The sequence below is a fragment of the Albidovulum inexpectatum genome (assembly GCF_002927635.1).
Taxonomy (GTDB): Bacteria; Pseudomonadota; Alphaproteobacteria; order Rhodobacterales; family Rhodobacteraceae; genus Albidovulum; species Albidovulum inexpectatum.
Genome location: NZ_PRDS01000005.1, coordinates 1 through 51,954 on the forward strand (window position 1 = coordinate 1; position 51,954 = coordinate 51,954).

Here is a 51,954-nt window from a genome sequence, read left to right on the forward strand (position 1 = left end):
ACCGGTGTCGAGATGTTCCGCAAGCTGCTGGATCGCGGCGAGGCGGGCGACAACATCGGCGCGCTGCTGCGCGGTATCGAGCGTGACGGCGTCGAGCGCGGCCAGGTTCTGGCCAAGCCCGGCTCGGTGACGCCGCACACCGAGTTCGAGGCCGAGGCCTACATCCTGACCAAGGAAGAGGGTGGCCGTCACACGCCGTTCTTCGCCAACTACCGTCCGCAGTTCTACTTCCGCACGACGGACGTGACGGGCACGGTGAAGCTGCCCGAGGGCGTCGAGATGGTCATGCCGGGCGACAACCTGAAGTTCGAGGTCGAGCTGATCGCCCCGATCGCGATGGAAGAAGGCCTGCGCTTCGCCATCCGCGAAGGTGGCCGCACCGTCGGCGCCGGCGTCGTGTCCAAGATTCTGAAGTAAGAGACAGGTTCGAAGCAGGCCGGGCATGAGGCCCGGTCTGCCTCTCAACCCGATAGTCCGCGAGAGGCGAGACAAATGACTGGTCAAAACATCCGCATCAGGCTGAAGGCCTTCGATTACCGCGTGCTGGACGCCAGCACGCAGGAAATCGTGAACACGGCCAAGCGCACTGGTGCCCAGGTCCGCGGTCCGATTCCGCTGCCCAACAAGATCGAGAAATTCACCGTTCTGCGCGGTCCACACATCGACAAGAAGTCGCGCGACCAGTGGGAAATTCGCACCCACAAGCGCCTGCTGGACATTGTTGACCCGACGCCGCAGACGGTTGACGCGCTGATGAAGCTCGACCTCGCCGCTGGCGTTGATGTCGAAATCAAGCTGAACTGAGGAGGGCAGTAGAATGTTGCGCTCCGGAGTGATCGCCAAGAAGCTGGGCATGACCCGGCTCTTTCTCGAGGATGGCCGGCAGGTGCCGGTGACTGTCCTCCAACTGGACAAGGTTCAGGTCGTTGCCCAGCGGACGCTGGAGCGTGACGGCTATACCGCGGTGCAGCTGGGCGCGGGTACCGCCAAGGCCAAGCGTGTTTCGGCCCCGATGCGGGGTCATTTCGCCAAGGCCAAGGTCGAGCCCAAGCGCAAGCTGGCCGAATTCCGCGTGAGCCCCGAAAACCTGATCGAGGTCGGCGCCGAGATCTCGGCCGACCACTACGTGCCCGGTCAGTACGTCGATGTCGCCGGCACCTCGATCGGTAAGGGTTTTGCCGGTGCCATGAAGCGGCACAATTTCGGCGGCCTGCGCGCCTCGCACGGTGTGTCGATCAGCCACCGCAGCCACGGCTCGACCGGTCAGTGTCAGGATCCGGGCAAGGTGTTCAAGGGCAAGAAGATGGCCGGCCACATGGGTGCGGTTCGTGTCACCACGCAGAACCTGCAGGTCGTCAAGACCGACCCCGAGCGTGGCCTGATCATGGTCAAGGGCTCGGTCCCCGGTTCGAAGGGCGGTTGGGTCACGATCAAGGACGCGGTGAAAAAGCCGCTGCCCGAGAACGTTGCCCTTCCGGCTGCCGTGAAGGCCAATGCTGACGCCGCCGTCAAGGCCGAAGAGGCCGCTGCCGAAGCGCCCGAAGGAGAGAACTGATGAAATTCGACGTGATCAAGCTCGACGCCACGAAGGCTGGCTCGATCGATCTCTCCGATGAGATCTTCGGGCTCGAGCCGCGCGCCGACATCCTGCATCGGGTCGTCCGCTGGCAGCGCGCCAAGGCCCAGGCCGGCACGCACAGCGCCAAGACCCGCTCGACGGTCAGCTATTCGACCAAGAAGATCTATCGCCAGAAGGGCACCGGCGGCGCACGCCACGGTGACCGCAAGGCGCCGATCTTCCGTCACGGCGGCAAGTACAAGGTTCCCGTGCCGCGCAGCCATGCTCATGACCTGCCCAAGAAGGTGCGGGCCCTGGGTCTGAAGCACGCGCTGTCGGCCAAGGCCGGTGCGGGCCAGCTGGTCATTCTTGACTCGCTCGACATGCAGGAGCCCAAGACCAAGGCGCTGGCCAAGGCGGCCAAGGAGCTGGGCTGGAAAAAGGTGCTGATCATCGACGGTTCCGAGGTGAACGAGAACTTCGCTCGTGCCGCGGCCAATATCGAGGGCATCGACGTCCTGCCGTCGATGGGCGCCAATGTCTATGACATCCTCAAGCGTGAGACGCTGGTTCTCACCAAGGCGGGTGTCGAAGCTCTGGAGGCTCGTCTGAAATGAGCGTGAAGCCCGAACATTATGACGTGATCATCAAGCCGGTGATCACCGAGAAGTCGACGCTGGCCTCGGAAGCGGGGGCGGTGGTCTTCCAGGTTGCCAAGGACGCGACCAAGCCGCAGATCAAGGAGGCGGTCGAAGCGGTCTTTGGTGTCAAGGTGAAGGCGGTGAATACCACCATCATCAAGGGAAAGACCAAGCGTTTCCGCGGCCGCCCCGGCGTACGCAGTGACATCAAGAAAGCCTATGTGACCCTCGAGGAGGGGAACACTATCGACGTGACCTCGGGTCTCTGATAGAAGGCGCGCGAATCTAGCGGCCCCGGCCTGCCGGGGCCGCTGGACTTTTCAACCGGGGACCTTCGGGGCCCTTAATCCAACGGACCGACAGGTCCAAAGCTACGGAAGACAGAGAGCATGGCACTCAAGTCGTACAAGCCGACGACGCCGGGCCAGCGTGGGCTGGTTCTGATCGACCGTTCGGAGCTTTGGAAAGGTCGCCCGGTCAAGGCTCTCACCGAGGGTCTGACCAAGAAGGGCGGCCGGAACAATACCGGGCGGATCACGGTGCGCCACCAGGGCGGTGGTGCGAAGCGTCTTTACCGGATCGTGGATTTCAAGCGTCGCAAGTTCGACGTTCCCGCGACCGTCGAGCGGATCGAATACGATCCCAACCGAACCGCGTTCATCGCGCTGATCCGCTATGAAGATGGCGAACAGGCCTATATCCTGGCGCCGCAGCGTCTGGCGGTTGGCGACACGGTGATTTCGGGCGCCAAGACCGACGTGAAGCCGGGTAACGCGATGCCGTTCTCGGGCATGCCGATCGGCACGATCGTCCACAATGTCGAGCTGAAGCCCGGCAAGGGCGGTCAGCTGGCGCGCGCCGCGGGCACCTACGCCCAGTTTGTTGGCCGTGACGGCGGCTATGCACAGATCCGCCTGTCTTCCGGTGAGCTGCGCATGGTTCGTCAGGAATGCATGGCGACGGTTGGTGCGGTGTCGAACGCCGATCATTCGAACCAGAACCTGGGCAAGGCAGGCCGCAAGCGGCACATGGGCATTCGCCCGACCGTCCGCGGTGTCGCCATGAACCCGATCGACCACCCGCATGGCGGTGGTGAGGGCCGTACCTCGGGTGGCCGTCACCCTGTTACCCCGTGGGGTAAGGGCACCAAGGGTACCCGTACCCGCAAGAACAAGACCACGGACAAGTACATCGTCCGGTCCCGCCACGCGAAGAAAGGGCGTTAATCCATGCCGCGTTCAGTCTGGAAAGGCCCCTTCGTCGATTCCTACCTTCTGAAGAAGGCGGAAAAGGCGCATGCTTCGGGCAAGTCGGAAGTCATCAAGATCTGGTCGCGTCGTTCGACCATCCTGCCGCAATTCGTCGGTCTGACCTTTGGTGTCTATAACGGTCAGAAGCATATCCCGGTCACCGTGACCGAGGAGATGATCGGCCAGAAGTTCGGTGAATATTCGCCGACCCGCACCTATTATGGCCACGCCGCCGACAAGAAAGCCAAGAGGAAGTAAGCCATGAGCAAGGAAAAGAATCCGCGCCGCGTGGCTGACAACGAGGCGATGGCCAAGGCCCGCATGCTGCGTGTCAGCCCGCAGAAGCTGAACCTGGTCGCTGCCATGATCCGTGGCAAGAAGGTCGAGAAGGCGCTGGCCGACCTTACCTTCTCGAAGAAGCGCATCGCGCAGGACGTTCGGAAGTGCCTGCAATCGGCGATCGCGAACGCCGAGAACAACCATGGTCTGGACGTCGACAACCTGATCGTCGCCGAGGCCTGGGTGGGCAAGAATCTGGTTCTGAAGCGGGGCCGTCCGCGGGCCCGTGGCCGCTTTGGCCGGATCATGAAACCGTTCAGCGAGCTGACCATCAAGGTGCGGCAAGTCGAGGAGTCTGCTTAATGGGACAGAAGGTCAACCCGATCGGCATGCGCCTCCAGGTCAACCGCACCTGGGACAGCCGCTGGTACGCCGATGACAAGGATTACGGCAATCTCCTGCTGGAAGACATCCGGATGCGCGAGTTCATCCGGAAGGAATGCAGCCAGGCGGGCGTGTCGCGTGTCATCATCGAGCGGCCGCACAAGAAGTGCCGCGTCACCATCCACACCGCGCGTCCGGGCGTGATCATCGGCAAGAAGGGCGCCGATATCGAAACCCTGCGCAAGAAGCTGGCAAAGTTCACCGACAGCGAGCTGCATCTCAACATCGTTGAAGTGCGCAAGCCGGAGGTGGATGCGCAGCTGGTGGCGGACTCGATCGCGCAGCAGCTCGAGCGCCGGGTGTCGTTCCGTCGCGCGATGAAGCGCGCGGTGCAGAACGCCATGCGGATGGGTGCCCTTGGCATCCGGGTCAATGTCGCGGGTCGTCTTGGCGGCGCCGAGATTGCCCGGACGGAATGGTACCGCGAAGGCCGCGTGCCGCTGCACACGCTGCGTGCCGACATCGACTATGCCCTGTCGGAGGCCAAGACTCCCTATGGGATCATCGGGGTCAAGGTCTGGATCTTCAAGGGCGAGATCATGGAACACGATCCGCAGGCCCATGACCGTCGACTGACCGAGGCCCAGGACGGCCCGTCGTCGCGCGGTCAGCGCCGCTGAGCCTAGCTCGAGGAGACAGATAGATGCTGCAACCGAAACGGACAAAGTTCCGCAAACAGCACAAGGGCCGGATCCACGGGCTGGCGAAGGGCGGCTATGAGCTGAACTTCGGCCATTACGGCCTGAAGGCAACGCAGCCCGAGCGCATCACCGCGCGTCAGATCGAGGCGGCTCGCCGCGCGATCACACGCCACATGAAGCGTCAGGGCCGGGTCTGGATCCGGATCTTCCCGGACGTTCCCGTGACGTCGAAGCCCACCGAGGTTCGTATGGGTAAGGGCAAGGGCTCGGTCGATTTCTGGGCCGCCCGCGTCCATCCCGGCCGGATCATGTTCGAGATCGACGGCGTTTCGGAGGAAGTCGCCCGCGAGGCCCTGCGCCTTGGTGCGATGAAGCTGCCGATCAAGACCCGGATCGTGGTCCGCGAGGACTGGTAACCGGAATACAAGTTTGGCAAGGGGCGCGTCATCACGGCGCGCCCCTTGTCATTTGTCGGGCATGTCGAGCCTGTCGCGGCTATGTCAGGAAGCCGTCTGGGGCCGGTCGGCCCGTTCATGTCGTCGGGATCGCCGAATTTGATACGGCTCCGCGCGCCTGGGACTGGCCATGGGGCAGGCTGCAAGACGGGCGGTCCGAACAAATCCGCATTGATCCGATCAGACCCTTGCCATCCTGCTCGGTCTCACTTATAGGAACGCATCCTGCGATTCCGGGTCACCGGATTCGCATGTCCATCATTGACTCCACCGGGACCAGGGTCACCCTCGCGGGGCTCTCCGGTGATGTTGAGAAAAGGGAAAAGGCGAATGAACGCCCAGGAACTGAGAGCGAAGACGCCGGACCAGCTCCGTGACGAGCTCGTCCAGCTCAAGAAGGAGGCTTTCAACCTCCGCTTCCAGCAGGCCACCGGCCAGCTCGAGAATACGGCCCGGATGCGCGCCGTTCGTCGCGATGTCGCGCGCATCATGACGGTTCTGAACGAAAAAGCCCGCGAAGCGGCGAAGTAAGGGGAACGGAACATGCCCAGACGCATCCTGCAAGGCGTGGTGACCTCGGACAAGAACGAGCAGACCGTCACCGTCCTCGTCGAACGCCGCTTCAAGCATCCGCTGCTTCAGAAGACCGTTCGGAAGTCGAAGAAGTACCGGGCCCATGACCCGGAGAACAAGTACAAGGTTGGCGACGTCGTCCGCATCATCGAATGCGCGCCGATTTCGAAGACCAAGCGTTGGACGGTCGTGACCGAGGCCTGAGGCCTTACCTCACGATCCCCTTCAAGCGAAACCCTGGGACGCGTTCCCAAAGGTCGGGAGAAACCAAATGATCCAGATGCAGACCAATCTGGATGTCGCTGACAACTCCGGCGCTCGCCGGGTGCAGTGCATCAAGGTCCTGGGTGGTTCCCACCGCCGCTATGCCAGCGTCGGCGACATCATCGTGGTGTCGGTCAAGGAAGCCATCCCGCGTGGCCGTGTGAAGAAGGGCGATGTGCGCAAGGCCGTCGTCGTTCGCACCGCCAAGGAAGTCCGTCGTGAAGACGGCACCGCCATCCGTTTTGACCGCAACGCCGCTGTCATCCTGAACAATCAGGGTGAGCCGATCGGCACGCGTATCTTCGGACCGGTTGTTCGCGAACTGCGCGCGAAGAACTTCATGAAGATCATCTCGCTTGCGCCGGAGGTGCTGTGATGGCTGCGAAACTGCGCAAGGGTGACAAGGTCATCGTCCTGACCGGCAAGGACAAGGGCAAGACCGGAGAGATCGAAGCCGTGTTCCCGAAAGAGGGCAAGGCCATTGTCGGCGGTATCAACATTGCGATCCGCCATCAGCGCCAGAGCGCGACGAGCCAGGGTGGCCGCATCCCGAAGGCGATGCCGATCCACCTGTCGAATCTCGCGCTTCTCGACAAGAACGGCAAGGCGACCCGCGTGGGCTTCCGTTTCGAAGACGGCAAGAAGGTGCGCTATGCCAAGACCACGGGGGACGTGATCTGATGCTCGACCAAGCCACCTATACGCCGCGCCTCAAGGCGCTTTACGATTCGAAGATCCGGGCGGCCCTCAAGGAGGAGTTCGGGTACAGGAACGACATGCAGATCCCGCGGCTCGACAAGATCGTGCTGAACATGGGGGTCGGCGAGGCCGTCAAGGACACCAAGAAGGTCAAGCAGGCCGCCGAGGAGCTGTCGCTGATCGCCGGTCAGAAGGCTGTCATCACGACCGCGAAGAAGTCGATCGCCGGCTTCCGCGTGCGTGAAGGCATGCCGCTGGGCGCCAAGGTCACGCTGCGCCGCGAGCGGATGTATGAATTCCTGGACCGCCTGATCAACGTCGCCATGCCGCGCATCCGCGACTTCCGCGGTGTCAAGGGCACGGCCTTCGACGGTCGGGGCAACTACGCGATGGGCCTGAAGGAGCACATCGTGTTCCCCGAGATCGACTTCGACAAGGTCGATGAAGTTCTCGGCATGGACATCATCATCTGCACCACCGCGAAGACTGACGCGGAAGCGAAAGCGCTGTTGAAGCATTTCAACATGCCGTTCAACAGCTGAGATCGCGGAGGAAAGAGAAATGGCCAAGAAATCCATGGTGAACCGCGAGCTGAAGCGTCAGCGCATGGTCCAGAAATACGCCACCAAGCGCGCCGCGCTGAAGGCGATCGTCGAAGACCAGTCGCTGCCGATGGAAGAGCGCTTCAAGGCATCGCTGAAGCTGGCGAAACTGCCGCGCAACTCGTCGGCAACCCGCCTGCACAATCGCTGCGAGCTGACAGGTCGTCCGCACGCCTATTACCGCAAACTCAAGCTCAGCCGTATCATGCTGCGTGAACTGGCCTCGTTCGGCCAGATCCCGGGCATGGTCAAGTCCAGCTGGTAAGGAGGACAGGATCATGTCGATGAACGATCCTCTCGGCGATATGCTGACCCGCATCCGGAATGCCCAGATGCGCGGCAAGTCGACCGTCCGCACGCCGGCCTCCAAGCTGCGCGCCTGGGTTCTGGACGTGCTGAAGGACGAAGGCTACATCCGCGGCTACGAGACCGTGACTGGCCCCAACGGCCTGCCGGAACTGGAAATCAGCCTGAAATACCACGACGGCACGCCCGTGATCCGCGAGATCAAGCGCGTCTCCAAGCCGGGCCGTCGCGTGTATGCGGGCGTGAAGGAATTGCCGACGGTCCGTGAGGGCCTGGGTGTTTCCATCGTTTCGACGCCCAAGGGTGTCATGTCGGATGCAGCCGCACGTGCCGCCAAGGTTGGTGGCGAAGTGCTCTGCACCGTATTCTAAGGAGGGTTCGATGTCCCGTATCGGCAAGAAACCCGTCACCATCCCTGCCGGCGTCACCGCGACGGTCTCGGGCCAGAAGGTCGAGGTCAAGGGCCCCAAGGGCACCCTGTCCTTTACCGCTACTGACGATGTGACCATCGCCATCAACGAGAACGAGATCACGGTCACCCCGCGTGGCCAGTCGAAACGTGCGCGCCAGCAATGGGGCATGACGCGGTCGATGATCGCCAATCTCGTGAAGGGCGTCACCGAAGGGTTCCGCAAGGAGCTGGAAATCAACGGCGTCGGTTACCGCGCGCAGATGCAGGGCAATGTCCTGAAGCTGTCGCTGGGCTACAGCCACGAAGTGAACTTCCAGGTTCCGCAGGGCGTCACGGTCACGACGCCCAAGCAGACCGAAATCGTCGTGGAAGGTATCGATCCCCAGCTTGTTGGCGAAGTCGCGGCGAAAATCCGCGAATGGCGCCGTCCCGAGCCCTACAAGGGCAAGGGCATCAAGTACAAGGACGAGTACATCTTCCGCAAGGAAGGCAAGAAGAAGTAAGGACGTAGGGATATGGCAAACAGCAAACGGGAACTGTTCCTCAAGCGCCGCCTGCGCGTCCGGAACAAGCTTCGCAAGGTTGCCGATGGGCGTGCTCGTCTTTCGGTTCACCGTTCCAACAAGAACCTCAGCGTTCAGCTGATCGACGATCTGCGTGGCGTGACGATTGCCGCTGCATCGACCCTGGAAAAGGATCTGGGCGTCGTGGGCAAGAACAACGTCGAGGCGGCAAGGAAGATTGGCGCCGTGATCGCCGAGCGCGCAAAGAAGGCCGGTGTCGAGGAATGCTATTTCGACCGTGGCGGCTTCCTGTTCCACGGGAAGATCAAGGCGCTGGCCGACGCTGCTCGTGAAGGCGGGCTGAAGTTCTGAAGGTGCGGGTGGCGGTAACGCCACCCCGATGATCCGGGTCCCGGTCGCCGGGACACCTGGATTGGACCAATCGGCGCGTTTGCCGCGCCACCAGTCAAGGGATGCCAGATGGCTCAGAGAGAAAATCGCCGGGACCGCCGCGATCGCGACGAGAACCCGGAATTCGCCGATCGCCTGGTTGCGATCAATCGTGTGTCGAAGACGGTGAAGGGCGGCAAGCGCTTCGGGTTTGCTGCGCTCGTGGTGGTCGGTGACCAGCGCGGCCGCGTCGGCTTTGGCAAGGGCAAGGCCAAGGAGGTGCCGGAAGCGATCCGCAAGGCCACCGAGCAGGCCAAACGGAACCTGATCCGTGTTCCGCTGCGTGACGGCCGCACCCTGCACCACGACATGGAAGGCCGTCATGGGGCTGGCAAGGTCGTGATGCGCACCGCGCCCGAAGGTACCGGTATCATCGCCGGTGGTCCGATGCGCGCCGTGTTCGAGATGCTGGGCATCAAGGACGTCGTTGCCAAGTCGCTTGGGTCGCAGAACCCCTACAACATGATCCGCGCCACGCTTGACGGCCTGAAGAAGCAGTCGAGCCCGCGGATGGTTGCTCAGCGGCGCGGCAAGAAGGTCGCCGAGATCCTGCGCAAGCCGGAAACCGAGGCAGCGGCCCAGCCGGCCGAAGCGTAAGGAGTGCTGACCATGGCCAAGAAAACCATCGTCGTGAAGCAGATCGCATCGCCCATCCGGCGTCCGGCCATCCAGGCCAAGACGCTGAAGGGCCTGGGTCTTGGCAAGCTCAACCGCACCCGCGAGCTGGAGGATACTCCCGCGATCCGTGGTATGGTTGCCAAGATCCCGCACCTGGTTCAGATCATCGAAGAACGCGGCTGAGTCGCGTCACGAATTCTTGTGCGCACCCCGGCAGTTTGTCGGGGTGTCCGCTTTTTTGGCCGCCGTCGAACAAATGGCCGAAATACGTCTTTTCCGGCGGTGCGCGCCGCGTGCCGTCCAGTTGTTCATCAAGTGATGTTGTCAGCATGACCATCTTCAGGACCTTCCTGGAAACTGCCCGGGCCATTCGGCAGACCGTCTGCTATCTGACGCTTGCCGACATTCCGGGCGCTGAGGCGCGCCAGAACGCGCGCAGGGGGCGGGCCAGCCCGCGCTGACCGGTGATGATGTTCCGTTGAAGGCTTGCGCTGGGGCCACGGTGCGTCTATACGGGCGCGCGTGGCTCGCAGGGGCCGACTCGAAATCAATCTATGCCGTGTCCGCCCAATTCGCTTCGTGGGCGGTTCCGGCCAAGGAGAAGCGACATGAAACTTCACGAACTTCGCGACAATCCCGGCGCGACGAAAAAGCGCACCCGTGTCGGTCGTGGCCCCGGCTCGGGCAAGGGCAAGACGGGCGGCCGTGGTATCAAGGGTCAGAAATCCCGATCGGGTGTGGCCATCGGGGGCTATGAAGGCGGCCAGATGCCGCTTTACCGGCGCCTTCCCAAGCGTGGCTTCAACAAGCCGAACCGCAAGCAGTTCGCCATCGTGAACCTGGGCCAGATCCAGGCGTTCATCGATGCTGGCAAGCTTGACGCGAAGGCCGAGATCACCGAAGACGTTCTGGTCGCGTCCGGCCTTGTCCGTCGCAAGCTTGACGGTATCCGCGTTCTGGCCAAGGGCGATCTGAAGGCCAAGCTGAAACTGGCCGTGACGGGCGCGTCGAAGGCAGCGATCGAGGCCGTCGAAAAGGCCGGCGGTGCGCTGTCGGTCACGGGTGCGGCCGCAGCCGAATAAGCTGTTGTGGGCGGCCCGAGCGGCGCTTACATAGGATCTGAGTTTTCCAAAGCGCCGCCGACCGGAAAACGGTTTGGCGGCGCTTCCACATGAGAGAGACCGGAATGGCATCTGCGGCAGAGCAAATGGCGGCGAACCTCAGCTGGGGTACGCTGGGCAAGGCGACCGAGCTTCGCCAACGCATCTTCTTTACGCTTGGGCTTTTGATCGTTTACCGGATCGGCACCTATATCCCGGTGCCCGGTATCGATGCGGTGGCCCTGCGTGAATTCATGCAGAACGCTTCGCAGGGCATCGGCGGCATGCTGCAGATGTTCACCGGCGGCGCGCTGGGGCGGATGGGCATTTTTGCCCTTGGTATCATGCCGTACATTTCGGCCTCGATCATCGTTCAGCTGCTGACGGCGATGGTGCCGTCGCTCGAGCAGCTGAAGAAGGAAGGCGAACAGGGGCGCAAGAAGATTAACCAGTACACCCGCTATGCGACGGTGGCTCTGGCGACCTTCCAGGCCTATGGACTTGCCCGCAGTCTCGAGGCCGGCGACCTGGCCCATGATCCGGGGCTGTTCTTCCAGGCGGCCTGCGTCATCACGCTGGTTGGCGGTACGATGTTCCTGATGTGGCTGGGCGAGCAGATCACCGCGCGCGGTGTCGGCAATGGCGTGTCGCTCATCATCTTCGTCGGCATTGTGGCCGAGATTCCCGGCGCCCTGGCGCGCTTCTTCGAGCAGGGCCGCATCGGTGCGATCTCGGCTCCGGTGATCATCGGCGTGATCGTGATGGTCATTGCCGTGATCGCCTTCGTCGTCTTCATGGAGCGCGCGCTGCGCAAGATCCATATCCAGTATCCGCGCCGCCAGGTCGGGATGAAGGTCTTTGACGGATCGTCAAGCCACCTGCCGATCAAGGTCAACCCGGCCGGCGTCATCCCCGCGATCTTCGCCTCGTCGCTGTTGTTGCTGCCGACGACGATCTCGACCTTCTCGGGGGCGCAGACGGGGCCGATCATGTCGACGATCCTGGCCTATTTCGGGCCCGGCCAGCCGCTTTACCTGCTGTTCTTCGCCGGCATGGTCGTCTTCTTCAGCTACTTCTACACGGCCAACGTGGCCTTCAAGTCCGACGATGTGGCCGAAAACCTGAAGAATCAGGGCGGGTTCATTCCGGGCATCCGCCCCGGCAAGAAGACCGAGGAGTATCTGGACTATGTCGTGTCCCGCATCCTTGTCGTGGGTTCGGCCTATCTGGCGGCGGTCTGCCTCTTGCCCGAAATTCTGCGGTCTCAGTTCTCGGTTCCCTTCTATTTCGGCGGCACGTCTGTTCTGATCGTGGTTTCGGTGACGATGGACACGATCAACCAGATCCAGTCGCACCTCTTGGCGCATCAGTATGAAGGGCTTATTGAAAAGTCCCAGCTGAGAGGCAAGAAACGTGGCGGTGCGCGCAAGGCGCCGGCGCGTCGATAACGGGGGACCCATGACAAACATCATCCTGCTGGGGCCGCCGGGGGCGGGCAAGGGAACTCAGGCTCGGCGCTTGGTCGAGGAGCGCGGCCTGGTCCAGCTCTCGACCGGCGACATGCTGCGCGAGGCCAAGAGTTCGGGCACCGAAATGGGCCGCAAGGTTGCCGAGGTGATGGATGCCGGCGGGCTGGTCACCGACGAGATCGTGATCGGCTTGATCGAAGAGAAGCTGAAGACCGAAAAGGGCAAGGGCTTCATCTTCGACGGATTTCCCCGCACCCTGCCGCAGGCAGATGCCTTGGGCGAACTGCTGCAGAAGGCGGGCCAGAAGATCGACGCGGTGATCGAGCTGCGGGTCGATGATGAAGCGCTGATCGACCGGATCTCGGGCCGTTACACCTGCGGCAATTGCGGAGAAGTCTATCACGACCGCAGCAAGCCCACGAAGGTTTCGGGTGTCTGCGATGTCTGCGGTTCGACCGATCTTCGCCGACGCGCTGATGACAATGCCGAAAGCCTCAAGCAGCGGCTTATGGAATACTACAAGAAGACGTCGCCGCTGATCGGTTATTACTACGCCCTGCGCATGCTCCGCACGGTGGATGGGCTGCAGGATATCGAAACCGTCGCCCGCGAAATCGCCGCGATCCTGGACGGCCTGCAATCCTCTTGACGCGAGTGTCGTTTCCTTCTAGGTGACGACGTCTCGAAAGAGAATCGACAGGATTTGCCGGGATCATCGCGGCGAATCGGTCGGGATTAACCGGCCCGACGGAACCGGCGGAAGTCGCGCCGGTCTTCGGGCCATAGTTGTGAAAAAAGGTTCTGGAGTTACGGAACCGCAACGGAAGGAAGCTACGCGTGGCACGTATTGCTGGCGTCAACATCCCGACGGGGAAGCGCGTCCCCATCGCCCTGACCTATATCCACGGCATCGGCCCCTACTCGGCCAAGAAGATCTGCGAGGCCGTGAACATCGACGAATCGCGCCGTGTGAACGAACTGACCGACGCCGAGGTGCTGGCCATTCGTGAATACATCGACCAGAACTTCACGGTCGAAGGCGACCTGCGCCGCGAAGTGCAGATGAACATCAAGCGTCTGATGGACCTGGGCTGCTATCGCGGTCTGCGCCATCGCCGCAACCTGCCCGTCCGCGGTCAGCGGACCCATACGAACGCCCGTACCCGCAAGGGCCCGGCGAAGCCGATTGCCGGCAAGAAGAAGTAAGAGGGGGCAGGACAGATGGCTCGTGAAAAGACTCGCGTCAAGCGCAAGGAACGCAAGAACATCGCCGCCGGCGTGGCGCATGTGAATTCGTCGTTCAACAACACCAAGATCCTGATTTCCGACGTTCAGGGCAACGCGATCGCGTGGTCCTCGGCCGGCACGATGGGGTTCAAGGGGTCGCGGAAATCGACCCCCTATGCGGCCCAGCTGGCTGCCGAGGATGCCGGTCGCAAGGCCATGGAGCACGGCGTCAAGACGCTCGAGGTCGAGGTCCAGGGCCCCGGTTCCGGTCGTGAAAGCGCGCTGCGCGCTCTGGCCGCCTGCGGCTTCAACATCACGTCGATCCGTGACGTGACGCCGATTCCGCACAATGGCTGCCGGCCGCCCAAGCGCCGCCGCGTCTGACAGGCATACAGGCAGCCGGGCCGCGCAGATTGCGCGGCCCGGCTTGCATTCATTTTGATCCTCGGGCGTTCCCAGGCTTTGGACATGGGCCGGGAACAGGTATGGAGGTTTCCGCATGATCCACAAGAACTGGTCAGAGCTGATCAAGCCGCAGCAGCTCGAAATCCGTCCCGGCAACGACCCCATGCGCCAGGCGACCATCATCGCCGAACCGTTGGAGCGTGGCTTTGGCCTGACGCTGGGCAATGCCTTGCGTCGGGTGCTGTTGTCTTCGCTGCAGGGCGCGGCGATCACCAGCGTCCAGATCGACAATGTGCTGCACGAATTCTCCTCGGTCGCCGGTGTGCGCGAGGACGTCACCGACATCGTGCTGAACCTCAAGGGCGTCGCGATCCGCATGGAGGTCGAAGGCCCCAAGCGCCTGACGCTGTCGGCAAAGGGTCCGGGTGTTGTGACCGCGGGCGACATCTCTGAATCCAACGGCGTCGAGATCCTGAACAAGGATCACGTGATCTGCCACCTGGACCAGGATGCGGAACTGTTCATGGAGCTGACCGTGAACACCGGCAAGGGCTATGTCAGCGCTGACAAGAACCGCCCGGACGATGCGCCGATCGGCCTGATTCCGATCGATGCGATCTTCTCGCCGGTCCGTCGCGTCTCGTACGAGGTTACCCCGACGCGCGAAGGCCAGGTCCTGGACTATGACAAGCTGACGATGAAGGTGGAAACCGACGGATCGGTCACGCCCGAGGATGCGGTGGCCTATGCCGCCCGGATCCTTCAGGATCAGCTGGGCACTTTCGTCAATTTCGAGGAGCCGGAGAGCGCCTCGAAACAGGACACGGACGACGGGCTGGAGTTCAACCCGCTTCTGCTGAAGAAGGTGGACGAGCTGGAGCTGTCGGTGCGTTCGGCCAACTGCCTGAAAAACGACAACATCGTCTATATCGGCGACCTGATCCAGAAGACCGAAGCCGAGATGCTGCGCACCCCGAACTTCGGCCGCAAGTCGCTGAACGAGATCAAGGAAGTCCTGTCCAGCATGGGTCTGCACCTGGGCATGGAAGTCGAGAACTGGCCGCCGGAAAACATCGAAGAGCTGGCGAAGCGCTACGAAGACCAGTTCTGATCCGCATACGGCCGCGATATGGCCGGAACGGGTTGACAGGTTTCGGGGGCGGGTTTATTCGCCCCCGCAATGCCCGGACATGCCGGGGACGATCGGGCGGGATGCCCCAAGGAGAGCGGAGCGAAACGGACGCCCGCCGGACAAAGCAGAACCGATAAGGAGATCGAAAGATGCGTCACGCACGTGGCTATCGCCGTCTGAACCGGACCCATGAACACCGCAAGGCGCTGTTCGCAAACATGGCCGGTTCGCTCATCGAACACGAACAGATCAAGACGACCCTGCCGAAGGCAAAGGAACTGCGCCCGATCGTCGAAAAGCTGATTACGCTGGCAAAGCGCGGTGATCTGCATGCCCGTCGTCTGGCCGCGGCTCAGCTGCGCGAAGAGCGTCACGTCAAGCGCCTTTTCGAGGTGCTGGGCCCGCGCTTCAAGGACCGTCAGGGCGGGTATGTTCGCATCCTGAAGGCCGGCTTCCGGTATGGTGACATGGCGCCCATGGCGATCATCGAATTCGTCGAGCGCGATCCCAGCGCGAAGGGCGCGGCAGACCGGGCCCGCATGGAGGCCGAGGAAGCCGACGAATCCTGACCTAGCGTCAAGATCGAAAGTGTTGAAACATGGATCAACCCCGCCGATACTGTCGGCGGGGTTGTCGCTTGTATGGAGAAGAATAAGCCGGGGAAAGGGGATCAGTTCGCGGCAGGCTGAACGGCAAGGTCCGTGGGCCCGAACTTGCCAAGAATGTCATCGATCATGTTCGCCAGCTGTCTTTCGCTGACGGGTGTTGCGCCGATGAATTCCAGCACATCTGCCCGAACCGCATCCGGCAGCTTCATGATCTGGGCGAACAATCCTGGATGGATGGTGTACACGACGGCACCTTTTACATGACGCTGGTGCCGTTCAATTTACGGTTGACCGATAACAATACAACTTGTCTAAAGGGACATGTCCAAAGTGCCAATGCTAGACCCGATCCTGAAGAGCCTCGGCCAACTTGCGCCGGCGGGGTATTTTATCGGGCTTCACATTCGCTATGCATCGCCCCTGATGCAGTTTTCGACATACAATCAGGCCTGGCTGGACCACTATACCGAGAAGGCCTATGCGCTGCGGGACCCGACGATTGCGTGGGGCTTCAGCACCGAGGGCGCCAGCCGCTGGAAGGATATCGATGTCCCCGATCCGTTCGGACTGTTCGAAGACGCCAGGAAGTTCGGGCTGACCTATGGGGTGACCGTTTCGTGCGGGCCATTACGCTCACGCACGATTTCAAGTTTCGCGCGCGCAGACCGCGATTTCACGGATTCCGAGATCGAGGCGATCTCGGAACTTGTCCGACGGCTTCATGACCTTACCGAGCCGCCGGAAGCCCTGACCACCGCACAGATCGAAGCCCTGAGACTCATCGCGGCGGGAGATCGGCATGCAGCCGCAGCAGCGAAGTTGAATATTTCGGAAAGTGCGCTCAAGGCCCGTTTGGCGTCTGCCCGGCAAAGACTTCTCGCCCGAACGACGGCCGAGGCCATCCAGCGCGCCAAAGACTACAAGCTGATGTAGCATGATGCAGATCTTTCGTTTGCATGCAGGGCTTCTGATCACCAACCATCAGGAGACCACTCATGCAAACCACCGTCCTTTCGTTCGAAAACCTGCACAACCACGGTGAGCTCTTCGCCAATCTGTTCCGTGCCCGCCGCCAGTCCTTCATCGTCGAAAAGCGCTGGGATCTGCCCGAGGCCTTGGGCATGGAATACGACCAGTACGACACGCCGGCGAGCCGCTGGATTGCCATCCACGATGAGGGCGGTCAGGTCTATGCCGGAATTCGGCTGACGCCGACGACCGCACGCTGCGGGATCTACAGCTACATGATCCGCGATGCGCAGCGGGGGCTTCTGGGCTCGCTGCCGACAGACCTTCTGTATGAAGAGGCGCCGGTCGATCCCCAGATCTGGGAATGTACGCGCGTCTTTGTCCTGAACTCGACGCCCCAGAGCATTCGCCGCCGCGTCCATGCCTACATGGTCGATGCAATGGTCCGGTCCGCACGGGATCAGGGTGCGACCCAACTGGTTGCAATCACGCCTGCCAACTGGCCGCGCTGGTATGGGCGCTGCGGCTTGACGGCCAAGGCGATCGGTCCCGTCATGTTCATCGATGACGGCGATTATCAGTGCGTCCAGATCGACCTGACCGAAAAGATGCACTGACATGAGCCGCGCGGCGGGAACCGGGCCCATCGACCCTTCCGCCGCGCGCCGCCGAAGCGTAGAACGGGCGCATGAGCGATCTGTTCGACAATGCGGGCAAGTCCGCCCCGGCCCCGTCACGCATCAGGCACCAGCCGCTGGCCGATCGGCTGCGGCCGAAAACCCTGTCCGAGGTCGTGGGGCAGGAAAAGATCCTGGGCCCGGATGGGCCGTTGGGCGCAATGCTGGCGGCAGGCCAGTTGGGGTCGTTGATCCTGTGGGGGCCGCCGGGCGTGGGAAAGACCACGATCGCGCGGCTGCTGGCCGATGCGACAGACCTGACCTTCGTTCAGATCAGCGCGATCTTCACCGGCGTTACCGAGCTGCGCAAGGTGTTCGAGGCCGCCCGACTGCGCCGCGACCAGGGTGGCGGCACGCTTCTGTTCGTGGACGAGATTCACCGATTCAACAAGGCCCAGCAGGACGGATTCCTGCCGCATATGGAGGACGGGACGATCGTTCTGGTCGGAGCAACGACGGAAAACCCGTCCTTCGAGCTTAACGCCGCTTTGGTCAGCCGTGCGCAGGTGCTCGTGCTCGAGCGCCTGACTCCCGCCGATCTGGAGCGCCTGATCCAACGGGCCGAGGCCGATCGGGGGCGCCCCTTGCCGCTTGATCCCGATGCCCGCGAGGCGCTGATCGCCATGGCCGACGGCGACGGGCGGGCGTTGCTCAACCTGGTCGAACAGGTCGCCGGGTGGAAGCCGGAAGGCAGGCTCGACACCGAAGCGCTGTCCAGGCGCCTGATGCGCCGTGCGGCGAAATACGACAAGACCGGCGACGAGCATTACAACCTGATCTCGGCGCTGCACAAATCGGTGCGCGGATCAGATCCCGACGCCGCCCTGTACTGGCTGGCCCGCATGCTGGAGGGGGGCGAGGACCCGCGCTATCTGGCGCGCCGGATCACCCGGATGGCGATCGAGGATATCGGCCTGGCCGATCCGCAGGCCCAAGGCATCTGCCTGCAGGCCTGGGAGATACAGGAGCGGCTGGGCTCTCCCGAGGGCGAGCTGGCGCTGGCGCAGGCCGTGATCTATCTCGCGCTGGCCCCGAAATCGAATGCGGGCTATGTCGCCTACAAGGCGGCCCGTGTCGAGGCGCGGCGAACGGGCTCACAGCCGCCGCCCAGACATATCCTGAACGCGCCGACGCGGCTGATGCGCGAACAGGGCTATGGCGCGGGCTATGCCTATGACCACGACGCAGAGGATGCGTTTTCAGGCCAGAACTACTTTCCCGAAGGCATGCGCCGCCCGGTTCTGTATCAGCCGGTCGAGCGTGGCTTCGAGCGCGAGTTGAAGAAGCGGCTGGACTGGTTCACGCGCCTGCGCCAGCGGCGGAATGGTTGACTTTGCCGCTGTCGCAGCACAGGAAGACGCGCATGATATACACGCTGTTCCAGGTCGCCCTTGGGGGCGCGATAGGCGCCTCGGCGCGCTATCTGACGAATGTCGCGGCGATGCGGCTGATCGGATCGGGATTCCCATGGGCGACCGCCACGGTCAATGTCGTGGGATCCTTCCTGATGGGCGTCATCGTCGTGGTGCTGGCACACAAGGATGCCACCCGGCTTGCCCCCTTTCTGATGACCGGACTTCTGGGCGGGTTCACGACGTTTTCGGCCTTTTCGCTGGACGCGCTGACGCTGTGGGAACGGGGCGAGGCCGCGCTCGCGCTGATCTATGTCGCCGGATCGGTGGTCGTCTCGCTGACCGCCATCGTGGCGGGAATGAGCCTTGCGCGAGGGGTATTCGCATGAGCGGCGTGCGCATCCTGACGGTCGGCCAGGACGAAGGCGACAGCCGTCTTGACCGATGGCTGAAACGCAGGATCGGACACATTACCCAGGGGCAGATCGAAAAGTTGTGCCGGACCGGCCAGATCCGGGTGGATGGCGCGCGTGCCAAGGCTTCGACGCGTGTCGTTCCGGGTCAGCAGATCCGCGTGCCCCCCATTCCCGAACCCGCCGCTCCGGCACGGCCGCGTGCGGCGCCGGGCATCTCGGACGCCGATGCGCGGATGATCCAGGCCGCGGTGCTGTGGAAGGACGAACATGTGATTGCCCTGAACAAGCCCCCCGGATTGCCATCGCAGGGCGGCTCGGGGCAGGGGAACCGGCATGTGGACGGTCTGACCGAGGCGCTGAAATTCGGCTACAAGGACCGGCCGAAACTGGTGCATCGGCTGGACAAGGATACTTCGGGCGTGCTGCTTCTGGCGCGGACCGATCGGGTTGCGCGCGCGCTGGGCGCGGCATTCCGGGCGCGCACGACGCGCAAGATCTACTGGGCCGCTGTCGCGGGTGTCCCGAGTCCCGAGATGGGCACGATCCGCTATGGGCTGGTCAAGGCGCCGGGCCATGGGCGCCATGGCGAGGGCGAGCGCATGGTCGCCATCCACCCCGCCCGGATCGAACAGACCGAGGGCGCCAAGCGTGCCACCACAGATTATGCCGTGATCGAGGGGCTTGGCAATCGCGTCGCCTGGGTGGCCCTGGTGCCGATCACCGGGCGCACGCATCAGCTGCGCGTGCATATGGCGGAACTCGGCCACCCGATCGTAGGCGACGGCAAATATGGTGGGTCCGGGCAGGACAATCCCGGCGATGGCTGGGGGGCGCAGCTTGGGGGCGAGGTCAGCCGCAAGCTGCATCTGCATGCGCGTTCGATCAGCTTCGATCACCCGATCACGGGCCGTCGCATTACCGTCACCGCGCCGCTGCCAGAGCACATGAAGCGGACCTGGAAACTGTTTGGCTGGGATGAACAGGCAGCCCCGGCCGATCCTTTCGAGGATCTTGCCTGATGCGTCTGATCGTCTTCGACGTGGACGGCACGCTGGTTGACAGCCAGAACCATATCGTTGCCGCGATGGTTGCGGCCTTTGGCGCCGTCGATCTGCCCGCGCCCGATCGCCAGGCGATCCTGTCGATCGTCGGATTGTCCCTGCCGCAGGCTGTCTGGCGCCTTGCGCCGGACCTGTCCGAACAGACCCGCGCGGCGATCGTGATGGCCTATCGCAACCACTTCGCACAGGGTCACGCGTGTCATCTGTCGCCTCTTTTTGCCGGTGCGCGCGAGGCGCTGGATTCGCTTGCCGCGCGCGATGATGTCTTTCTGGGCATTGCCACGGGCAAGTCGCGCCGCGGGCTCGACCGGCTTTTGGACGCCTATGATCTGCGCGGGTATTTCGTGACCGCTCAGGTGGCCGACGATCACCCGTCCAAGCCGCATCCCTCTATGCTGCGCGCCGCCCTGGCCGAGACTGGCGTTGATGCGCAGGCGGCCGTCATGGTCGGTGATACGACCTATGACGTCGAGATGGCGCGGAACGCCGGCATTGCGGCGATCGGTGTCTCGTGGGGCTACCACGCGGCCGATGCCCTGCGTGAGGCCGGTGCGTCCGCTGTGCTCGACGATTTCAACGGCCTGGTTCAGGCCGTCGAGCAGATATGGGAGAGTGCATGAGCGTCTGGCGTCCGAAACGTTTCTGGAAATCGGTCTCGGTCCAGCCGGCCGAAGAGGGGTTCGGCGTCGCGCTGGACGGCCGGCCCGTTCGCACCCCCGCCAAGGCCGCCCTGGTCCTGCCAACACGCGCCCTGGCCGAAGCTGTTGCCGAGGAGTGGCAACGTGTCGAGGATGAAATCCGCCCCGAAACCATGCCGGTGACGCGCCGTGCCAATGCGGCGATCGACAAGGTCGCCCCGCAATTCGACGAGGTTGCCGAGATGATCGCCGCGTATGGTGGCTCGGATCTTCTGTGTTACCGTGCCGAAGGCCCGCGGGAACTGACCGATGCCCAGGCGCGCGGTTGGGACCCGCTTCTGGACTGGGCCGAGGCGACATTTGGCGCGCGTCTGGCCGTAACGCAGGGCGTGGTGCCCGTCGCTCAGGCCGAAACCGCGCTGGAGCGGCTACGCGCCGAAGTCCGTGCCTGTTCCGCCTTTCAGCTGACCGCGCTGCATGATCTGGTCGCGCTGACGGGATCTCTGGTTCTTGGGCTGGCGGCGACACGTCCCGAATTCGACCCCGAGGAATTGTGGGCCCTGTCGCGCATCGACGAGGAATGGCAGATTGCCCAGTGGGGCGAGGACGAAGAAGCCGCGCAGGCCGCCGCCCTGCGCAAGGCGGATTTTCTGTCGGCGCGCAAGTTCTGGGGCATGTGCGGCCAATGATCGCAAGAAAATTGCTTATTCGACGCGTGACATGGCGGCCTTGATTCGCTATTTCCCCTGCCACTTGGGGGGAGTTCCATTGTATTCTTGACGATCACCGGCATCTGGCGAAGACTGCCAATGCTGGGGGGCGATCCCCAATAACAGGGGCGGGAAGCCGTCTCGATAAACATGCCCAACAGGGCGGAACTCAGGAAGAGGTAAGTATGAAGAAATCGGTATTCCTTGGCACGCTGGCGGCAACGGCTCTTCTGGCCGGCTTTGCTTCGGCGGGCACGCTGGAAGACGTGAAGGCGCGCGGCGAACTGATCTGCGGCGTCAACACGGGTCTTGTCGGATTTGCGGCGCCGGATGCGAACGGCAACTGGCAGGGCTTTGACGTCGATGTCTGCCGCGCGGTCGCGGCCGCGGTTCTGGGCGATGCCTCCAAGGTGAAATATGTCCCGACCACGGGCGAAACCCGCTTCACCGCGCTGGCCTCGGGCGAAATCGACCTGCTGTCGCGCAACACGACGTGGACCTTCTCGCGCGATGTCGAGCTGAAGTTCACCTTTGTCGGCGTCAACTACTATGACGGTCAGGGCTTCATGGTCAAAAAGGATCTGGGCGTGACCTCGGCCAAGGAGCTGGACGGCGCGACGATCTGCATCCAGACCGGCACGACGACCGAGCTGAACCTGGCGGACTTCTTCAAGTCGAACAACATGTCCTATCAGCCGGTCGCCATCCAGACCAATGCCGAGGGCGAACAGCAGTACCTGGCCGGTGCCTGTGATGCCTACACGACCGACGCGTCGGGCCTGGCAGCGACGCGCGCGGCCTTTGCCGACCCGGAAAACCACGTGATCCTGCCCGAGATCATCTCGAAGGAGCCGCTGGGCCCCGTCGTGCGTCAGGGTGACGATCAGTGGGCCGACATCGTTCGCTGGACGCTCAATGCGCTGATCGCTGCCGAGGAATACGGCGTGACTTCGGCCAATGTCGATGAGCTGGCCAAGGGCACCCAGAACCCGGAAATCAACCGTCTGCTGGGCGCCGAGGGCAACCTGGGCGAGATGCTGGGTCTGGACAAGGACTGGGCGCACCGCGCGATCAAGGCTGTCGGAAACTACGGCGAGATCTTTGCGGCGCATATCGGCGAATCGACCCCGATCGGCCTGGCCCGCGGTCTGAACGCGCAGTGGACGCAGGGCGGCCTGATGTACTCGCCGCCGTTCCGCTGATCGGCACGAAATCCGGGCGCGCGGTCTGACCGCGCGCCCCTTCTGCATTCAAGACGACCGAAGGCTAACTGCAGAACGGCCAAAGATGCCGCCCGGCCTTCGGCAGCGGGGATAACATCATGACAATGGTCTCTGACACGCCGAAACAGCGCTTTCGGCTCGGGATGCTCGTCTATGACACCCGGTACCGGTCGATCACGATCCAGACGGTCGTGGGTATCCTGTTCATGGCCGGCGCCTGGTGGCTTATCGACAACCTTCTCAGCAACCTTGCCCAGCTGGGCAAGTCGCCAAGCTTTGCCTTTCTGTGGAATCGCGCCGGCTATGACATAGACCAGACGCTTATTCCCTATACCAATGACGACACGCATTTCCGTGCAATGCTTGTCGGCCTGGCGAACACGATCCTTGTATCCGTGCTGGGCTGTATCGCGGCGACGGTGCTGGGGGTCGTCGTCGGCGTCCTGCGCCTGTCGAAGAACTGGTTGATCGGGCGTCTGATGACCGTCTATGTCGAGATGTTCCGCAACGTGCCCGTGCTGTTGTGGATCCTTGTCGTCTTTGCGGTCTTCACGGATGTGACGCCGTCACCGAACGAATTCCGGGTGACCGAATCGATGCTGGCCGAAGGGATCGAGCCCAAGGCGTCGAAGATCGTCTTTGATTCGGTCGCCATCACCAATCGCGGTACATACATTCCCAAGCCGCTGTTCGAACGTTCGCTTGGGGCCATCCATATCGGTTTCATGCCGATCAGCCTGAACACGCTGGCAATCCTGGCCGTGGTTCTGGCCAGCTTCCTGGGCTGGCGGGCGCTTCTGCGCCACGCGACCCGGGTCCAGGAGGAAACCGGCGAACGCCCGACGACGTGGTGGAAGAGCCTGTTGGTCCTGTTCGCCCCGATCACGCTGTTGCTTATGGCGCTGGGCTTCCACCTGGAAATCCCGGAACTGGCCGGCTTCAACTTCAAGGGCGGCATTCGTGTTTCCAACGCCTTCATGGCGCTGTGGCTGGGTCTGACGCTTTATACCGCGGCCTTCATCGCCGAGATCGTTCGCGCCGGCATCCTTGCGGTTCCGAAGGGCCAGACCGAGGCCGCCTATGCGCTGGGCTTCCGCCCCACGCTGACGATGCGGCTGGTGATCCTGCCGCAGGCGCTGCGGGTGATCATCCCGCCGCTGATCTCGCAATTCCTGAACCTGACGAAGAACTCCTCGCTGGCCATCGCCGTCAGCTACATGGATCTGCGCGGCACTCTGGGTGGGATCACGCTGAACCAGACCGGTCGCGAGCTGGAATGCATGTTGCTGCTGATGCTGATCTACCTGGCGCTCAGCCTGCTGATCTCGTCGGTGATGAACGTCTACAACAGCTTCGTGAAGCTGAAGGAGCGGTAGGATGTCCGATACGCACGCTCAAACCGAGTTGTTCGTCCGCCACGAGATGATCCCGCCCTCCGAGCCGCCGGCGCTGGAGACGGGTGCAATCAAGTGGCTGCGCGAAAACCTGTTTTCCGGTTGGCTGAACACGATCCTGACGATCCTTGGTCTTCTGGTCGTGTTCGGCCTGGCAAGGCTGTTCTTGCCGTGGTTCCTTCATGGGGTCTGGAACGCCAATTCTCTTGGCGAATGCCGCGAGATCATCGCCCAGACCTGGGGGCCGGATGCAAGCGGCGCCTGCTGGGCCATGATCCGCGAGCGCTGGAACCAGTTCATGTTCGGGTTCTATCCGCGGGAACTGTACTGGCGCCCGGTTCTGGCATTGCTGTTCCTGCTGGTCGGCCTTGCGCCGGTGCTTTACTCGGAACTGTCGTCCAAGCTTGTCGCGGCGGGTGCGGTGATTGCCGCGCTGATCGTGGTGCTGGCCTACAATTACGGCGTCTGGCTGCCGGTCGGCATGCTGGTGACCATCGCGGCGGTCAGCGCCATCCTTGACGCGCGCGGGGCGAAATGGCCGCGCAACCTTCTGTGGTTCTCGGCGCTCTATCCCGCGGTGGCCTTCTGGCTGCTCTGGGGCGGATCGGTCTGGCTTCCCTTCGTGGCGGTGCTGGGCTTTGTCCTGGGCTTCATCGTCATGCGGCTGGTCAGCGCGCAGCTTGGAGCGATCCTGGGGGCCTCGGCGGGTGCGGTGGCGGCCGTCCTGTGGTGGAGTTTCGGCGCAGGCCCGCTTGACGAGGCCCTGATCGGCATGACCGGGACGGCCAGACCATTCTGGCTTCAGACCGTGACGTCCGACCAGTTCGGAGGTTTCGTCCTGGCCTTCACGATCGGCGTGACGGGCATCGCGGCCTCGCTGCCGCTGGGCATCCTGCTGGCCCTGGGGCGGCGCTCGGACATGCCGCTGGTCAAGGTGATCAGCGTCGGTTTCATCGAGTTCATCCGTGGTGTGCCGCTGATCACGCTGCTGTTCGTGGCTTCGCTGCTGCTGAACTATTTCCTGCCGCCGGGGACGAATTTCGACATCATCCTGCGGGTCATCATCATGGTGACGCTGTTCGCAGCCGCCTATATCGCCGAGGTCATCCGTGGCGGTCTGGCTGCCCTGCCGCGCGGCCAGTACGAGGCCGCGGCCGCCCTGGGCCTCGACTACTGGAAGTCGATGCGACTGGTCATCCTGCCGCAGGCGCTCAAGATCTCGATCCCCGGGATTGTCTCGACCTTCATCGGATTGTTCAAGGATACGACGCTGGTCGTGTTCGTCGGACTGCTGGACCCGCTAAAGGGCATCACCGACGCCGTTCGGGCTGCGATCGAATGGAAGGGTATCTACTGGGAACCCTACCTGTTCGTCGGCTCAATCTTCTTCATCGTCTGCTTCAGCATGTCCCGGTACTCGATGTACCTGGAAAACAAGCTGAAGCGCGAACATCGTTAAGGAGTTTCCCATGTCGGATCCTCACGCCATCACGCGCGAAATCGACCGCAGCCACATGACGGTCAGCGACGAGGTCGCGATCCAGATCACCAACATGAACAAGTGGTATGGCGCGTTCCACGTGCTGCGCGACATCAACATGACCGTCTATCGCGGTGAACGGATCGTCATCTGCGGCCCGTCCGGTTCGGGCAAGTCCACGCTGATCCGCTGCATCAACCGGCTGGAGGAACACCAGCAGGGCCAGATCATCGTCGACGGAATCGAACTGACCTCGGACCTGAAGAACATCGACAAGGTGCGATCCGAGGTCGGGATGGTGTTCCAGCACTTCAACCTGTTCCCGCATCTGACCATCCTGGAAAACTGCACCCTGGCCCCGATCTGGGTTCGCAAGATCCCCAAGAAAGAGGCCGAGGAAATCGCAATGCACTTCCTCGAGAAGGTCAAGATTCCCGAACAGGCGCACAAGTATCCGGGGCAGCTCTCGGGCGGGCAGCAGCAGCGGGTCGCAATTGCCCGCGCGCTGTGCATGAAGCCCCGCATCATGCTGTTCGACGAGCCGACCTCGGCTCTGGACCCCGAGATGATCAAGGAAGTCCTGGACACCATGATCGAGCTGGCCGAAGAGGGCATGACGATGCTGTGCGTGACCCACGAGATGGGCTTTGCCCAGGCCGTGGCGAACCGCGTCGTCTTCATGGACCAGGGCCAGATCGTCGAGCAGAACGAGCCGAAGGAATTCTTCAACAATCCGCAAAGCGATCGGACGAAGCTGTTCCTGAGCCAGATTCTGGGTCACTGAAACAAGCGAGCGGCCCCGGGGTTCACGGGGCCGCCTTTTTCCTTTGTTTTCTTTTTGTCCGAAGGCGAACGTTCAGCCCCGGTTCGCGGGAACGAAGAAATCCCGCGCAGCGCCCGCACCCGGTGCGACGTCGTTCCAGTCATCGATCAGGAAATCGACAACCAGCGTCGCGGCGGTCGGATAGCGGCGAAAATCGGGGTGCGCGGGCGGGGTTGCGGGCAGAAGGCCGGCAAGCTCGGCAATACCGGGATTGTGCCCGATCAGCATCACGCTGTCGCCTGTCGCAGACCGCAGGGCGGCCAGCATCTGTTCGGGCCCGGCCATGTAGAGTTCCTGCATGAAGCGAATCGTGGGCATGATCTGCAGCGGGGCAGCCATGACATGCGCCCAGGTCTCACGCGTTCGCCGCGCAGCCGAGCAAAGAACCTCATCCGGCTCGTAGCCGCGCGAGTCCAGCCATTCGCCAAGTTCAAGAGCCGCGATGCGCCCACGTGTATTCAGGGGACGATCGAAGTCCGCGGTGGCGGGATCGTCCCACGAGGATTTTGCGTGTCGCGTGAGGATGAGGCGTTTCTGGCCGGGGGGCATCATGGATGAAAGAGCCTCATGTGATAGGCGGATTGTTCGGGCAGCCTGCCATAGGCAGCCGATAGCGGGCAAGCCCTGCGTGTGGCGCAACCAAGGTTCATGCAGCCTTCGCCCGCGGGCTGGTCAAGTAATGCGTGGCATTCGGAAAGGTCATAGCCGTGATCGTTCAGCGCGCCGACCGGGCAGGCCGTCAGACAGGGCTTGTCCGGGCAGGCGGCGCAGGGATGGGCACAAGACGGCGCCGGCAGCTCCAGCTTCTCACGCAGGCCAAGCGCGCCGCGATAAGACACCATCAACCCTGCGCGGTCGTGTACCAGAAGCTGCACCGGCGATGCCCAGGCCCGACCGCTGCGCAATGCCCAGCGATAGAACGGATGCCTTGGTGGCCCGCCGAATGGCAGAAAGATGCGCGCTTCCAGCGGCTCGGCAAGTTCTCGCAGGGCGCGTGCCGACCAGCGGTCGATGGGATCGGGCTGGCCGTCCAGCCATTCCGGCTGCGCCTTCAGATGCGCCCAGAAGCCCGGCTCGCGCGGCCCCAGAAGGACAAGGGTGCCGATGTCGGGAAGATCGTCGTCCGGGCCGGGGTTGAAGGCGCCAAAGACCTCCAGCGCGTGATGCGCTGCTCGCGCGGCCAGCGAGGCGAGGATCGCCATTGCACTATTGGTCGCGCGGCCTGACCCGCGGCGGGCTGGAGCGAATGATCGATCCCGCGCCATGATCCGTGAACAGCTCCAGCAGGCAGGCATTCGGCTGCCGGCCATCCAGTATCACGGCGGCGCGAACGCCATTTTCGACCGCCTGCAGCGCGGTTTCCACCTTGGGGATCATTCCGCCCGATATGGTGCCATCCGCGATCATCGCACGCACTTCCTCGGGGCTGAGCTGGGTGACGACCTCTCCATCCTTGTTCTTGACGCCGGGCACGTCGGTCAACAGCAGAAGTCGGTCGGCTTTCAGCGCCGCGGCTATGGCGCCGGCGGCCGTGTCACCATTGACGTTGTAGGTTTCGTTGGCGTTCATCCCCGTGGCGACCGGGGCAACGACGGGGATGATGCCGGCTGCGAACAGGTCACGCAGGACCTGCACGTTCATTTCGACCGGCCGGCCGACGAAGCCAAGATCGGGATCATCGGCGACGCAGACCATCAGGTCGTCATCCTTCCCGGACAGACCCACCGCGCGGCCGCCTTCATCCATGATCGCCTGAACGATCCGCTTGTTCACCAGCCCGGTCAGCACCATCTCGACAACCTCGACGGTCGCCTTGTCTGTGATGCGCTTGCCGTTCAGGAATTCCGACTTGATTCCCAGCCGTTTCAGAAGGTCGTTGATCATCGGGCCGCCGCCATGGACGACGACCGGGTTCACACCAACCTGTCGCATCAGCACGATGTCGCGCGCAAATTCCGCCATGGCCTTTTCATCACCCATGGCGTTTCCGCCGAACTTCACGACGACAATGGCGCCGGCATAGCGTTGCAGATAGGGCAGGGCCTCGGACAGGGTCTTGGCGGTGGCAATCCAGTCACGATTCATGTCTTGGGTTCTCATGTGCGGACCAGGGATTGATGGCTGGAGCACAGTCGTAACCGCTACCGCCCGCGCTGGAAAGGGCCTTCAGGCCATTCCGGCGATGATCGCGCGCAAAGTGGGGATGCCGATTCCCTTCTCGGACGAGGTCACGACGATCTCGGGATAGGCGGCGGGGTGCTTCTGCAATGCGACGCGAACCTGCTCCAGGATCCGGGCCTGATCGGCGGCCTTCACCTTGTCGGCCTTGGTCATCACGATCTGGAACGTGACGGCCGACTTGTCCAGAAGGGACAGGATCTCTTCGTCCGCCTTCTTGATCCCGTGGCGCATGTCGATCAGCACGAAGGCTCGCCGCAGCGTCTGGCGCCCGGCCAGATAGGCGCGCAAGAGCGCCTGCCAGCGCGCAACGACGGCGGGCGGCGCCTCGGCATAGCCATAGCCGGGAAGGTCGACGATATAGTGACTGTCGCCGGCAGTGAAATAGTTGATCTCTTGCGTGCGTCCGGGCGTATTCGATGCCCGCGCAAGCGATTTCCGTCCGGTCAGCGCGTTGATGAGACTTGATTTCCCGACATTCGACCGGCCGGCGAAACACACCTCGACACGATCGGCCGGTGGCAGGCCGTCCATCGCGACCACGCCTTTCAGGAACTCGACGGGCCCCGCGAACAGAAGGCGTCCGCGCTCACGCGCCAGATCGTCCGGCTCGGGGGCAACGGGAAAGGGAATGGTCATGCCAGTATCTCGACCTTGTCTCGGACGCGGATTTCGCCGCTTTCGATCACCTTGGCATAAAGGCCGAAAACGGCTTCGCCATGCAATGCCTTCAGCCCGCCCAGCGTGTCCAGATCGCGCTGCCCGGTGTGCGGATTGGCAGCCGTCGCCAGACAACGCACGATCGGCTCGACGATCTGCAGCACGGCATCCCCGATGCGGAGGTGGCGCCCGATCCAGTCGCGCTCGGCCCAGGGCGTGGGCGCGTCCAGCCACAGATTGGCGCGCCAGCGCAGCGGCGAGATCTCGGCCCCAAAGTGATCGCCCAGGGCCCGATTGGATGCCAGCGAAATGATCGAGACAGAAGGGTAATCGGTATCCGTCACGCCTCTTCCGGGCAGGGCATGCACCCCGACTGGCCTTGCCCGGTCCGCCGGACAGAGCGGAAGAACCCAGTCGATGAAACGGGCAACATCGCGTTCATCCTCGGGGGCGAAGGTGATGGCGGGCCGTTCGGGATGGGTCAGGGTCAGCTGGCCGCGTGGTTCGTCCAGGCTTGCCTCGATGGCCATGAGCGCGGGGGCCTTGGCCCCGCGCGAGAAGTTCGAACAGGCGGCCCATTCCCCCGGCCGCAGCCGCGCGGCTTCGTGCGCGACGGCCCATCGACGGTCCCAGGGCATGGCCTGTCCCTGCAGCAGCTGGACGCGAGGCAATGCCTCGCGTCCATGGGACTTGAGCGGGTAGCGATGGATCTCGGCAAGGACCGCCGTCATTTCGATGCCGGTTTGCCGCGCGACCGCCCACTGCGGATATTGCCAAACAGATCAGGCCGTTTCCCGTGCATGGTCATGATCGCGTATTGCTGGATAAAGGTGATCACGTTGTTCGTGATCCAGTACAGGACCAGCCCGGACGCAAAACCGCCCAGCATGAACATGAACACCCATGGCATCCAGGCAAAGATCATCTGCTGCGCGGGGTCGGTGGGCGCCGGGTTCAGCTTTTGCTGCAGCCACATGCTGATGCCCAGAAGGATTGGCAGGATGCCAAGCGAGAAGATGAACAGGATCGACCCCGGTTCGGGCGTACCCCATGGCAGCAGGCCGAACAGGTTCAGGATCGAGCTGGGATCAGGCGCGGACAGGTCCTTGATCCAGCCGATCCACGGCGCGTGATACAGTTCGATCGTGACGTAGATGACCTTGTACAGCGAGAAGAAGATCGGGATCTGCAACAGGATCGGCAAGCAGCCCGAGGCCGGGTTGACCTTGTGCTTGCGATACAGCTCCATGATGCCCTGCTGAAGCTTCTGGCGGTCGTCGCCGGCTGCTTCCTTCAGCTTCTCCATCTCGGGCTGGAGTTCCTTCATCTTTGCCATGGACACGTAGGATTTCCGTGCCAGCGGGAACAGCAGCGCCTTGATGATGAAGGTCAGCGCGATGATCGCCCAGCCCATGTTGCCGATCGTGGCATGCAGCCAGTGCAGCAAGCGGAAGATCGGCTTGGTCAGGAAGAAGAACCAGCCCCAGTCGATCGAGTCCTCGAAGCCGGCAATACCCAGATTGTCCTGATAGGCCTTGATGACCTCCCATTCCTTGGCGCCGGCAAAAATGCGCATCGAGGTCCGGGCCGTTTCGCCCGCCGCGATCTGCATCGGGGGCTGGCGGGCCTCGGTCTGGTAGATGTCGGCGGTGGGGACATATTTGACAACGGCCGTGAATGGCTGGCCCGGCTCGGGGATCAGCGTCGTCATCCAGTATTTGTCGGTAAAGCCGATCCAGCCTTCTTCGTTGACCGTGATCTTTTCGGTTGGCCCGCCTTCGCGCGGATCCACGTCCAGATCGGGGATCTTGTCGTATTTGATTTCGGTCAGCTTCCCATCGGCATGTCCGACGACGCCTTCGTGCAGGACATAGATGCGCTGGCTGTCGGGAATGCCGTGGCGCGCGACGATGTTGTAGGGTGCCAGGCTGACCGTGACGTCGCCGCGGTTTTCGACCGTCTGGGTGATGGTGAACATGTAATTCTCATCGACCGAGATCACGCGGCGGAAGATCAGGCCCTGACCATTGTCCCAGACCAGGGTCACGGGGCTGGCGGGGGTCAGCTTGTCGCCGGATTCCACCGACCAGAGTGTGCGCGGGTCTGGAACGGCCATGTCGGGGGCGTCGACGGGCAGCCAGCCCTGGACGACATAGTAAGGCCTGTCGGCGTTCAGATCGCCCGAACCAACCGGGGCAAGCAGGCGGACATTCGGCGCGTCTTCGTCCAGCGACACCTTGTAGTCGTCCAGCAGCAGGTCATCGATCCGTCCGCCACGCAACGAGATCGAGCCGGTCAGCCGCGGCGTGTCGATCTCGACGCGCGGGGCGATCTCGGCCACGGGCTGTTCGGTCTGAGCCGCGGCGGGCTGGGTCGCTGGCGCATCGGTGGCCAGCGTCGGCACCGTCGGGGTGCTTGCGCCCTCTGTCTGCGCCGCAACCGGTGCATTCGGATCGACCGCCGTTTCGGGTGGCGGGAAAAGGGTGAACCACAAAAGGATCACCAGAAACGACAAGACCGTCGCCAGGATGAGATTCTTGTTCTGATCGTCCATGATCGCGCCACCATTCTCGCTGTCCGAGATGACGGTGGTTCAACAGAACGGGCACCGAAAGGTCAAGCGCTTTTCCCCGATGGCCAATGATGCGTGGCGTAGCCGTGCGGCCCGTTCGCGACCTGGGCCCTGGCTGGTGGCGCGCTTTCAGGGGGTGTTTCGGCGCTCTGTCCCCGAGGGGCATGGCGGCCCCATAGTGCAAGGGGCAACGCTTCGTGCGTCGGCGCAAGTCCGAAACAGGGAGGAACCCGCCGCCGAAGCGGGCAGGGGTCAGTCCAGCGTGTCGCGCAGGCGCGGGGGCTGAATTGCACCCATATCGTCCGCGCAAGCCGGGCGTGGCGTGAGCCCGGCAAAGTCGAACAGACGGGGGTCCAGAAGGTGCGAAGGGCGCGCGTTCATCAGCGCGCGGAACATCACCTGACGGCGGCCCGGGCTGCGGGCCTCCCACTGGTCCAGGATCTGCTTGACCTGCTGGCGCTGCAGGCCCTCCTGGCTGCCGCACAGGTCGCAGGGGATGATCGGGTAATCCATCGCGCGGGCAAAGCGTTCGCAATCGGCCTCGGCCACAAAGGCCAATGGTCGCAGGACCAGCAAGTCGCCATCTTCGTTCAGCAGTTTCGGCGGCATCGTCGCCAGCCGCCCGCCGTGGAAGAGGTTCATGAAGAAGGTTTCAAGTATGTCGTCGCGATGGTGGCCAAGCACGACCGCCGAGCAGCCCTCTTCGCGCGCAATGCGGTACAGGTTGCCCCGACGCAGGCGCGAACACAGGCTGCAATAGGTCCGGCCCTGCGGGATCTTTTCGGTCACGATGGAATAGGTGTCGGCATATTCGATGCGATGCGGCACGCCCATCCGCGACAGGAATTCCGGCAGGACGGTAGCGGGAAAGCCGGGCTGACCCTGGTCCAGATTGCAGGCCAGCAGATCGACCGGCAGCAGGCCGCGCCATTTCAGCTCGTGCAGGATGGCCAGAAGCGTGTAGCTGTCCTTGCCGCCAGACAGACAGACCAGCCAGCGCGCGCCGGGTTCGACCATGCCATAGGTTTCGATCGCCTCGCGCGTCTGACGCACGATCCGCTTGCGGAGCTTGCGAAACTCTGTCGTCGTGGGCGCACCCTGGAACAGCGGGTGGATCTCTTCGGCGTCATCCAGCATGAGGCTGCGATACCTGATACTTGGCGCTCTCACAAGCGCGGGGGGTTAGCGATGATCGGTCCGGGTCGCGCCGGGGCGCGGCGGCACCGGGTCGTGGCCCGATCCGCCCCAGGGATGGCAGCGCAGGATGCGCCGCGCGGCAAGCCACGATCCACGGATCGCGCCATGTTTTTCCAGCGCCTCCAGCGCGTAGGCCGAGCAGGTCGGCTGGTACCGGCAGCCATGCCCGACCCAGGGGCTGAGGATGAGGCGATAGGCGCGCACGGGCAGGGCGAGCAGGTGGGCAAGCGGGCTCATTGCGGGGACTCATGAATGCGGCGCAGGGCCCGGATCAGGTCCTCGCGCATGGCCGCGAAGTCGCGCGTGACGGTCGCACCGGGGCGGCCGACAAGGACGTAATCCCAGCCCGGGCGCCCAAGCTGGGGCAGGATCTCGCGCGCCAGGGCCCGAAGGCGGCGTTTCGCGCGGTTGCGGGTGACGGCGTTTCCCACCTTGCGCGAACATGTGAATCCCACGCGGATCGCGGATGGGTCAGGCTCGTCCGATGCGCGCCGTCGCGCCTGAAGCAGGAAACCTGGCATCCCGCGGCGCTGGGCCCGCGCGGCCTTCAGGAAATCCGAACGCCGCTTGATGACCTCGAGGCGAACGGAAACCGCCGGGGGCATGTCCGTGCCCCGGCCATTCTGGCCTTGCACGGGTGCCTCCGGCGGTGTCATTCCGTAACGTGTGCGGTCGGGATCAGGCCGACAGACGCTTGCGGCCCCGGGCGCGGCGAGCGTTCAGGATCTTGCGGCCGGCCTTGGTCGCCATGCGCGCACGGAATCCGTGCCGGCGGGCACGCACGAGGTTCGACGGTTGAAAGGTGCGCTTCATCGCATCAACTCCGGTACTGCGGCCCGAAACCTGCCTTGGATTCGAAGGCCGTCCTTATTCGAAGCCCGGCTATTAGACGCGTGCGGGCCGCAAGTCAACCAACCGGCGCCATTTTTTGCCGGGCATGGCGCATGTCACGGTCGCGGCGCGGTTTGAACCGGCGGCGCGAATGTCTATCTTGGGCAGGCGCACGAGGCAGCGGTGGCAGGGAGTATCCGTGTGAAACTGTTTGGAGTCAGCTTTTTCAGGACCTTGTCGGGCCGGTTCCTTGTGCTGACGGTGGTGTTCGTGATGCTGGCCGAGGTGATGATCTTCGTGCCTTCGGTCGCGCGGTTCCGGCAGGATTACATCATGTCCCGGCTCGAGCGGGCGCAGATCGCCTCGCTGGCCCTGCTGGCCACCGATGGGATGATCGATCCCCAGCTGGAAAGCGAGCTTCTGGCCAATGCCGAGGTCTATAACGTCGTGCTGCGGCGTGACGAGGTTCGCCAGCTTGTCCTGTCATCGCCGATTCCCGCGCCGATCCATCGCACATATGACATGCGAGACCCGTCGGCCTGGGAATTGATTCGCGATGCGATCGCGTGCCTTCTGGACCCGCAGGAGCGGATCATTCGGGTGATCGGCGCGCCGGTCCGAGAGGCGGGGCTGCTGATCGAGATCACGATGAGCACCGCGCCCCTGCGCGCGGCGATGATCGAATACGGTCTGCGGATCCTTGCCCTCTCGGCCCTGATCTCGGTCGTGACGGCGGCGCTGCTGTTTCTTGCGGTGCGCAGGTTGCTGGTCGCGCCCATCCGCCGCGTCGTCGCCCACATGACGGCCTATGCCGAAGCACCGGAAGACGTCCGTCGCGTGATCGAGCCCAGATCCGACATCCTTGAGGTGCGCGAGGCCGAGGAAGCCTTGCGCAGCCTGCAGCAACAGCTGACCGCGGCGCTGCGACAGCGCGAGCGTCTGGCCCAGCTGGGCGGCGCGGTGGCGCGTATCAGCCACGATCTGCGCAATATCCTGACCAGCGCCCAGCTTTTCGCGGACCGGATGGAGGCCAGCGCCGACCCCGCCGTTCAACGTGCCGCGCCAAAGCTCGTCTCGTCGATCAGCCGTGCCGTCACCCTGTGCGAATCCACGCTGGCCTTTGGCAAGGCCGAAGAGCCGCCCCCCCGCCTGACGCGGTTCCTGCTTGCCCCATTGATCGCCGAAGTGGTGGAAAGCGAGCAGATGGCAGCGGGGCAGAACGTGAGATTCGTCATCGATGTGCCTAAGACACTGTCGATTCGGGCCGACCACGAACAGTTGCATCGGGTTCTGACGAATCTGGTGCGCAACGCCCGTCAGGCGATCGAGGCGACCGGGCGCGCGGGAACCATCACGATCAGCGCGGGGGAAGAGGATGAAGGCTGGTGGATCCGCATCCAGGACACCGGACCCGGCCTGCCCATGCGCGTGCGCGAGCACCTGTTCGAGCCGTTCCAGTCCGGTTCGCGCAAGGGCGGCGCGGGCCTGGGGCTGGCGATCGCGGCCGAGCTGGTCCGGGGCCATGGCGGGCGGCTGGAACTGGCACGCAGTGACGAAAGCGGCACCGAGTTCGTTCTGCACCTGCCGCGCGATCTGGGGGCGGGAGACGGCTGACGCCGGCGCGGGCGATGACGAAAAAATCTGCAGATTGGCTCTTGCATCCCCCGGCGCGTGAAGCTAAATGCCACCGCACGCACCCGTAGCTCAGCTGGATAGAGCACCAGACTACGAATCTGGGGGTCGGGAGTTCGAATCTTCCCGGGTGCGCCATTCCCCCCTTGATTTTGCAAGCTGGCCAGAACAGGCGGTTCGTTTGTCCTCCTGTGCCCGATCATGTGCCGTCAGGCCGTTTTTGCGCGGCTTCCTTGTGGCAGCTGTCTGACACCGATCAAGGCCGACTTCCCGATCATGCGTCATCGTGCCCTTCGGAAGGGGCGGCACGCATGCAAGACGACAAGCGATTGAGACCTGATTCCCGGAGCCAGGGGGACGGCCTTGAGCCGGACGAGGTGCGTCGGCGTCTTGCGCGCTTTGGGCCCAACGAGATCGGCCAAACCGTTTCGGTTGCTCCGCACCGCGTACTGGCGCGGCAATTCGCAAGCCCGCTTGTTCTGCTTCTGCTTGGCGCGGCCGTGATTGCGGGATTGCTGGGCGAGATCGTGGACATGGCCGCGATCCTGCTGGTCGTCGGGCTGAACGCCATTCTGGGTTTCGTGCAGGAATGGCGGGCCGAGACGGCGATTGCCGCGCTGCGCGGCATGCTGGCGCCCCGGGCGCGGGTGCGGCGTGCCGGTCAGGAAGCTGTCGTACCAGCCCGCGATCTGGTGCCCGGGGACGTGGTGCTGGTCGAGGCCGGAGATCGCGTTCCGGCCGATCTGCGTCTGATCCTGGCCTCTGGTTTGCGCATCGACGAAAGCGTTCTGACCGGAGAATCGGTTGCTGTCGACAAGTCGCTCGACCCGGGAGAGGAGCACCTCTTCATGGGAACGCTGGTGGTCGCGGGTCGTGGCGAGGCCGTGGTCGAGGCCACCGGCGCCCGGACGCGGCTGGGCCAGATCGCGGGTATGACGCAGGCCGTTGCGGGGCGTTCCACGGTTCTGAGCCAGCGACTTGCCCGACTTGCGCGCCAGATCGGGCTGGTTGCTGTCATGGTTGCATGCGCGGTTGTGCTGCTTGGGCTCTGGAGGGGCGAATCCCTGACGGTCATGGGGATCACGGCGCTGTCTTTGGCGGTCGCCGCCGTGCCCGAGGGGCTGCCTGCTGTCGTGACCGTGACTCTTGCCTTGGGCGCATCGGCCATGGCGCGGCGCAAGGCGCTGGTCCGCAGGTTGCAGGCGGTCGAGACGCTGGGGTCGGCCTCGGTCATCTGTACCGACAAGACCGGAACGCTGACCGAAAACCGCATGACCGCGCGGATCATCCGCACGCCCGAGGCGCTGTACGAGGTCACGGGAAGCGGCCATGACCCCGCCGGACATATCGCCCGCGCCGGTCGGCGCGTGCGCGCATCGGATGATCCGGGATTGGCCGCGCTTCTTGAGGCCGCGATCGGCTGCAACAATGCGCGGCTGGTGCGACAGGGCGACGATTGGCAAATGGTCGGCGAGCCGACCGAAGGCGCCCTGGTCGTCCTTGCCTACAAGGGTTGGGTCGCTCCGGACGCGCCCGGCCCGCGGGAGCTGGAAATTCCCTTCGACAGCGACCGCAAGATGATGAGCGTCATTGTCCGCGTGGCGACCGGGCGCAGGCTGCTGACCAAGGGGGCGCCGGAATCCGTCATTCCGCGCTGCGACAGGCTGCGCCACGGCGCCAGGGTCCTGCCGATGGATCGGGATGCGCGGGACGACATTGCGCGCCAGTATGACGATATGGCTGCTCAGGGTCTGCGCGTTCTTGCCCTGGCCGAGCGCGATCTGCCGGGCCTGACCGATGACCCCGAGCAGAACCTGACTTTCCTGGGACTTGTCGGCCTGATCGACCCACCGCGTCCGGAAGTGCCTGCCGCCATTTCCGAGGCTCGCGGGGCGGGAATCGGCATCGTGATGATCACGGGGGATGCGCCAAATACCGCCCGTGCGATCGCGCGGGCCGTGGGCCTGAGCGCCAAGCCGGTCATTACCGGTGCCGAACTCGAGAATATGGACGATTCCGCGCTGCGCGTTGCGCTGGGCGGGGAGCCGGTTTTCGCCCGCACGGCGCCCGAGCAGAAGATGCGGATCGTCGCTGTCCTGCAGGCGATGGGACATGTCGTGGCAATGACCGGCGACGGGGTGAACGACGCCCCGGCGCTGAAAGCGGCCGATATTGGTATTGCGATGGGGCAGAGGGGAACGGATGTTGCCCGGGAAGCGGCGGATCTGGTGCTGCTGGACGACAACTTCGCCACGATCGTGGCCGCGATCGAGGAAGGTCGCCGTCAATTCGCGAACCTGCGCAAGTTTGTCCTGTACCTGTTTTCGGCCAATCTGGGCGAGGTTCTTGCAATCATGGGAAATCTCGCGATCGGCGCGCCGCTGATGCTGTTGGCGACACAGATCCTGTGGATGAATCTTGTGACCGATGGCGCAGTTGCCCTGGCGCTGGGCGCGGAAAGGGCCGAGCCCGGCCAGATGCGGCAAAAGCCCCGCCCGCGCGATGCGGCCCTGATCGGACGCGAGGGATTCGTGATCCTTGTCCTGTTCGGCCTGTATGTTGCTGCAGCCGGCATGGCGGCGTTCCAGATTGGTCTGCAGCAAGGCCTGGAACATGCCCGTGGCATGGCATTCGGTGCCATCGTAATGGTCCAGGTTCTGGGCGTGTTTGGTTTCCGATCCCTGGCCGTTCCTTGCACGCGGCTTGGCTGGCTGTCGAACCCGGCCTTGGTCGTGGCCGTACTGGCCACGCTGGCCGTGCAGGCCATGGCCTTTCATTGGGCCCCGCTTTCGGCGCTTTTGCATGCCCGGGCGCTGGGCGTGGGGGATTGGGCCATTCTCGTGGCCTTGGCCCTGCCGGGGCTGTTCCTTCCCGAAATGGCCAAGACGCTGTGGCGTGAAAGGCACCTTGGGGCGGCTTGATGCAGATTTCCGGTCATGGGTCTTGCAATGCGATTAAATATTCATAAGTGCGAATATGTCTGCAGAAGGAGGCTACGATGACCCTTGATAAAGCGATTCTGGCATTTGCCGGTCTGATGGTTCTTCTGTCGGTCGTGCTGACCGTCTGGGTGTCGCCGCTTTTCGTTTGGTTCACCGTCTTCATCGGCCTGAACCTGTTGCAATCCGCGTCCACCGGCCTGTGTCCGGCGGCCTTCGTGCTGCGCAAGCTGGGCTTCCGTCCCGGCCCGGCTTTCTGAGAAGGAGATTCGACATGATGCGTGCGACTTTGCTGGGCCTCGGGCTCTTGCTGGCGGCGCCCGCCCTGGCCGACAGCATGACCGTGGCGCCGCAGGTGATCACGGAATGGAAGTCGGTCTTTGGCCGGATCGAGCCGAAAGAGACGATCCCCGCCCGCGCCCGTATCGGTGGCACGATCGTCGAGCTGACGGTTGCCGAAGGCGATACGGTTGCCGAAGGCCAGCAGATCGCGCGCATAAAGGACGACAAGATCGACTTTCAGATCGCCGCGCTGGATGCCCAGATCGAGGCGCTGCGCGCCCAGCTCGACGTGGCCGAAACGGAACTGCGCCGCGGCGAGACGCTTGTCGAACGCGGTGTCGCGACCGTCCAGCGACTGGATCAGTTGCGTAGCGCGGTCGATGTCCTGCGCAACCAGATCGATTCGACCGAGGCGCAGCGCGCCGTCGCCGTTCAGCAGGCCGAGGAGGGCAGGGTGCTTGCTCCCGCCTCGGGGCGTGTCCTGACGGTGCCGGTCACGCGTGGCGGTGTGATCCAGCCCGGAGAGCCGGTTGCAACGATCGGGGTTGGCGGGTTCTACCTGCGCCTGTCGGTGCCCGAACGTCACGCTCCGGCGCTGGCCGAAGGGGACACGATCCGGATCGCGCTTCCCGAAGGTGAGGCGGCCGGCCAGATCGTCAAGCTGTATCCCCTGATCGATGGCGGACGGGTGACGGCCGATGTCGAGGTCGAGGGGCTGGACACCGATTTCGTGAATTCGCGCGTCCTGGTCCAGCTGCCGGTGGGCAGCCGCCAGGCGATACTGGTGCCGGAAAGCGCCGTCGTCACCCGCTCGGGGATCGACTTCGTGACCGTTGCCGAGGGCGGCGCCAAGGTCGATCGGGCCGTCATTCCCGGCGAACGCCTGATCCGCGACGGGCAGAATCTGGTCGAGATCCTGACCGGCCTGCAACCTGGTGAAGAGGTCATTGTGCCATGAGCGAACATGAACACGCCCTTGGCATCGCGGGCCGCCTGACGCGCGGCTTCATCACGTCGCCTCTATCGCCGCTGATGCTGCTTGCGGCCTTTGTCTTCGGGATGGTCGCGCTCGTATCGCTGCCGCGCGAGGAAGAGCCCCAGATCTCGGTCCCGATGGTCGACATCATCGTGCGCGCCGACGGGTTGCGCGCCGAGGATGCCGTCAAGCTGATCACCGAGCCGCTGGAGACGATCGTCAAGGGCATCAACGAGGTCGAACACGTCTATTCGCAGACTGCGGATGACGTCGTGATGGTCACGGCGCGGTTCCTGGTGGGTACGTCGTCGGACGCGGCGATCCTGCGGGTTCACGAAAAGCTGCGCGCCAACATGGATCGCATTCCTGTCGGCATTCCCGAACCCATGATCGTCGCGCGTGGGATCGACGATGTGGCGATCCTGTCCCTGACGCTGTCGCCCCGGCCCGAAGCCGCCGATCGAATCTCGGCCAATGACCTGACACGGATTGCCCGCGAATTGCGCAGCGAAGTGGCGAAGATCCCCGATGTCGGCCTGACCTACATCGTGGGAGAGACGGCAGAACGGATCCGGATCGCGCCCGATCCGCGCCGCCTGGCGCTGTATGGCGTCACGCTGCAGCAGCTTGCCGCCAAGGTGCAGGGCGCCAACCGTGCCGTTCCCTTGGGAGACCTGCGCGATGACGGAGAGCAGATTGAATTGGTCGCGGGTGAGACGCTGCCCTCGCCAGCCGAGATCGGTAACCTGCTGCTGACCACGCGCGACGGGCGCCCGGTCTATGTCCGCGATGTGGCCGATGTATCGTTGACCTGGGGCGCCGAGGAACACCGCGTATCCCAAGTCACGCGCGAAGGCGACGCGCTGTCCCGTCGCCCGGCCGTCACGCTTGCGGTGGCCAAGCGTGCGGGCGCGAACGCTGTTACCGTGGCCGAAGAAATCCTGCACCGGGTTCATCTGCTGGAAGGCAAGCTGATCCCCGACGATGTCGCGATCGAGGTCACGCGCGATTATGGCGAAAGCGCCAATGAAAAGGCCAATGAGCTGTTGTTCCACCTCGCTCTGGCCACGGTTTCGATCGTCTTGCTTGTCTGGGCGGCAATCGGTTGGCGCGAGGCGGTCGTCGTGGCGATCGTCATCCCGGTCACGATCCTGCTGACGCTGTTTGCCTCTTGGCTGATGGGCTACACGCTGAACCGGGTGTCGCTGTTCGCGCTGATCTTCTCGATCGGGATCCTGGTTGATGATGCGATCGTGGTGATCGAGAACATCGCGCGTCACTGGGCCATGCGCGACGGGCGCAGCCGCATTCAGGCCGCGATCGACGCCGTGGCCGAGGTTGGCAACCCGACGATCGTCGCCACGCTGACCGTTGTTGCGGCGCTTCTGCCGATGTTGTTCGTGTCTGGTCTGATGGGCCCCTATATGAGCCCGATTCCGGCGAATGCCTCGGCCGCGATGATCTTTTCGTTCTTCGTCGCGGTGATGGTCACGCCATGGCTGATGGTCAAGGTGGCCGGTCGTGCCGACATGTCCGCACATGCCCACGATGACAGCTATGGCGGCCATCCGGGTGGCGCGCTTGGCCGCGCCTATGCGCGGGTTGCCGCGCCATTGCTGAAATCAAAGGGGCGTAGCTGGCTGTTCCTTGCCGTTGTCACGGTGCTGACGCTTGGGTCGCTGTCGCTGTTCTACACCAGGCACGTGACCGTCAAGCTTCTGCCCTTCGACAACAAGTCGGAACTGTCGGTGATGATCGACCTTCCCGAAGGGGCTTCGGTCGAGGCAACCGATGCGGTGGCGCAGGCCGTCGCCCGTGCGGTTCTGGAACTGCCCGAGGTCGTCTCGGCCCAGACCCATGCGGGGACATCCGCGCCGTTCAACTTCAACGGTCTTGTGCGCCACTATTACCTGCGCAGCAGCCCGGAAATGGGCGAGGTTGCCATCAACCTGGCGCCCAAGGCCGAACGCGACCGCACCAGCCACGAGATCGCGCTGGAAATCCGCAACCGGATCGCCACGATTCCCGTTCCGGAAGGGACCGTGCTCAAGACGGTCGAGCCGCCTCCGGGCCCGCCGGTCCTGTCCACGCTGCTGGCCGAGATCTATGGCCCTGACGCCGAAACCCGGCGCGCCGTCGCCCAGCGTGTCGAGGCCGCGTTCCGGTCCGTGCCCTTCATCGTCGATGTGGACAATTCCTATGGCGATCCCGCGCGGCGGCTTCGGCTGACGGTTTCGACCGACAATGCGGAGTTCTTCCAGGTTCAGGAATCGGACGTGTTCGACACGGTTGCCCTGCTGAATGGTGGCACGACGGTGGGCTATTCGCACCGCGGTGGTGGCCGCCAGCCGATCCCGATCCGCATCGAGCGGCCGAAATCCGAACGGCGCCTGGACGAAACCTTTCTGTCCACGCCGATACCGGCCAATGTGTTGCCGGGTGCGCGCGGCGTGGTCGAACTGGGCGACGTCGTCGAATTGCGCGAGGAGCGCGCATCATTCCCGATCTTCCGCCACAATGGACGTGCCGCCGAAATGGTCACGGCCGAACTGGCCGGGGACTTCGAGGCACCGCTTTATGGCATGATCGCCGTGCAGAAGGCTCTGGACGCGCAGGATTGGGGAGATCTGCCCAAGCCGGTGATCCGGCTTCACGGCCAGCCCGAGGATGAAGGTCAGCCAACGCTTTTGTGGGACGGCGAGTGGGAGGTCACCTGGGTGACGTTCCGCGACATGGGCGCGGCCTTTGGCGTCGCCTTGCTGGGTATCTATATCCTGGTCGTCGCGCAATTCGGCTCGTTCCGGGTGCCCCTGGTGATCCTGACGCCGGTTCCACTGACCTTCATCGGCATTCTGTTGGGCCACTGGGCCTTTGGTGCGCCCTTTTCGGCGACGTCGATGATCGGCTTCATCGCGCTGGCCGGGATCATCGTTCGCAACTCGATCCTGCTGGTGGATTTCATCCGTCATGCCAGGGCGCCGGGACGGCCGCTGACCGAGGTGCTGATCGAGGCTGGCTCGATCCGGTTCAAGCCGATCCTGCTGACGGCGCTGGCGGCCATGATCGGCGCGGCGGTGATCCTGTTCGACCCGATCTTCCAGGGGCTAGCGATTTCGCTGCTCTTCGGGCTTGCCTCGTCCACGCTGTTGACCGTTCTGGTCATTCCGGCCCTCTATCGCGTGCTGCGAAGCTGAGGTTTCGTGTCAATTGTCAACGGGCGGCGCGGGAAACTGCGCCGCCCGCTTTCATTTGCCTGCGGGCGTGATCAATCCCCGGATTTTTCGCGATGAAGCCCCGAAGCCTGCACCTCAATGCCTCTTTTCCGCCACGGGGCCGGGGCACCGTGACAACCATAGGGAGCACAGAAACGCGTCGAGGGGAGCATGAAGATGTTTTTCACCGCCATCCGCCGGATCTTTGACCGCCATGCCGCCCGCAAGGACGCATTCGAATGCAGGCTGCAGACCCTGGGGGCCGAAATGGGCCGCGCCATGCGCCGCCGTCAGGCCCTGTTCATTCGTCCACAGCGTCGGCACCGGCCCATCTGACCATGACTTGCCGTGATCGCGGCGGGTGACGGCGTGCCATCCCGCCGTCAGAAATCCACGGTGACGCCCGGCAGTTTCAATTCGGCCATAAGGTCGCGCAGCTCCTGACGCGCCGCGATGTTCGACAGGTTCAGCCGTTCGACCCCCAGATCGCGCAGGTCAAGCAGGGTCAGCCCGCGCGGAAAGAGTTCGCGAAAGATAACCCGTTCCGAGAATCCCGGCGCGACACGGAAACCGATTCGTTTCGACAATTGCACCAGCGCGCCGCCGACCTTGCGCTTGTTGTGCATCTGCTGGCTGCCCAGGCGGTTGCGCAAGACCAGCCAGTCGATCGGCGGCAGGTTCGCGCGTGCGCGGGCCTGACGGGCATTCCACACCATTTCCGAATAGATCGAGGGGCCGGTAACGCGACCCGACTCGGGATCGATCCGGGCCAGCAGGTCGAAATCGATGAAGCTGTCATTCATCGGCGTGATCAGCGTATCCGCCAGCGAATGCGCCATCTGGCTGAGCCGCGTATGCGAACCGGGGCAATCGATGATGATGAAATCGCTGTTCGGCTCGATCTCGGCCATGGCGGCGGCCAGGCGGCGATCCATGACGTTCTCGCCCTCGGCCAGTGTTGCCGGATCGATCTCGGGCAGTTCGCGATATTCGGGTGTCGGCAGATCCAGCCCCTTGCGCCGCGCATAGGCGCGGCGATTCTCGATGTAGCGGCCAAAGCTGCGCTGGCGCAGATCCAGGTCCAGCGCGCCCACACGATGCCCCATCCGCGCCAGAGCGGTCGCTACATGCATGCAGGTCGTCGATTTTCCCGACCCGCCCTTTTCGTTCCCCACAACGATGATATGCGCCACGTCCCGTCCCCGTCGTTCCGTCCCCAGGTTTCGTTCCGTTGACCGGAATCAAAAGGCGCGCCGTCGCCGGCGCGCCCCGCTTGCATTTGTGCGCCTTCCATTCGAAAGCGCAAGAGATCAGAAGCCAAGACCGGAATATTTGCTCTTGAACTTCGACACGCGGCCGCCGGTGTCCATCAGCTTGGCCGAGCCGCCGGTCCAGGCGGGATGCGAGTTCGGGTCGATTTCCAGCGACAGCGTGTCGCCTTCCTTGCCCCAGGTCGACCGGGTCCGATAGGTCGTCCCGTCGGTCATCTTGACCTCGATGAAGTGATAATCGGGATGGATGCCCTTTTTCATGGCCCCGGCTCCTTATTCGGCTTTTTCTTTGTAGTTGCTGTCCTCGGCGATCCGGGCCGACTTGCCGCGGCGCGAACGCAGGTAGTACAGCTTGGCGCGGCGGACGCGGCCACGGCGGACGACCTCGATCGAATCGATGTTCGTCGAATACAGCGGGAACACACGCTCCACGCCTTCGCCGAAGGAGATCTTGCGCACGGTGAACGAAGCGCCGATGCCGTTGCCGCCCTTGCGCGAGATGCAGACGCCTTCGTAGTACTGCACCCGGCTGCGGTTGCCTTCGGTCACCTTGTAGCCGACACGCACGGTGTCGCCCGCCTTGAAATCCGGAATGTTCTTGCCGAGCTCGGCGATCTGCTCGGCCTCCAGTTGCGCGATCAGGTTCATCGCGTGATCCTTTCCTCTGCTCGCGGTGGGCCCGCGAAGGTGTGCTGCGCCTCAGAGCTCCATGTCTTCATCGGGTCCGCATGATGCGCCCGCCGGAGGTTCAGGTCGCCGTTTCCTGTCATGCCGGTGATCCCGTCACCCGGCCGAAGAAGACCGGGCCATGGGCCGATCCGGATCGACCCCGCGGAACAGACCGACAGTCCGGCAGACTCGGACGAGTCCCGGACGCGCGGGGTATAGTGCGAGACGGTTCGCCTTGCAAGAGTGCGCGGGGTTTCAGCCGCCCTTGCCGTCCCTTTTGCGCAGGTAACGTTCCCACAGGTCGGGGCGGCGTTCGCGGGTCAGGGCTTCGGACTGCGCGCGCCGCCATTCCGCGATCTCGCCATGGTGCCCCGACATCAGGACCGGCGGAATCTCATGTCCCTCCCAGACCGCCGGGCGGGTATATTGCGGATGCTCCAACAGACCCGCTGAGTGACTTTCATCACGCGTGGATTCGGCATTTCCCAACACGCCCGGCAGCAGGCGCACGGTGGCGTCGATCATGGCCTGGGCCGCGATCTCGCCGCCCGTCAGGACAAAGTCGCCCAGGCTGACTTCCTCGACCGCGTGATGGTCCAGGACACGCTGGTCGACCCCTTCGAACCGCCCGCACAGAATCGTTATGCCCTCGGCCGCCGCCCAGCGGCGCGCCATGGCCTGGTCGAAGACCCGCCCACGGGGCGAAAGATACACGACGGGCCAGCGTGCGCGATCGGGCGGTGTGCCGATCGCCGCCTGGTCCAGCGCGGCCCCCACGACATCGGGGCGCAGCACCATGCCCGCGCCGCCGCCAGCCGGGGTGTCATCGACGTTGCGATGCTTGCCGATGCCGAAATCGCGCAGATGGATCGTCTGCAATTGCCAAAGCCCGTGCTTCAGCGCCCGCCCCGTCAGGCTGAGGCCAAGGGTGCCGGGAAAGGCCTCGGGGAACAGGGTGATGATCCGCGCGACCCACGCGCCGCGAAGGCGATCGTTGCCGGCCATCAATTCCCGCGGGCGCAGGCTGGCCGTGATGGACAACCGCCCATGGGATCGGGGACGATCCTCGGTCATCACTCGATCTCTTCGGGCGGGTCGGCGATGATGCGGCCTGCGGTCAGGTCCACGGTCGGCACGATCTGTCGGGTAAATGGCAGCAGCAGCGCCTGACGCCGGCCAGGCGCGGTGATCTCGAGAATATCGCCGGCGCCGTGATTGTGAATGGCGCGAACGGTTCCCAGCGGCGCGCCGCCCGTATCAAAGACCGGCAGGCCCAGCAGATCGGCGTGATAGAATTCGTCATCCGGCAGGTTTGGCAGTTTCGACCTGTCGGCGTACAGCTTCAGGCCGCGCAGCGCATCGGCCTGTTCCTTGGTCTCGACACCCGACAGCCGTGCGGCAAAACCATTCTTGACCGTGCGCGTGATGCGCAGGGTGAAGCTGCGCGTTCCGTCCTCGGAATACAGCGGGGCATAGGCCATGATGGCCTCGGGCTGCGCACAGAAGCTTTTCAGGCGCACTTCCCCGCGCACACCGAAAGCACCACCGATGGCGCCCACGCAGATGCGATCAGCTGCCATGTCCTTGCGCCTCATCTTCAGGCCGGTCCGCATGGGCCGGCCGGGATCGTCCGGCCGAAGGGCGTAGCAAGGCGCCTCCGGCCGGACGGGTCGCGATCACTCTTCGGCCGAGGCTTCGGCGGCCTTGGCGGCCTTTTCTTCGGCGCGCTGCTTGGCCTTGGCGCCGGGCTCGCCCTTCTTCAGGTTCTTGCGCTCGACCTTCGGCTTCAGGCCGGCGGCTTCCAGGAAGCGCGCGACACGCTCGGTCGGCTGGGCGCCAAGGTTCAGCCAGTGCTGGACGCGCTCGATGTTCATGCGCACGCGGTCCTCGCTGTCCTTGGGCAGCAGCGGGTTGTAGGTGCCCAGCTTCTCGATGAAGCGGCCGTCGCGCGGCATGCGCGAATCGGCGGCGACGATCGAGTAGAACGGACGCTTCTTCGAGCCCCCACGGGCAAGGCGGATCTTCGTTGCCATATCGATATCTCCTGTCTTGGCAATCAATGTCCAGGCAAAGCCTGTCAGTCCTTCTTCATTTCTGAAGCTTCTCGTGATGCCTGATGACTTCGCTGATGACGAAGTTCAGGAACTTCTTCGCAAAGACCGGGTCCAGGTCGGCCTCCTCGGCCAGCCGTTCCAGGCGGGCAATCTGCTGGGCCTCGCGCACCGGGTCCGAAGGCGGCAGGTTGTGTTCGGCCTTCAGCCGTCCCACGGCCTGGGTGTGCTTGAAGCGCTCGGCCAGGGTGAAGACCAGGATCGCGTCCAGCCGATCGATCGACTCGCGATGGTTTCGCAACAATTCGGCGGCGCGGGTAGCGGTGTCGGTCATGGCGCGGCTCATTTCTTGCGGACCAGGCCCGACAGGCCGCCCGGCAGCTTCATCCCACCAAGGCCACCGGGCAATCCGCCCGGCATCTTGCCTCCGCCCAGCCCTTCCTTCATGCCCTTGGCCATGGCTTCCAGCTCGGCGGGGCTCATCTTCGATGGATCGGGCATGCCGCCGCCGAGACCTTTGCCGCCCATCATCTGGCGGATGGCCTGTTTCAGCATGCCGCCCTTGCCCATCTTCTTCATCATGTCCGCCATCTGGCGGTGCATCTTCAGAAGCTGGTTCAGATCGCTGACCTGCAGCCCGGCGCCCGCGGCGATGCGACGCTTGCGGCTGGCCTGAAGGATGGCGGGATTGGCCCGTTCCTTCTTGGTCATCGAATTGATCAGGGCGATCTGGCGACGCAGGACGGAATCGTCAAATCCCGCGGCCTCCATCTGCTTCGCGGCCTTGCCCATGCCCGGCAGCATGCCCATAAGACCCTGCATCCCGCCCATCTTCAGCATCTGCTCGAGCTGGGTCTTGAGGTCGTTCATGTTGAACAGACCCTTGGCAAAGCGCTTGGCCATGCGTTCGGCCTGTTCGGCCTCCAGCGTCGCCTGCGCCTTCTCGACCAGCGCGACGATGTCGCCCATGCCAAGGATACGCCCCGCGATCCGCTCAGGCTCGAAGGTTTCCAGCGCGTCCAGCTTTTCGCCCGTGCCGACGAAACGGATCGGCTTGCCCGTGACGGCCCGCATGGACAGGGCCGCGCCGCCGCGACCGTCGCCATCCATCCGCGTCAGCACGACACCGGTGATGCCGACCTTGGCATCGAATTCCTGCGCGACCTCGACCGCGACCTGGCCGGTCAGACCGTCGACGACCAGCAGGGTTTCGCGCGGATGCACGACGTCGCGCACCTCGGCAACCTCGGCCATCAGCACTTCGTCGATCTGCAGCCGGCCAGCGGTGTCGAGCAGATAGACGTCATAGCCGCCCAGCGTCGCCTGGCTCTTGGCGCGCCTGGCGATCTGCACGGCGCTTTCGCCCTTCACGATCGGCAGCACGTCGACGCCGATCTGCTGGCCAAGGATGGCCAGCTGCTCCATCGCGGCGGGGCGGTTGGTGTCGAGGCTGGCCATCAGGACGCGCTTCTTCTCGCGCTCCTTCAGGCGTTTGGCAATCTTGGCCGTCGTCGTGGTCTTGCCGCCGCCCTGCAGGCCGACCATCAGGATCGGCGCGGGCGGATTGTCGATCTTCAATGCGCCGGGATCGCCTTCGCCGCGCAGCACGGCGACCAGCTCGTCATGCACGATCTTGACGACCTGCTGGCCGGGCGTGACCGATTTCGTCACCGCAGCCCCGGTCGCCTTGGTCTCGACCCGCTTGATGAAGTCGCGCGCAACGGGCAGGGAAACGTCGGCCTCAAGCAGGGCCACACGCACTTCGCGCAATGCGCTGCGGACGTCCTCTTCAGAGAGCGCGCCCTGTTTCGTCAGCCGGTCGAAGACGCCGCCAAGGCGCTCTGACAGGTTCTCGAACATCTGGCCCTCCCTGGCCGTTGCATTACATGCCTTGGACATGGGTCCGCGGCGCTCAAACACCAAGCGCACCAGTGGGCGCAACGCGCTGACTGGTGGCGATCCCGCACGATGGGCGGGACCGGAAGCGGTGTCACTCCCGGAAGATCCCGACCCCATTATGCAAGCCAGGCGGATGAGTCAAGGCGCGACGTGGCACCGTCGGCGTCATGCGCGCGCGTCGGACCGGTCGCCCTTGCCCGTGATGTCGGTTTCCGTGCAACATCGACCGCAAGGGAGGATGTGTCATGATACGTCTATATGCGCTTGCCTGCGCCATGCTTGCATTTTTCGCTCTGCCGACCTTGGCGCAGGAGCCGCTCGTGAAGATCACCGCCGAAATTGCCACGGTCACGGTCCAGACTCCGAATGGCCCGGTCGAGATCGGCCGCGAGCAGAACCCCGATGCCCGGCTGGAGGGCGACTGGGCGCGGGTCGCGCGCGATTGTCCGCCTTTCTGCATTCAGCCCATGACGCCGGCCCCGGGTGTCACGACGATCGGCGAACTGGAGCTTCTGGAACTTCTGACCGATCCCGCGGCGATGGTGATCGACAGCCGGACACGGGACTGGTTCGAAGGTGGCACGATCCCGGGTTCGGTCAATATCCCCTACAACGAGATCGGCGACCGTCTGGCAGAACTTGGCTGCGAGGCGGATTTCGATGGCTGGGATTGCTCGAATGCGAGAAAGGTGGCGCTGTTCTGCAATGGCCTGTGGTGCGGCCAGTCGCCCTCGGCCATTCGGGTGATGCTGTCGCTCGGCTATCCGGCCGACAAGATCCACTATTACCGTGGCGGCATGCAGGTCTGGCGCCTGCTTGGGTTGACCGTGGTTCAGCCCTGAAGGTGGATGCGGCGCGGATCGCCCGCGCCGCAGGCCGGCCGTGTCAGGCCGCGATGCGTTCGACCTCCTGCTCGGCGCGCTTCAGCGTTGCCTCGGGGTCGAAGACCATCTGGTCGGCCGCAACGAATGTCACGTCGGTGATGCCAAGGAAGCCCAGCATGTGCCGCAGATAGGGCGAGGCGAAATCGACCTCGGACCCCATCCGGGTTCCGTCAGATGACAGGGCGACGATCGCGCGCTTGCCCTTCAACAGGCCTTCCGGCCCGTTTTCGGTATAGACGAAGGACTCGCCCCGCCGGGTGATCTGGTCGATCCAGTTCTTCAGCTGCGCGGGCACCCCGAAATTGTAGACCGGCAGGCCGATCACCAGGATATCGGCGGCGCGGACCTCTTCCAGCAACCTGTCCGAAAAAGCGGCGATCTGGGCCTGCTCGGCGTTGCGCTGATCGGCCGGGATATAGACGGCGCCCAGCCAGGCCCCGTCGATCGCCGGGATTCCGTTCGTCACGTCGCGCTCGGTGACGATTGCATCGGGATGCGCGGCTTTCAGCCGTTCGACAATGCGACCGGTCAGACGGCGGGAAACGGAATCGGCGCCCTTGATCGAGGAATCGATGCGAAGGATATGCGTCATGGTCTTTGTCCTTTCAAAACGGCTTCTGAATGATACCTAGTCCTGCGCGTCTGGCACATGAAGTCGCGCTGCGACATATCCTGTGTGCGCCAATGCACAATAGTGACCGTTGGAAATCTGCCATTTCGCCCCCCAGCCAACTGGCTTGAATGCCCGCGGGCAAAGGTGTTCAGATGCGCCAAGATCGAAGGCCGCCGGTCCGGAATGCGAAGCAAAGGGGTGTCATGGACAATTGGGATGAAATCCGGACGGCCTATCATGTGGCGCGCATTGGAACGGTTTCGGGCGCCGCCGAGGTGCTGGGCGTTCACCACGCCACGGTGATCCGCCATATCGACGCGCTGGAGGCCCGGCTGGGCGTCAAGCTGTTCCAGCGCCATGCCCGCGGTTATACGGCGACCGAGGCCGGGCGCGAATTGATGAAGGTCGCGCAGGCGACCGAGGATCAGTTCTCGCATCTTGCCGCCCGCTTGCGGGGCACGGCCAATGACATTTCGGGCGAACTTGTCGTCACCTCGCTGCCGGGCCTGGTCGAGCAGGTGGCGCCGACGCTGAACAGGCTGCAGCGCGAACATCCCGAGCTGCGCGTGCGCTATGTATCCGATGTGCGGCTGTTCCGGCTGGAATACGGCGAAGCCCATGTGGCGATCCGCGCGGGCGGCAAGCCGCAGGAGCCGGACAATGTCGTGCAATCCTTCTGCATCCATCGGCGCGGACTTTATGCCAGCCCGGACTATGTCGAGCGTCACGGTCTGCCGGAAAGCGAGGATGATCTGGCCCGCCACCGTTTCGTCGGACCGGTCGATCCCGAAAACCGCGCCCCTTTCTATCGCTGGCTGACGGCACGCGTGCCCGATTCGGCGTTCGTCGTGCGTACGAACGAAGACCGGATGGTGCTGGAAACCGTTCGGGGCGGTGTTGCCATCGGCTTTCTGTCAGCCCGACTGGCAGGCTTCTTTCCCGAACTGGTCGAGGTCATGCCGCAGCGGCCGGAATGGGACACGCCCCTGTGGCTGGTGACTCATGTCGATCTGCATCGCACGCCGCGCATACAGCTGTTCCTCAAGGCGCTGAAAGAGGATGCGCAGAAATACGATCATGCCTGAGCCGGGCCGAACGGGAACCTTGCGGCCGACCATGCAGGGCCATGCGGCGATGCTGGTTTTTTCGTCGCTCGTTGCCGGGTCATTCCCCCTGGGGGCGATGGTCGCGAACGCGATCTCTCCCAGTGCCTTCACGGCCCTGCGGTTCATTCTCGCGGCAGCCCTGATCGGGCTGGCTGTCGCCATGGGCCCCGGTCTGCCGCGGGCGGCGCTGAGGGCTCCGTGGCGCTACATGGTGCTGGGGGGCATCTTTGCCAGCTATTTCATCCTGATGTTCGAGGGGCTCAAGACCGCGAATCCCGTCTCTGCCGCTGCTGTGTTCACGCTGACGCCGATCATGTCGGCCGGATTCGGCTGGCTGCTGCTGCGCCAGATGTTGACGGCCCGCGTGGCGATGGCGCTGGCCCTTGGAGGCGTAGGGGCGCTTTGGGTGATATTCCGCGGAGACCTGGCCGCTGCCGCGCGGCTCGAACTGGGGCGGGGCGAGGCGGTCTACATGCTGGGCTGCGCGGCGCATGCCTTCTATACGCCGCTTGTGCGCCGTCTGAATCGCGGCGAAAGCCCGCTGGTCTTTACCTTTGGCACGTTGCTTGGGGGCAGTGTCGTGACGACGATCTATGCCTGGGG

70 protein-coding genes and 1 tRNA gene (1 of these 71 only partly in view) are annotated in these 51,954 nt (G+C 63.8%); 50 read left to right on the forward strand and 21 right to left on the reverse strand.

Translation table 11 applies throughout. The features are described 5' to 3' along the window. From LV82_RS08570 to rpmD, 21 genes are all read left to right on the forward strand, one after another. A partial coding sequence (locus LV82_RS08570) for an elongation factor Tu (protein WP_483860552.1) occupies positions 1-417 on the forward strand: 417 nt, incomplete at its 5' end. Positions 418-492: 75 nt separating this feature from the next. After that, positions 493-804, forward strand: coding sequence for a 30S ribosomal protein S10 (rpsJ, locus tag LV82_RS08575; protein WP_104070856.1), 312 nt, complete (start codon positions 493-495; stop codon positions 802-804). 13 nt (positions 805-817) lie between these two features. Continuing rightward, positions 818-1,555, forward strand: coding sequence for a 50S ribosomal protein L3 (gene rplC / locus LV82_RS08580; RefSeq protein WP_104070858.1), 738 nt, complete (start codon positions 818-820; stop codon positions 1,553-1,555). After that, positions 1,555-2,175: a 50S ribosomal protein L4 gene (gene rplD, locus LV82_RS08585; RefSeq protein WP_104070859.1), complete on the forward strand. Its 621-nt coding sequence runs from the start codon at positions 1,555-1,557 to the stop codon at positions 2,173-2,175. The genes rplC and rplD overlap by 1 nt, the downstream gene beginning before the upstream one ends. Then, on the forward strand, positions 2,172-2,468 hold the full coding sequence (locus tag LV82_RS08590; protein WP_104070861.1) for a 50S ribosomal protein L23: 297 nt from the start codon (positions 2,172-2,174) through the stop codon (positions 2,466-2,468). Before rplD ends, LV82_RS08590 begins: the two co-directional genes overlap by 4 nt. Positions 2,469-2,588: 120 nt before the next feature. Next, on the forward strand, positions 2,589-3,425 hold the full coding sequence (rplB, locus tag LV82_RS08595) for a 50S ribosomal protein L2 (protein WP_104070863.1): 837 nt from the start codon (positions 2,589-2,591) through the stop codon (positions 3,423-3,425). Between the two features lie 3 nt (positions 3,426-3,428). Continuing rightward, a complete protein-coding gene (rpsS, locus tag LV82_RS08600) occupies positions 3,429-3,707 on the forward strand; it encodes a 30S ribosomal protein S19 (RefSeq protein ID WP_104070864.1) in 279 nt (92 codons plus the stop codon). Positions 3,708-3,710: 3 nt separating this feature from the next. Beyond that, positions 3,711-4,091: a 50S ribosomal protein L22 gene (rplV, locus tag LV82_RS08605; protein ID WP_104070866.1), complete on the forward strand. Its 381-nt coding sequence runs from the start codon at positions 3,711-3,713 to the stop codon at positions 4,089-4,091. Continuing rightward, positions 4,091-4,792, forward strand: a complete 702-nt coding sequence (gene rpsC / locus LV82_RS08610) for a 30S ribosomal protein S3 (RefSeq protein WP_104070868.1) — start codon at positions 4,091-4,093, stop codon at positions 4,790-4,792. Before rplV ends, rpsC begins: the two co-directional genes overlap by 1 nt. A gap of 23 nt (positions 4,793-4,815) precedes the next feature. Next, complete coding sequence (gene rplP, locus LV82_RS08615; protein WP_104070870.1) at positions 4,816-5,229, forward strand: 50S ribosomal protein L16; 414 nt, start codon at positions 4,816-4,818, stop codon at positions 5,227-5,229. A 369-nt stretch (positions 5,230-5,598) separates the two neighbouring features. Beyond that, on the forward strand, positions 5,599-5,799 hold the full coding sequence (gene rpmC / locus LV82_RS08620; protein ID WP_104070871.1) for a 50S ribosomal protein L29: 201 nt from the start codon (positions 5,599-5,601) through the stop codon (positions 5,797-5,799). Between the two features lie 12 nt (positions 5,800-5,811). After that, on the forward strand, positions 5,812-6,045 hold the full coding sequence (rpsQ, locus tag LV82_RS08625; RefSeq protein WP_104070873.1) for a 30S ribosomal protein S17: 234 nt from the start codon (positions 5,812-5,814) through the stop codon (positions 6,043-6,045). Between the two features lie 67 nt (positions 6,046-6,112). Further along, positions 6,113-6,481: a 50S ribosomal protein L14 gene (gene rplN, locus LV82_RS08630; protein WP_104070874.1), complete on the forward strand. Its 369-nt coding sequence runs from the start codon at positions 6,113-6,115 to the stop codon at positions 6,479-6,481. Next, entirely contained in the window at positions 6,481-6,786 is a 306-nt protein-coding gene (gene rplX / locus LV82_RS08635; protein WP_104070876.1) for a 50S ribosomal protein L24, read from the forward strand. Before rplN ends, rplX begins: the two co-directional genes overlap by 1 nt. Then, complete coding sequence (gene rplE, locus LV82_RS08640; protein WP_104070877.1) at positions 6,786-7,346, forward strand: 50S ribosomal protein L5; 561 nt, start codon at positions 6,786-6,788, stop codon at positions 7,344-7,346. Before rplX ends, rplE begins: the two co-directional genes overlap by 1 nt. A 19-nt stretch (positions 7,347-7,365) precedes the next feature. Beyond that, positions 7,366-7,671: a 30S ribosomal protein S14 gene (rpsN, locus tag LV82_RS08645; RefSeq protein WP_104070879.1), complete on the forward strand. Its 306-nt coding sequence runs from the start codon at positions 7,366-7,368 to the stop codon at positions 7,669-7,671. Positions 7,672-7,684: 13 nt separating this feature from the next. Then, on the forward strand, positions 7,685-8,083 hold the full coding sequence (rpsH, locus tag LV82_RS08650; protein WP_211289195.1) for a 30S ribosomal protein S8: 399 nt from the start codon (positions 7,685-7,687) through the stop codon (positions 8,081-8,083). Between the two features lie 10 nt (positions 8,084-8,093). Then, complete coding sequence (gene rplF / locus LV82_RS08655) at positions 8,094-8,627, forward strand: 50S ribosomal protein L6 (RefSeq protein WP_104070881.1); 534 nt, start codon at positions 8,094-8,096, stop codon at positions 8,625-8,627. A gap of 12 nt (positions 8,628-8,639) precedes the next feature. Then, positions 8,640-8,999, forward strand: a complete 360-nt coding sequence (gene rplR / locus LV82_RS08660; RefSeq protein ID WP_104070882.1) for a 50S ribosomal protein L18 — start codon at positions 8,640-8,642, stop codon at positions 8,997-8,999. Positions 9,000-9,107: 108 nt separating this feature from the next. Then, positions 9,108-9,674, forward strand: a complete 567-nt coding sequence (gene rpsE / locus LV82_RS08665) for a 30S ribosomal protein S5 (RefSeq protein ID WP_104070884.1) — start codon at positions 9,108-9,110, stop codon at positions 9,672-9,674. A gap of 12 nt (positions 9,675-9,686) precedes the next feature. Beyond that, positions 9,687-9,878 (forward strand): 50S ribosomal protein L30, encoded by a 192-nt coding sequence (rpmD, locus tag LV82_RS08670; RefSeq protein WP_104071232.1) that lies wholly within the window; start codon positions 9,687-9,689, stop codon positions 9,876-9,878. Here the strand turns inward: rpmD and LV82_RS14910 are convergent. Then, positions 9,859-10,032 carry a hypothetical protein gene (locus LV82_RS14910; protein ID WP_170063389.1) on the reverse strand — a complete coding sequence of 58 codons (174 nt, stop codon included), beginning with the start codon at positions 10,030-10,032 and terminating at the stop codon, positions 9,859-9,861. The two genes, rpmD and LV82_RS14910, sit on opposite strands and share 20 nt — an antisense overlap. On the opposite strand from LV82_RS14910, the gene LV82_RS15215 reads away from it, so the two are divergent. The 8 genes from LV82_RS15215 (at position 10,025) to rplQ (ending at position 15,597) form a co-directional block, all read left to right on the forward strand. Further along, on the forward strand, positions 10,025-10,156 hold the full coding sequence (locus LV82_RS15215) for a hypothetical protein (RefSeq protein ID WP_281259917.1): 132 nt from the start codon (positions 10,025-10,027) through the stop codon (positions 10,154-10,156). The genes LV82_RS14910 and LV82_RS15215 overlap by 8 nt on opposite strands. Before the next feature lie 147 nt (positions 10,157-10,303). Then, complete coding sequence (rplO, locus tag LV82_RS08675) at positions 10,304-10,777, forward strand: 50S ribosomal protein L15 (protein WP_104070885.1); 474 nt, start codon at positions 10,304-10,306, stop codon at positions 10,775-10,777. Positions 10,778-10,881: 104 nt separating this feature from the next. After that, positions 10,882-12,243, forward strand: coding sequence for a preprotein translocase subunit SecY (gene secY, locus LV82_RS08680; RefSeq protein WP_104070886.1), 1,362 nt, complete (start codon positions 10,882-10,884; stop codon positions 12,241-12,243). A gap of 10 nt (positions 12,244-12,253) precedes the next feature. Then, positions 12,254-12,913 (forward strand): adenylate kinase, encoded by a 660-nt coding sequence (locus LV82_RS08685; protein WP_104070888.1) that lies wholly within the window; start codon positions 12,254-12,256, stop codon positions 12,911-12,913. 188 nt (positions 12,914-13,101) lie between these two features. After that, complete coding sequence (gene rpsM, locus LV82_RS08690; RefSeq protein WP_104070889.1) at positions 13,102-13,470, forward strand: 30S ribosomal protein S13; 369 nt, start codon at positions 13,102-13,104, stop codon at positions 13,468-13,470. Positions 13,471-13,485: 15 nt separating this feature from the next. Next, positions 13,486-13,875, forward strand: coding sequence for a 30S ribosomal protein S11 (rpsK, locus tag LV82_RS08695; protein WP_104070891.1), 390 nt, complete (start codon positions 13,486-13,488; stop codon positions 13,873-13,875). Between the two features lie 115 nt (positions 13,876-13,990). Then, a complete protein-coding gene (locus LV82_RS08700) occupies positions 13,991-15,007 on the forward strand; it encodes a DNA-directed RNA polymerase subunit alpha (RefSeq protein WP_104070893.1) in 1,017 nt (338 codons plus the stop codon). A gap of 170 nt (positions 15,008-15,177) precedes the next feature. After that, positions 15,178-15,597, forward strand: a complete 420-nt coding sequence (gene rplQ, locus LV82_RS08705; RefSeq protein ID WP_104070894.1) for a 50S ribosomal protein L17 — start codon at positions 15,178-15,180, stop codon at positions 15,595-15,597. 101 nt (positions 15,598-15,698) lie between these two features. On the opposite strand, the gene LV82_RS08710 is transcribed toward rplQ, so the two are convergent. After that, positions 15,699-15,881 carry a hypothetical protein gene (locus tag LV82_RS08710; protein ID WP_104070896.1) on the reverse strand — a complete coding sequence of 61 codons (183 nt, stop codon included), beginning with the start codon at positions 15,879-15,881 and terminating at the stop codon, positions 15,699-15,701. Between the two features lie 76 nt (positions 15,882-15,957). Here LV82_RS08710 and LV82_RS08715 point away from each other — a divergent pair, with 76 nt between their 5' ends. From LV82_RS08715 to LV82_RS08765, 11 genes are all read left to right on the forward strand, one after another. Next, complete coding sequence (locus LV82_RS08715) at positions 15,958-16,569, forward strand: helix-turn-helix transcriptional regulator (protein WP_104070898.1); 612 nt, start codon at positions 15,958-15,960, stop codon at positions 16,567-16,569. Positions 16,570-16,631: 62 nt separating this feature from the next. Further along, positions 16,632-17,222, forward strand: a complete 591-nt coding sequence (locus LV82_RS08720; RefSeq protein WP_104070899.1) for an acyl-homoserine-lactone synthase — start codon at positions 16,632-16,634, stop codon at positions 17,220-17,222. A 71-nt stretch (positions 17,223-17,293) separates the two neighbouring features. Beyond that, positions 17,294-18,613: a replication-associated recombination protein A gene (locus tag LV82_RS08725; protein WP_104070901.1), complete on the forward strand. Its 1,320-nt coding sequence runs from the start codon at positions 17,294-17,296 to the stop codon at positions 18,611-18,613. Between the two features lie 32 nt (positions 18,614-18,645). After that, positions 18,646-19,023, forward strand: a complete 378-nt coding sequence (gene crcB, locus LV82_RS08730) for a fluoride efflux transporter CrcB (protein ID WP_104071234.1) — start codon at positions 18,646-18,648, stop codon at positions 19,021-19,023. Further along, entirely contained in the window at positions 19,020-20,069 is a 1,050-nt protein-coding gene (locus LV82_RS08735; RefSeq protein WP_104070903.1) for an RluA family pseudouridine synthase, read from the forward strand. The genes crcB and LV82_RS08735 overlap by 4 nt, the downstream gene beginning before the upstream one ends. Continuing rightward, complete coding sequence (locus LV82_RS08740; protein ID WP_104070905.1) at positions 20,069-20,731, forward strand: HAD-IA family hydrolase; 663 nt, start codon at positions 20,069-20,071, stop codon at positions 20,729-20,731. Before LV82_RS08735 ends, LV82_RS08740 begins: the two co-directional genes overlap by 1 nt. After that, positions 20,728-21,438 carry an ATP12 family chaperone protein gene (locus tag LV82_RS08745; RefSeq protein ID WP_104070907.1) on the forward strand — a complete coding sequence of 237 codons (711 nt, stop codon included), beginning with the start codon at positions 20,728-20,730 and terminating at the stop codon, positions 21,436-21,438. The genes LV82_RS08740 and LV82_RS08745 overlap by 4 nt, the downstream gene beginning before the upstream one ends. A gap of 206 nt (positions 21,439-21,644) precedes the next feature. Continuing rightward, positions 21,645-22,661 (forward strand): amino acid ABC transporter substrate-binding protein, encoded by a 1,017-nt coding sequence (locus tag LV82_RS08750; protein WP_104070909.1) that lies wholly within the window; start codon positions 21,645-21,647, stop codon positions 22,659-22,661. Positions 22,662-22,780: 119 nt separating this feature from the next. After that, positions 22,781-24,058 carry an amino acid ABC transporter permease gene (locus tag LV82_RS08755; protein ID WP_104070911.1) on the forward strand — a complete coding sequence of 426 codons (1,278 nt, stop codon included), beginning with the start codon at positions 22,781-22,783 and terminating at the stop codon, positions 24,056-24,058. Between the two features lies 1 nt (position 24,059). After that, positions 24,060-25,535, forward strand: a complete 1,476-nt coding sequence (locus LV82_RS08760; RefSeq protein ID WP_104070913.1) for an amino acid ABC transporter permease — start codon at positions 24,060-24,062, stop codon at positions 25,533-25,535. A gap of 10 nt (positions 25,536-25,545) precedes the next feature. Further along, entirely contained in the window at positions 25,546-26,340 is a 795-nt protein-coding gene (locus LV82_RS08765) for an amino acid ABC transporter ATP-binding protein (RefSeq protein WP_104070914.1), read from the forward strand. 72 nt (positions 26,341-26,412) lie between these two features. Here LV82_RS08765 and LV82_RS08770 read toward each other — a convergent pair whose 3' ends face one another. The 10 genes from LV82_RS08770 to rpmH all read right to left on the reverse strand — a co-directional run bounded on the left by LV82_RS08770 (position 26,413) and on the right by rpmH (position 33,799). After that, complete coding sequence (locus tag LV82_RS08770; protein WP_104070916.1) at positions 26,413-26,931, reverse strand: SixA phosphatase family protein; 519 nt, start codon at positions 26,929-26,931, stop codon at positions 26,413-26,415. Next, the gene (locus LV82_RS08775) at positions 26,928-27,575 is read right to left on the reverse strand and encodes a ferredoxin (protein ID WP_425427745.1); all 648 of its coding nucleotides are present in this window, start codon (positions 27,573-27,575) and stop codon (positions 26,928-26,930) included. Before LV82_RS08775 ends, LV82_RS08770 begins: the two co-directional genes overlap by 4 nt. 10 nt (positions 27,576-27,585) lie before the next feature. Then, the gene (gene argB / locus LV82_RS08780) at positions 27,586-28,464 is read right to left on the reverse strand and encodes an acetylglutamate kinase (RefSeq protein ID WP_170063390.1); all 879 of its coding nucleotides are present in this window, start codon (positions 28,462-28,464) and stop codon (positions 27,586-27,588) included. An 81-nt stretch (positions 28,465-28,545) separates the two neighbouring features. Beyond that, positions 28,546-29,196, reverse strand: coding sequence for a ribosome biogenesis GTP-binding protein YihA/YsxC (gene yihA, locus LV82_RS08785; protein WP_104070920.1), 651 nt, complete (start codon positions 29,194-29,196; stop codon positions 28,546-28,548). Continuing rightward, complete coding sequence (locus tag LV82_RS08790) at positions 29,193-29,948, reverse strand: MOSC domain-containing protein (protein ID WP_104070921.1); 756 nt, start codon at positions 29,946-29,948, stop codon at positions 29,193-29,195. The genes yihA and LV82_RS08790 overlap by 4 nt, the downstream gene beginning before the upstream one ends. Further along, entirely contained in the window at positions 29,945-31,771 is a 1,827-nt protein-coding gene (gene yidC / locus LV82_RS08795) for a membrane protein insertase YidC (RefSeq protein ID WP_104070923.1), read from the reverse strand. Before yidC ends, LV82_RS08790 begins: the two co-directional genes overlap by 4 nt. A 270-nt stretch (positions 31,772-32,041) precedes the next feature. Continuing rightward, positions 32,042-32,926, reverse strand: coding sequence for a tRNA 2-thiocytidine(32) synthetase TtcA (ttcA, locus tag LV82_RS08800; protein ID WP_104070924.1), 885 nt, complete (start codon positions 32,924-32,926; stop codon positions 32,042-32,044). A gap of 45 nt (positions 32,927-32,971) precedes the next feature. Beyond that, positions 32,972-33,223 (reverse strand): membrane protein insertion efficiency factor YidD, encoded by a 252-nt coding sequence (yidD, locus tag LV82_RS08805; RefSeq protein ID WP_104070926.1) that lies wholly within the window; start codon positions 33,221-33,223, stop codon positions 32,972-32,974. Further along, positions 33,220-33,642, reverse strand: coding sequence for a ribonuclease P protein component (gene rnpA / locus LV82_RS08810; protein WP_104070927.1), 423 nt, complete (start codon positions 33,640-33,642; stop codon positions 33,220-33,222). The genes yidD and rnpA overlap by 4 nt, the downstream gene beginning before the upstream one ends. A gap of 22 nt (positions 33,643-33,664) precedes the next feature. Then, positions 33,665-33,799, reverse strand: a complete 135-nt coding sequence (gene rpmH, locus LV82_RS08815) for a 50S ribosomal protein L34 (protein ID WP_104070929.1) — start codon at positions 33,797-33,799, stop codon at positions 33,665-33,667. 291 nt (positions 33,800-34,090) lie between these two features. Here rpmH and LV82_RS08820 point away from each other — a divergent pair, with 291 nt between their 5' ends. The 7 genes from LV82_RS08820 to LV82_RS14915 all read left to right on the forward strand — a co-directional run bounded on the left by LV82_RS08820 (position 34,091) and on the right by LV82_RS14915 (position 43,194). Continuing rightward, positions 34,091-35,431 (forward strand): sensor histidine kinase, encoded by a 1,341-nt coding sequence (locus LV82_RS08820; RefSeq protein WP_104071235.1) that lies wholly within the window; start codon positions 34,091-34,093, stop codon positions 35,429-35,431. A 79-nt stretch (positions 35,432-35,510) separates the two neighbouring features. Then, a tRNA-Arg gene (locus LV82_RS08825) sits at positions 35,511-35,587 on the forward strand. Positions 35,588-35,760: 173 nt separating this feature from the next. Further along, entirely contained in the window at positions 35,761-38,370 is a 2,610-nt protein-coding gene (locus LV82_RS08830) for a cation-translocating P-type ATPase (protein ID WP_104070930.1), read from the forward strand. A 77-nt stretch (positions 38,371-38,447) separates the two neighbouring features. Then, positions 38,448-38,648, forward strand: coding sequence for a YgaP family membrane protein (locus LV82_RS08835; RefSeq protein ID WP_104070931.1), 201 nt, complete (start codon positions 38,448-38,450; stop codon positions 38,646-38,648). 14 nt (positions 38,649-38,662) lie between these two features. Beyond that, positions 38,663-39,628 (forward strand): efflux RND transporter periplasmic adaptor subunit, encoded by a 966-nt coding sequence (locus tag LV82_RS08840; RefSeq protein WP_342750182.1) that lies wholly within the window; start codon positions 38,663-38,665, stop codon positions 39,626-39,628. Continuing rightward, positions 39,625-42,840, forward strand: coding sequence for an efflux RND transporter permease subunit (locus tag LV82_RS08845; protein WP_104070933.1), 3,216 nt, complete (start codon positions 39,625-39,627; stop codon positions 42,838-42,840). Before LV82_RS08840 ends, LV82_RS08845 begins: the two co-directional genes overlap by 4 nt. A gap of 195 nt (positions 42,841-43,035) precedes the next feature. Continuing rightward, positions 43,036-43,194: a hypothetical protein gene (locus LV82_RS14915; protein WP_170063391.1), complete on the forward strand. Its 159-nt coding sequence runs from the start codon at positions 43,036-43,038 to the stop codon at positions 43,192-43,194. A 47-nt stretch (positions 43,195-43,241) separates the two neighbouring features. Here LV82_RS14915 and LV82_RS08850 read toward each other — a convergent pair whose 3' ends face one another. The 8 genes from LV82_RS08850 to ffh form a co-directional block, all read right to left on the reverse strand. Then, positions 43,242-44,051: a division plane positioning ATPase MipZ gene (locus LV82_RS08850; RefSeq protein ID WP_104070934.1), complete on the reverse strand. Its 810-nt coding sequence runs from the start codon at positions 44,049-44,051 to the stop codon at positions 43,242-43,244. Between the two features lie 117 nt (positions 44,052-44,168). Further along, positions 44,169-44,390, reverse strand: a complete 222-nt coding sequence (rpmE, locus tag LV82_RS08855) for a 50S ribosomal protein L31 (protein ID WP_104070936.1) — start codon at positions 44,388-44,390, stop codon at positions 44,169-44,171. Positions 44,391-44,402: 12 nt separating this feature from the next. Next, entirely contained in the window at positions 44,403-44,777 is a 375-nt protein-coding gene (gene rplS / locus LV82_RS08860; RefSeq protein WP_104070937.1) for a 50S ribosomal protein L19, read from the reverse strand. A gap of 276 nt (positions 44,778-45,053) precedes the next feature. Then, positions 45,054-45,872: a tRNA (guanosine(37)-N1)-methyltransferase TrmD gene (trmD, locus tag LV82_RS08865; protein ID WP_104070939.1), complete on the reverse strand. Its 819-nt coding sequence runs from the start codon at positions 45,870-45,872 to the stop codon at positions 45,054-45,056. Then, the gene (rimM, locus tag LV82_RS08870) at positions 45,872-46,378 is read right to left on the reverse strand and encodes a ribosome maturation factor RimM (RefSeq protein ID WP_104071239.1); all 507 of its coding nucleotides are present in this window, start codon (positions 46,376-46,378) and stop codon (positions 45,872-45,874) included. The genes trmD and rimM overlap by 1 nt, the downstream gene beginning before the upstream one ends. A gap of 96 nt (positions 46,379-46,474) precedes the next feature. Beyond that, positions 46,475-46,831, reverse strand: coding sequence for a 30S ribosomal protein S16 (gene rpsP / locus LV82_RS08875; protein ID WP_104070940.1), 357 nt, complete (start codon positions 46,829-46,831; stop codon positions 46,475-46,477). Between the two features lie 55 nt (positions 46,832-46,886). Continuing rightward, entirely contained in the window at positions 46,887-47,183 is a 297-nt protein-coding gene (locus LV82_RS08880) for a chorismate mutase (protein WP_104071241.1), read from the reverse strand. Between the two features lie 8 nt (positions 47,184-47,191). Further along, positions 47,192-48,709, reverse strand: coding sequence for a signal recognition particle protein (ffh, locus tag LV82_RS08885; protein WP_104070941.1), 1,518 nt, complete (start codon positions 48,707-48,709; stop codon positions 47,192-47,194). Between the two features lie 284 nt (positions 48,710-48,993). On the opposite strand from ffh, the gene LV82_RS08890 reads away from it, so the two are divergent. After that, a complete protein-coding gene (locus LV82_RS08890) occupies positions 48,994-49,590 on the forward strand; it encodes a rhodanese-like domain-containing protein (RefSeq protein WP_104070943.1) in 597 nt (198 codons plus the stop codon). A 43-nt stretch (positions 49,591-49,633) separates the two neighbouring features. Here LV82_RS08890 and LV82_RS08895 read toward each other — a convergent pair whose 3' ends face one another. After that, entirely contained in the window at positions 49,634-50,224 is a 591-nt protein-coding gene (locus tag LV82_RS08895; protein ID WP_104070944.1) for an FMN-dependent NADH-azoreductase, read from the reverse strand. A gap of 224 nt (positions 50,225-50,448) precedes the next feature. On the opposite strand from LV82_RS08895, the gene LV82_RS08900 reads away from it, so the two are divergent. After that, on the forward strand, positions 50,449-51,330 hold the full coding sequence (locus tag LV82_RS08900) for a LysR family transcriptional regulator (protein WP_104071243.1): 882 nt from the start codon (positions 50,449-50,451) through the stop codon (positions 51,328-51,330). Next, positions 51,323-51,954 carry the 5' portion of a DMT family transporter gene (locus LV82_RS08905; protein ID WP_104070946.1) on the forward strand. 301 nt of this gene lie beyond the right edge of the window, so only the first 632 of its 933 coding nucleotides appear in the window; its start codon is at positions 51,323-51,325; the stop codon falls past the right edge of the window. The genes LV82_RS08900 and LV82_RS08905 overlap by 8 nt, the downstream gene beginning before the upstream one ends.

Excerpts from the sequence above, each read along its gene's own strand:
- rpsJ (WP_104070856.1), top strand. The coding sequence starts at position 493 with ATGACTGGTCAAAACATCCGCATCAGGCTGAAGGCCTTCGATTACCGC.
- rplC (WP_104070858.1), top strand. The coding sequence starts at position 818 with ATGTTGCGCTCCGGAGTGATCGCCAAGAAGCTGGGCATGACCCGGCTC.
- rplD (WP_104070859.1), top strand. The coding sequence starts at position 1,555 with ATGAAATTCGACGTGATCAAGCTCGACGCCACGAAGGCTGGCTCGATC.
- LV82_RS08590 (WP_104070861.1), top strand. The coding sequence starts at position 2,172 with ATGAGCGTGAAGCCCGAACATTATGACGTGATCATCAAGCCGGTGATC.
- rplB (WP_104070863.1), top strand. The coding sequence starts at position 2,589 with ATGGCACTCAAGTCGTACAAGCCGACGACGCCGGGCCAGCGTGGGCTG.
- rpsS (WP_104070864.1), top strand. The coding sequence starts at position 3,429 with ATGCCGCGTTCAGTCTGGAAAGGCCCCTTCGTCGATTCCTACCTTCTG.
- rplV (WP_104070866.1), top strand. The coding sequence starts at position 3,711 with ATGAGCAAGGAAAAGAATCCGCGCCGCGTGGCTGACAACGAGGCGATG.
- rpsC (WP_104070868.1), top strand. The coding sequence starts at position 4,091 with ATGGGACAGAAGGTCAACCCGATCGGCATGCGCCTCCAGGTCAACCGC.
- rplP (WP_104070870.1), top strand. The coding sequence starts at position 4,816 with ATGCTGCAACCGAAACGGACAAAGTTCCGCAAACAGCACAAGGGCCGG.
- rpmC (WP_104070871.1), top strand. The coding sequence starts at position 5,599 with ATGAACGCCCAGGAACTGAGAGCGAAGACGCCGGACCAGCTCCGTGAC.
- rpsQ (WP_104070873.1), top strand. The coding sequence starts at position 5,812 with ATGCCCAGACGCATCCTGCAAGGCGTGGTGACCTCGGACAAGAACGAG.
- rplN (WP_104070874.1), top strand. The coding sequence starts at position 6,113 with ATGATCCAGATGCAGACCAATCTGGATGTCGCTGACAACTCCGGCGCT.
- rplX (WP_104070876.1), top strand. The coding sequence starts at position 6,481 with ATGGCTGCGAAACTGCGCAAGGGTGACAAGGTCATCGTCCTGACCGGC.
- rplE (WP_104070877.1), top strand. The coding sequence starts at position 6,786 with ATGCTCGACCAAGCCACCTATACGCCGCGCCTCAAGGCGCTTTACGAT.
- rpsN (WP_104070879.1), top strand. The coding sequence starts at position 7,366 with ATGGCCAAGAAATCCATGGTGAACCGCGAGCTGAAGCGTCAGCGCATG.
- rpsH (WP_211289195.1), top strand. The coding sequence starts at position 7,685 with ATGTCGATGAACGATCCTCTCGGCGATATGCTGACCCGCATCCGGAAT.
- rplF (WP_104070881.1), top strand. The coding sequence starts at position 8,094 with ATGTCCCGTATCGGCAAGAAACCCGTCACCATCCCTGCCGGCGTCACC.
- rplR (WP_104070882.1), top strand. The coding sequence starts at position 8,640 with ATGGCAAACAGCAAACGGGAACTGTTCCTCAAGCGCCGCCTGCGCGTC.
- rpsE (WP_104070884.1), top strand. The coding sequence starts at position 9,108 with ATGGCTCAGAGAGAAAATCGCCGGGACCGCCGCGATCGCGACGAGAAC.
- rpmD (WP_104071232.1), top strand. The coding sequence starts at position 9,687 with ATGGCCAAGAAAACCATCGTCGTGAAGCAGATCGCATCGCCCATCCGG.
- LV82_RS15215 (WP_281259917.1), top strand. The coding sequence starts at position 10,025 with ATGACCATCTTCAGGACCTTCCTGGAAACTGCCCGGGCCATTCGGCAG.
- LV82_RS14910 (WP_170063389.1), bottom strand. The coding sequence starts at position 10,032 with ATGGTCATGCTGACAACATCACTTGATGAACAACTGGACGGCACGCGG.
- rplO (WP_104070885.1), top strand. The coding sequence starts at position 10,304 with ATGAAACTTCACGAACTTCGCGACAATCCCGGCGCGACGAAAAAGCGC.
- secY (WP_104070886.1), top strand. The coding sequence starts at position 10,882 with ATGGCATCTGCGGCAGAGCAAATGGCGGCGAACCTCAGCTGGGGTACG.
- LV82_RS08685 (WP_104070888.1), top strand. The coding sequence starts at position 12,254 with ATGACAAACATCATCCTGCTGGGGCCGCCGGGGGCGGGCAAGGGAACT.
- rpsK (WP_104070891.1), top strand. The coding sequence starts at position 13,486 with ATGGCTCGTGAAAAGACTCGCGTCAAGCGCAAGGAACGCAAGAACATC.
- LV82_RS08700 (WP_104070893.1), top strand. The coding sequence starts at position 13,991 with ATGATCCACAAGAACTGGTCAGAGCTGATCAAGCCGCAGCAGCTCGAA.
- rplQ (WP_104070894.1), top strand. The coding sequence starts at position 15,178 with ATGCGTCACGCACGTGGCTATCGCCGTCTGAACCGGACCCATGAACAC.
- LV82_RS08715 (WP_104070898.1), top strand. The coding sequence starts at position 15,958 with ATGTCCAAAGTGCCAATGCTAGACCCGATCCTGAAGAGCCTCGGCCAA.
- LV82_RS08720 (WP_104070899.1), top strand. The coding sequence starts at position 16,632 with ATGCAAACCACCGTCCTTTCGTTCGAAAACCTGCACAACCACGGTGAG.
- LV82_RS08725 (WP_104070901.1), top strand. The coding sequence starts at position 17,294 with ATGAGCGATCTGTTCGACAATGCGGGCAAGTCCGCCCCGGCCCCGTCA.
- crcB (WP_104071234.1), top strand. The coding sequence starts at position 18,646 with ATGATATACACGCTGTTCCAGGTCGCCCTTGGGGGCGCGATAGGCGCC.
- LV82_RS08735 (WP_104070903.1), top strand. The coding sequence starts at position 19,020 with ATGAGCGGCGTGCGCATCCTGACGGTCGGCCAGGACGAAGGCGACAGC.
- LV82_RS08740 (WP_104070905.1), top strand. The coding sequence starts at position 20,069 with ATGCGTCTGATCGTCTTCGACGTGGACGGCACGCTGGTTGACAGCCAG.
- LV82_RS08745 (WP_104070907.1), top strand. The coding sequence starts at position 20,728 with ATGAGCGTCTGGCGTCCGAAACGTTTCTGGAAATCGGTCTCGGTCCAG.
- LV82_RS08750 (WP_104070909.1), top strand. The coding sequence starts at position 21,645 with ATGAAGAAATCGGTATTCCTTGGCACGCTGGCGGCAACGGCTCTTCTG.
- LV82_RS08755 (WP_104070911.1), top strand. The coding sequence starts at position 22,781 with ATGACAATGGTCTCTGACACGCCGAAACAGCGCTTTCGGCTCGGGATG.
- LV82_RS08760 (WP_104070913.1), top strand. The coding sequence starts at position 24,060 with ATGTCCGATACGCACGCTCAAACCGAGTTGTTCGTCCGCCACGAGATG.
- LV82_RS08765 (WP_104070914.1), top strand. The coding sequence starts at position 25,546 with ATGTCGGATCCTCACGCCATCACGCGCGAAATCGACCGCAGCCACATG.
- LV82_RS08770 (WP_104070916.1), bottom strand. The coding sequence starts at position 26,931 with ATGATGCCCCCCGGCCAGAAACGCCTCATCCTCACGCGACACGCAAAA.
- argB (WP_170063390.1), bottom strand. The coding sequence starts at position 28,464 with ATGAATCGTGACTGGATTGCCACCGCCAAGACCCTGTCCGAGGCCCTG.
- yihA (WP_104070920.1), bottom strand. The coding sequence starts at position 29,196 with ATGACCATTCCCTTTCCCGTTGCCCCCGAGCCGGACGATCTGGCGCGT.
- LV82_RS08790 (WP_104070921.1), bottom strand. The coding sequence starts at position 29,948 with ATGACGGCGGTCCTTGCCGAGATCCATCGCTACCCGCTCAAGTCCCAT.
- yidC (WP_104070923.1), bottom strand. The coding sequence starts at position 31,771 with ATGGACGATCAGAACAAGAATCTCATCCTGGCGACGGTCTTGTCGTTT.
- ttcA (WP_104070924.1), bottom strand. The coding sequence starts at position 32,926 with ATGCTGGATGACGCCGAAGAGATCCACCCGCTGTTCCAGGGTGCGCCC.
- yidD (WP_104070926.1), bottom strand. The coding sequence starts at position 33,223 with ATGAGCCCGCTTGCCCACCTGCTCGCCCTGCCCGTGCGCGCCTATCGC.
- rnpA (WP_104070927.1), bottom strand. The coding sequence starts at position 33,642 with ATGACACCGCCGGAGGCACCCGTGCAAGGCCAGAATGGCCGGGGCACG.
- rpmH (WP_104070929.1), bottom strand. The coding sequence starts at position 33,799 with ATGAAGCGCACCTTTCAACCGTCGAACCTCGTGCGTGCCCGCCGGCAC.
- LV82_RS08820 (WP_104071235.1), top strand. The coding sequence starts at position 34,091 with ATGCTGGCCGAGGTGATGATCTTCGTGCCTTCGGTCGCGCGGTTCCGG.
- LV82_RS08830 (WP_104070930.1), top strand. The coding sequence starts at position 35,761 with ATGCAAGACGACAAGCGATTGAGACCTGATTCCCGGAGCCAGGGGGAC.
- LV82_RS08835 (WP_104070931.1), top strand. The coding sequence starts at position 38,448 with ATGACCCTTGATAAAGCGATTCTGGCATTTGCCGGTCTGATGGTTCTT.
- LV82_RS08840 (WP_342750182.1), top strand. The coding sequence starts at position 38,663 with ATGATGCGTGCGACTTTGCTGGGCCTCGGGCTCTTGCTGGCGGCGCCC.
- LV82_RS08845 (WP_104070933.1), top strand. The coding sequence starts at position 39,625 with ATGAGCGAACATGAACACGCCCTTGGCATCGCGGGCCGCCTGACGCGC.
- LV82_RS14915 (WP_170063391.1), top strand. The coding sequence starts at position 43,036 with ATGTTTTTCACCGCCATCCGCCGGATCTTTGACCGCCATGCCGCCCGC.
- rpmE (WP_104070936.1), bottom strand. The coding sequence starts at position 44,390 with ATGAAAAAGGGCATCCATCCCGATTATCACTTCATCGAGGTCAAGATG.
- rplS (WP_104070937.1), bottom strand. The coding sequence starts at position 44,777 with ATGAACCTGATCGCGCAACTGGAGGCCGAGCAGATCGCCGAGCTCGGC.
- trmD (WP_104070939.1), bottom strand. The coding sequence starts at position 45,872 with ATGACCGAGGATCGTCCCCGATCCCATGGGCGGTTGTCCATCACGGCC.
- rimM (WP_104071239.1), bottom strand. The coding sequence starts at position 46,378 with ATGGCAGCTGATCGCATCTGCGTGGGCGCCATCGGTGGTGCTTTCGGT.
- rpsP (WP_104070940.1), bottom strand. The coding sequence starts at position 46,831 with ATGGCAACGAAGATCCGCCTTGCCCGTGGGGGCTCGAAGAAGCGTCCG.
- LV82_RS08880 (WP_104071241.1), bottom strand. The coding sequence starts at position 47,183 with ATGACCGACACCGCTACCCGCGCCGCCGAATTGTTGCGAAACCATCGC.
- ffh (WP_104070941.1), bottom strand. The coding sequence starts at position 48,709 with ATGTTCGAGAACCTGTCAGAGCGCCTTGGCGGCGTCTTCGACCGGCTG.
- LV82_RS08890 (WP_104070943.1), top strand. The coding sequence starts at position 48,994 with ATGATACGTCTATATGCGCTTGCCTGCGCCATGCTTGCATTTTTCGCT.
- LV82_RS08895 (WP_104070944.1), bottom strand. The coding sequence starts at position 50,224 with ATGACGCATATCCTTCGCATCGATTCCTCGATCAAGGGCGCCGATTCC.
- LV82_RS08900 (WP_104071243.1), top strand. The coding sequence starts at position 50,449 with ATGGACAATTGGGATGAAATCCGGACGGCCTATCATGTGGCGCGCATT.